Genomic DNA, 41,814 nt, shown 5'->3' with positions numbered 1-41,814 from the left:
CCAAGTTCTCCGGCTGCTTGCGTGCCGTTGCCGTCAATGTCGTTAAATTTGATGCCAGTGATGGTACTCAGCGGTACGACAACGGGAACAGGCTGTGCGGAAAATTCAGAAGTGTTGCCGGCGGCGTCGGTTGCTGTCGCAGTGATTAATTGACCTGCGGTGACGGCTGCTGGGAAAGTTTGATTGAAAGCAGCGTTACCGGCCGCGTCAGTAGTTACCGGGATAGAAGCGATGAAGGTTTGACCTTGGGTGCCGGGGGGAGTGTTGGCGAAAAATTGGAGGGTGAACGTGGTACTGGGAGTGCTGTTGTAAGTACCCGCGACGGTGACGCTACCAGCACTGGCGGTAGCGGTAGTGAGTACGGGAGTGTTTTGGAGGTTGTTTGCACCGGTGTCGGCGTCGCCGGGATCGTTGGCGGTGGGGCCGTCGTTGCCGAGGTCGATGCCTAAGCCAAGGTTGGCGAAGATGGAGTTGTTTTGGATGCTATTGCCGGTACCGGCGAGGAGGTTTATTCCTGAACCGAGGTTGCTGGCGATCGTATTTCCTTGACCTGCTGCTGTACCGCCGATCGCATTATTGTTTGCGAGGTTAATCAATACCCCAGTAGTATTGGGCAGCGGAGTCGTACCGTTGGCCCCGACGCCGATGAAGTTGCCGAACAAGGAGTTGTTGACAGTGTTGGGGTCAACAAGGGCGACACCGTTACCGTTGCCGGAAATAATGTTGCGGGCGGCTGGGGTTGTCCCGCCAACAATGTTGTTGGTTGCACCTCCCTGGATGGCTACGCCGAAAGCAGTGTTAGGGACAGGGGCGGTGCCGTCAAAATTAGTGCCGATGAAGTTGCCGGTCAGAATGTTGTTCGTGGCACCGGGATTGAGAATGACCGTACCGCTATTGGTGTTGCCGGAAATGACATTTCCGCTAACAGTGTTGTTCGGTACGCCGACGATGGTAACGCCGCTGGCGTTGGGCAAGGCGGCGGTTCCAGCAGCGTTGATGCCGACGTAGTTGCCCAGCACTTGGTTGCCTCCTGTACCACCGACGATGATGACGCCATCGGCAGTATTTCCAGAAATGACGTTGCGATCGCCCGGTGCAATCCCGCCGATAATATTATTGCTGCCACCATTCTGAACCGCCACGCCAAATAAGGCGTTGGGCGAGGCGGCAGTGCCGGCGCTGTTGATGCCGATGTAGTTTCCCGCTACGGTGTTGCCATTGCTTTCGAGGGAAATGCCGGTGTTGCCGAAGCGGTTAACGATCAATCCGCGCAAGGTGCTGCCACCACCCAAAACGCGAAAACCGCTGACAGCACCTGCACCCGCTCCATTGATTTCGATCAGCGGGGTGCCGGCGAATCCCGGTTGGCTGGTGCCGTCGATGATTGTGGGAACGTTAATGTTGGGCAAGAGCGAGAGGGGCGCGATCGTCTGTACGCCTGCACCCGGAATGGCAAAGTTAATATTGTGTGGTGGTGCGGCAGTGGAATTTGCTTGAGTAATCGCATCTCGCAGCGAACCCGGCCCAGCATCGTTGGTATTAAAAACAGTAAACGTCGCCAACGTATGTGCGTAATTTGCCATTACCTCTGGCTCGATCGCCAATCCTGTTTTAATCGCTCCCGTAGCGTATTCAAGTACCCAGTTTCCGCCTTTTTGGGCGCTCCCTGTAATATCTGAAGAAGCAGCAATATTAGCTTTTGTTAACTTGCTCAGCTTTTGTACAAAAGCCTCTCCTTTTTCACCTGCTGCTACGTTACATCCGTATAACAGAATTTCAACTTGATTTTGAATTGACTTGACAGATGACGAGAACCACCGTCTCAAACAGCCGCGATATGTTTCTAAATTGTCGGAATTCAGGATAGTTGGCCCTAGCTGCAAACTTCCCGATTCCCCGTGAGAAATAATGTGAACGCTTTCTATACCTTTGCGGCTTTGCAATGCTTCGGCAATTTGTTCGATGCCGTCCCGCGTGCGATCGACTAAAATTACCTCTGTACCCGTTTTAACTCCTGCGGCCAGACTTTGCCAATCTTCAACTGCTGAATCTACGAATACTATTTGTTGGTTTTTCATAATTACTGTTTCCCCATGCACCTAAGTAGGTTTTCCAAATGTTGTTTCCGTGCGATGATAGTCGCTACTTCAATCCACCACAAATACGGCTACCACAAAACCTGCCTTTAACTCAGTACAATTTGTACAGACAAAGCTTTACGATTATCTATTTTGGTGATTCTTGTAAATCTGTTGGATCTGGAAAGTTGCTCGATCGCACTTTTTCATTCTCAACTTAAAAAAAACAGACCCCAGGCACAGCTAGCTTGTTCCCGATTACGGAAATTTTTCAAAAAATGTAAGTATAATTTACACAACTTAATGTACGGTTTTTTACTAAGTACACTTTTGTGAAAAAGAATCCAACTCTACGCAAATTCCAAACCCAGAGAGTGGTAGCTATCCAGCCATTCTTCAATCTCAAATCTCCAGTCTCGAATCTCAAACCGGAGGGTTGGGATTTTGGCAAATTCCGCGTGTCCCTCATAACATAGAGGAATAGTCGCCTTCATGGCATCATAGAAACTTGTCCCTCACATAACTGAAATAGATGACCGCTCAAAACTCCCCCGTTTCCCCCGTCACCTGGATAGAAGACCGAGTTGTGCTAATTGACCAAAACCGGCTGCCGAAAGAATACGGTGTAGTGGAAATTAGCCGCTGCGAAGATATGGCTGAGGCGATTAAAACTATGATAGTCCGAGGTGCTCCGGCGATCGGGGTAGCAGCAGCTTACGGGATGTATTTGGGGGCGCGAGAAATCGAAACCGGCGATCGTACTGAGTTTCTCGCTAAATTAGAACAAGTTGGCGAGTTATTGCGATCGACTCGTCCCACTGCGGTTAATTTGTTTTGGGCAATATCGCGAATGCTCAAAACTGCCGAGAGAACTAGCGGTTCTGTCGAACAAGTGCAAAAAACTTTGTTAGAAATGGCTAAAACCATTCAAGCAGAAGATTTGCAAACTTGTAAAGATATCGGCGACAAAGGTTTAGAAGTTCTGCCAGCTACACCCGAAAAATTGAACTTACTAACTCACTGTAATGCCGGTGCATTAGCAACAGCAGGCTACGGTACTGCTTTAGGTGTATTTCGTTCTGCTTGGCGAGAAGGAAGACTCGGAAGAGTTTTTGCAGACGAAACTCGGCCCCGTCTCCAAGGTGCAAAACTAACCACTTGGGAATGCGTGCAAGAAGGAATTCCCGTCACATTAATAGCTGACAATATGGCAGCCCACTGCATGAAACTCGGCATGATTCACGCGGTAGTTGTCGGTGCAGATAGAATCGCTGCTAACGGCGACGCCGCCAATAAAATTGGTACTTACAGTTTAGCAATTGTTGCCAAAGCTCACAACGTCCCGTTTTTTGTCGCCGCGCCTCTATCTACCATAGATTTTGAACTTTCCGACGGCAGCAAAATCCCCATTGAAGAACGCGATCCCGTTGAAATGTATCAAGTTGGAACTACGCGAATTTGTCCTGTGGGAGTAGAATTTTACAATCCCGCTTTTGACGTAACTCCGGCGGAATTAATATCGGGAATAATCACAGAACACGGCACGGTTGCTCCTGGGGCGTTGAAACAGTTTCAGGCAAAACAATTAGTTTAATTGTATGTTGCTCAACCGCTCATTCCACCTGTTATCGGTGAAATTAAGCATGATTCCTAGCAGCCGCAACTGGCAGCTCAAAGTTGCGATCGCAGCTCTAATTCTGCCAGTTGTTTTCAGTCCAGTCTCGGAAGCTCAAGTGTCACAAACGCTTAAAGCTAAGGAATCAGAAGCCAAACAATTTGTGGGTTCGATGAATAAAGCTCAGCAAGTTTACTATGCTGAAAAAGCAGGCTTTACAAGTTCTGTTTCCAATCTATTGGTTTATCTCGGTCTCCAAGTTAAACCTGGCGAAGCCAATTACAGCTACTCGATCGCCATGGTCAACAAAGGTGCTGTATTTAACTACGGAGTATCGAAGCAAGCTAATCTCAAAAGTTTTGTGGGAGGAGTCTTTTTGGTGGCAAATAAGACCCAAACAATCTTGTGTCTAAATGCTGCTCCTGGCAAGATTAAACCACCTAATCCAACTAATACCAAAGGGGTTTTAGCCTGCGGTGCTAATACAGCAAAAGTCGCTCAATAAATTATGTCTAATTTACTGGGTAATTTAGCAAATAACTGGATAGTAAATGCAGATTTAGCTAAGCAATTGCTGGAACAAGGATCTACTTTACTAGATGCTCGCGCACCCATTTTAAAGTGGTTTTGCCGTCTCCCACCAGCTATTCCCGTAACTTGGCAGGAATTTTCGCGTTCCGACTTCCCCCACAAGGGAAAAATTATCGAAAATAATACAGTTTTAACTCGAAAACTGCAAGCAATTGGTATTTGTCAAGACAAACCTGTCATAGTCGTTGCCGATTCCGTGAAAGGTTGGGGCGAAGACGGGCGAATTGTTTGGATGTTGCGGACTTTGGGACACGAAAAAGCAGTTTTTGTCGATGGAGGATATAGGGCTTTAATCAAAGCTGGAATTAATCGAGTAAAAGCTGCAAATAATCCACCGAAAACCGGAGATTTTGTAATATCTCGCCGCTCGAATTGGGAAATTCAGCGGGATGAATTGAAAGCTATTTTCGGCAATGATAATTTAGTAGTTATCGACGCCAGAGAACCGCGAGAATATGCAGGTAAAACGCCTTACGGAGAAAAGCGGGGCGGCCACATTCCGGGTGCGGTTCACCTTTACTACAAACAGTTAATGGACAAACAGGGACAACTGCTGGATCGCGGGGAAATTGTCGCTATTTTACAGCAGAAAGGAGTTTTGCAGTCAAATCAAATTGTGATTTATTGCTCCGGGGGAATTCGCTCTGCATGGTTGAATTGTGTGTTGACAAATGTGGGATTTAATGCTAAGAATTATGCAGGTTCAATGTGGGAATGGTCGGCGTCGCCTGCAGATAGTTATCCTCTTTCAATAAGCCTTTCAGGGGCGGGCTAGAAGCCCACCCCACAAGAAAATTTAATGTTTGTGGAACAGGTCGGAAAGCCTGTTAAGCGAGAATGGTATCTGAACTCAGATTCAACCTATTAACTACAAACGATCGAGGTTGAGATTCTCAACCGACTTGTTCGATATACTGAGCGAGATCGTCGCGCAGGCGGCTGAGTTCGGCTTCGGTGGTGACGCGCACGCGATCGTCCCGAACCGTAATCAGCACTTTCGCAGCAAAAGGAGTTGGCCAGATATTCGGGTTGCAGAAAACTTCCAAAAATACATCTCCTGCATAGCGATATTCCATCGGTTTTTGGGGAGAAGCTTTAGCGCCAGCGGTTTTGGCTGCTACAGCTTTCAAGCTTTCCATCAAAGCTGCAATTTCGCTTTGCAAATCCCGCGCGGCTTGCGGGGAAAAGCTAAAGGAGACAGAACCTTCGACTAAATTCAGTGTCAGCGGAGAAAGAGACATGGGCAATGAAATTTAACATACTATTGTTAATGATAAAATATACAATAACCTAAAAGAAGTACCTGCCAACTAAATTGGGCTGCGAAACTGCTACTAATTAAAATTTCTCTCAAGAAGCTAGGCTAAATTAATGAATCTAAATCTAGTCGCAAGCTAGATTCAGCAAGAGTTTTAACCTTTTATGACTTGATAAGCTTTAAACTAGAAACCAGAAAACTTGACGGCTGAGCGAGGATATTTTATGGTGGCCGATAACCGTTCGGAAATCCGCAAGGTTTTAATAATTACCTTATTGCTAAATTTGCTAGTGATGGCAATTAAAGCAGCCGTGGGATGGCTGACTGGTTCCCTCAGTTTGCTGGCAGATGCTTTGCACAGTGTCACGGACAGCGCTAATAATATTTTAGGATTGGTAACTAATCATTATGCCAATCCGCAGCCCGATCGCGATCATCCCTACGGACACCAGAAATTTGACGCTCTCGGAGCTCTGGGAATAGCTGTTTTTCTGGGAATTGCCTGTTTTGAAATTCTCAGCGGCGCTGTCGAAAGGTTGCTCAAAGGTGGCACAGTTGTCAAAATATCGCCAAATGAACTGTGGATTTTGTTGATTGTACTGGGAATTAATATTTTTGTCACTTTTTACGAGCGCAGGGTTGGGAAACGTCTCGGTAGCGCGATTTTAGTGGCTGACGCGCAGCACACGATGAGCGATGTTTGGGTGACAATTATGGTCATCGGCGGGTTGATCGGTGTTTGGCAAGGGGAGGTTTTAAACATACCTCAATTGCAATTTCTGGACGTGTTTTTGTCTTTTCCTGTGGCTGTTTTGGTATTTAGCAGCGGTTGGAAAGTTTTAAGGGAAAATCTGCCTTGGTTGGTGGATGAAATGGCGATCGCACCGGAGATAATTCACACGATCGCAATGGATGTACCGGGGGTTGTTAACTGTCACTCGATCGCCTCCCGTGGCGTTGTAGGGCGTCAAGTATTTATTGATATGCACATGATTGTGGATGCTATCGATGTAGAAACAGCTCACCGGATTACAGAAGAAGTAGAAGCCCGTTTGGAAGAACGTTTCAGCCCTGTACGCATCTTAATTCACGTTGAGCCGCCGGCTTACGAGTCCGACCAAATTAGCTACGATTCTGAAGAAAAGGAAGAAGGAAAGAGGAAGCAGGAAGGAGGAAAAATGTAGGCTGTATCCCCAGCAAACAGCAGGTTGAGGGATGAAGGAGGAAGGTGGTTTTTGCGATCGCAATTCCTCCAATTTTTTAAATGCTATCAATGGAGTTAATGCGATCGCACTTAATTGAGTTGCAGTTTTCCACAGGAAAAGGGGGGTTTTCCCCAGAAATCGGTAAGTTTTCCACAACAGTTTTGATAATTATCGAGCAAAAGACTATTGGTACAAGTTCCCAGTTTTTTGGATTTCTACGGCCATTTTCTGTCGCAAGTCCCAAGGTAGCAGAATCTCGACTTCTGAACCTAAAGCGCGCAACCACCTCAGCGGGTAGTAGTCTGTCTCTCGGTAACTGACTTGGTAGTAAGCATCGTCGGTTGGGCGAGACTGGAGGATTTCTAAAAGAGCCGATCGATGTTCTGGGTTGGGAGTATATTGTTTGATTAATGTGGCGGCGCGATCGTACTCTATGGCGTTACAGGTATGGTGAATGCTGATTCCCTGCATATAACTTTGATGAAAAGTGAACGCTTGTATTTATTTTAATGATGTTATTTTATTAGCGATCGGCTTTAAGTTTCTAAGATAGTCCGTTGCAGCCAAGTCATAATAGATTGGATGAGGTGGAGGTTTTGGAGAGAGAAAGTAGGCATGGTGGAATGGGGTGAGTCGGCGATCGGGCAGATGGTAGTGTCGAAGCGCGTGAGGGCATCCAGAAAAGTTTGGCTAAAACTTTGAAGTATCGCATCTTTGTAGAAAATGAGAACGGGGTGTTTATCCCAGTCTAGGAGTTGACAGTAGATTTTGAGTTCCGTGAGGCTGCGGGGCGTGCCTTCTGTGGATGGGAAGTGGTGTTTTTTGATTAGTTGCAGGTAGATTTTGGCGGCGGGGCGATGCCTAAGGCTGGCTACGCCTACGGGGCGATCGAATTTGCTGCGATGCAGAAGATTTGCATATTTTGGCGGAGGTTGGTTTCGGTGAGTTGGGGAAAGCAGGAGTTGGGCGAGGTTAACGGTTGGATGTCGCTATGCTATAACTATAAAGCTAGCTTCAACTTAACTATCTATGGCTGACACTTACCACTTTATTACAGATTTAATCTCTGATGTGAAAAGGGGAAGGATTAGAATTCCGTCTTTTCAACGTGGTTTTGTTTGGGATCGCGATCGAGTTGCCTACTTTATAGACAGTATTTATAAAGGTTTCCCCTTTGGTTCTGTATTAATTTGGAGAACGAGAAATTGTTTGCGAACAGAAAGGAATCTGGGGCCTTATAAACTTCCTGATAATGAGGCAGAATATCCAATAGATTATGTGCTTGATGGGCAACAGAGAATAACTTCAATTTTTGGCATATTTCAAAATTCTCTTACTGCTGAAGATGGCGAACCTACTGAGTGGACTGATCTTTTTTTTGAAATAAATAGCAAAGAATCTATTCCCTTTAAATATTTGGAAGATATTACAAATTATGATCCCACCAAATTTTTCCCACTGAAGTATGTTTTCGACGCTCGTAACTATAGGAAAGTCACTAGAGATTTAGATGATAGTCTAGCAGAACAGATAGACGAGCTAATCGAAAGATTTACCAAAGCCCGAATTCCTGTAGAACGCTTTGAAAGTGAAGAACCGAAATATGTTGCAACCGTTTTTGAGAGAATTAATAGGCAAGGGGTCGAATTAGATACTTTTCAGCTTTTATCTGTCTGGAACTGGAGTGAAGATTTTGACTTACAAGAAAAGTTTAAAGAAGTTGCTGAAGAACTTGAACCATTCGGTTTTAAAGAGGTAGGATCAGATTTACTTCTCAAATGCTGCTCTGCAGTAGTAAGGAATCGTGTCGATCCAGAAGATTTTATGAAACTTCCTGGTAGTGCAGTACGAAACAAATTTCAGGAAATTCAGACAGGCATATTTAGGGCTATTGACTTTTTAAAGGATGAGCTAAATGTTTTCTCTCTTAAGCTGTTACCAATGGAAAATATATTAGCCGTTTTAGCCTCGTTCTTCGCTTCGTCACAAACACAACCACATCCTGTACCTCAAGAGCAATACGAAGTTATAAAGCAATGGTTTTGGCGTGCGTGTTTTTCTCAAAGATATGCAAGGGGAGGAGCTAAGAGTACCGATGTAGATTTGGAAGAAGTACAAAAGCTTAAGGCAGGCAAACCTCATAAACTTGGAGAATTTGACGTATCCTTAGATACTAGCTTCTTTCTCAAAAACTCCTTCCGAATGAGTTCAGTTGCAACAAATACATTTATTCTCCTTTTAGCACAAGGAAAACCATTAAACTTTATTCAAGGTACGAAGATATCGTTGCAAGATGTTTTATCCCAAGGTAATCGAAAGGAATTTCATCATATTTTTCCAAAAGCTTACTTGGGAACCCTGCAAAAGTATAAAGACGATAAAATAAATTGTTTGGTCAATTTTTCATTACTTGCTAGAACTGATAACAATAAAATAAAAAATCACAAACCTAGCACATACCGTACTGAAATGCCTGCTAACGATCAAACTTTCCAGGAAATAATAGCAACACATTTATGCCCTGCCAATGCGTTCACAGATGACAATTATGATGATTTTCTAGTTTCAAGAGCGGAATTGCTACTTCAAAAAGCAAAAGAACTATCCAAACTTGTTTAGTTTATAAAGTTCTTGTAGTCTAGCTGTCTGCTGATAAATTTTTTATTTTTTAGCATAGTGAGAACGTGAGTCGCGAGTCTATAATAATGGCAGGGATATTCAGTTTATCGGCAGAATGTGGCTCAGATGAAAGCAATGTCAATAAATTTTCTCAACATTTTGAGGGACTTGAATGGCTACTCTCAAATGGTCGCCAATGTCTATGTCGCACAGACACTTTTCAAGATATCGAGCAAAACGGCTGGTGTCGGGTTTATCCCAATAATATTAGTGAACTGGGAATAGATAGCCCTGAAAGTGCTTATGTAATGACAGAGTTAGGTATTTTTCTCTATCACACTCTACAGTTGGCTCCTTCATTTCGCTATGCTTTAGTTGGTGTTGAAGTTGATAAATTTAGAACCTATAGCGAATTGATTGAGGATTTGTCTAACTTATCTCTTCCCGGATTAGTTTTAGCAAAAGAACTTAATCAGGGGCGAGAAACATTGCCAGTTTTCCGACGAGTTGATGTTAGATGCTGAGGCAAATAGTCAGATTATGTCCAGTTAATCACGGATAATAAAATTATTTGTCGTCAGCCCGGGGCGGACTTTTGAGGACTGAAGTCCTCACTACAAACTTAAGGACGCTTGGGCTAAGAAACCAGGTTTATACGAGAAATCTTGTTTGCAGCAAAGTATCTAGCCAGAAAACGGGTTCTTCATCCAAGAGTGCGTAAGTCCCGCAGACGGACAAAAGTCAACCCAACTATCTTCCATGCCCGATCGACAAATAGTTAAGTTTAACCTAGTCCGCCTACTCGATCACCCTAAGTACCCATCACTCCCACTCGATCGTTCCCGGCGGCTTAGAAGTAATATCGTAAACCACCCGGTTCACCCCCTTAACCTCATTCACAATCCGATTCGATATCAGTTCCAACAAATCGTAAGAAACCCACGCCCAATCAGCTTTTGCTCTGAGCTACTGAATACCTTGTACCACATACAAATGGAATATGCTGGGTGATTAGAAATACCGATCGCAACTAGAACAACGGTACAACATGGGTGGGAGTTGTGCGGACAAGCTTTACCTTCTAAAATGTTAGAGAAGAAGGCAGGCACGACACGGATTGACACGGATACACGGATTAAGTATGGAGCGTGATTTACTTTAAGTAGCGTGCGTCAGTTAGCATGATTTTTCCTACAAACCAACAATTTCATAACTAACGCATTTTGCAACAAATAGTGCGTCAGAATCACACTTTCTATGCTGACTAAGAATCTCCAACCTGACGCACCCTACCCATCTTATCTATCTTTAGAGTGGTGACATAATTGTGAAGTTTCGCATAATTTGTTGGCAAGGGGATTTTGTAGGACAATGTTCGATATGAAACGTTTAAAATTAAAATCAATGTTGGCGGCGGCGATCGCGATCGCCCTTTGTTTAATTGCGATCGCCAGCTACGCCCAAGCCAACAAGACTTTAACACTCGCGACTTCCCCAGACTACCCGCCCTATGAATTTAAAGATACCGCTGTTAGCGGCAACGAAATCATCGGTTTTGACATCGATATTGCCAAATATATTACTAAAAAATTAGGCTACGAACTGAAAGTAGTTGGCATGGATTTTAACGGCTTAATTCCCGCTTTGCAGGCGGGAAGAGCCGATTTTGTGATGGCTGGAATGACGCCCACAGCAGAAAGGAAAAAAAATGTTGATTTTTCGGACCTTTACTACGAAGCTCAAAATACAATTGTCGCCAATCAAGGCAGCAATTTGACCAAACCTGAAGATTTAGCCGGGAAAAAAGTAGGCGTTCAACTCGGAAGCATTCAGCAGGAAGCTGTGAAAAAAATGCCCGGTGTGCAACTGGCGCCTCTGAATAGGATTCCTGACATCATTCAAGAAATTAAATCGAACCGTCTCGCGGCGGGAGTGATCGAGGATACTGTTGCTACGGGTTATGCTGCAGCGAACCCGGACTTGGAATTTAACACAATCCCGAATACTGAAGAAAGCGGTTCGGCGATCGCCTTTCCGAAAGGTTCGAGATTAGTTCCCGAATTCAACCGAGTCCTCCAACAAATGAAAGCCAGCGGTCAAATTAAGGAACTAGCTACTAAGTGGTTTTCTCGACCGATTCCGCAAGAACCTGCTCAAGCAAATCAGCCTGCGGTAGCGTCCAAGTTCGGGTTAGATTTTGGCAAAATCTTGCCGAGTTTGCCTTATATTTTGTCCGGGCTTTGGGTAACGCTAACTTTTACCTTGCTGTCGGCATTTCTCGGATTTATCTGGGGAATTGTGCTGTCTCTGTTTAAGATTTCTAGCATTAAACCGCTGGCTTGGTTCGGTACTGCTTATACTTCTATTTTTCGAGGAACGCCACTAATTTTGCAGTTGACTTTAGTTTATTTTGCAACGCCGCAGCTTACGGGTTATAATATATCGGCGCTGCAAGCTGGCGTCATTACTTTTTTCCTGAATTCTGGGGCTTATATTTCCGAAACAATCCGCGCGGGAATTCAAGCCGTAGATAAAGGTCAAAAAGAAGCCGCAGAATCCCTTGGGGTTCCCTACAAACTGATGATGGGCGATATTATCTTGCCGCAAGCGTTGAAAAATATTTTGCCTGCATTGGTGAATGAAAGTATTGCTTTGCTGAAGGATTCAGCTTTAGTTTCAGTAATTGGCGTAGAAGACTTGCTGCGCCGCGCTACAATTGTGGGAGCAGAAAAGTATATTTACTTTGAACCTTTGATATTTGTCGGCGCAATTTATTATTTGATGGTGCTTAGTTTAACTTGGGGGGCCAATGTACTCGAACGCAGACTCCAAAGTAGCAGTTAAGGTCGATCGCCTGTATAAATCTTTTGGCAATCTTAAGGTTTTGCGCGAGATAACTACTGAGATTCATAAAGGAGAAGTAATTGCCATTATCGGCCCTTCGGGGTGCGGCAAGTCTACTTTTTTGCGGTGTTTGAATTTACTGGAAATTCCGACTTCTGGACACATATACATTGACGGGGTGGATATTACTTTGCCGAAGGCAGATATTATGAAAATCCGCCAGAAAGTGGGGATGGTTTTTCAGCATTTCCACTTGTTCCCGCACATGACTGTGCTGCAAAATGTGATGTATGCGCCTGTAAAGGTGAAGCAGGTTGGATCGGATGAGGCGCGTCTGAAGGGGTTAGAATTGCTGGAAAAAGTGGGTTTGTCAGATAAGGCGGACGTTTATCCTTCTAAGCTTTCGGGGGGACAAAAACAGCGGGTGGCGATCGCCCGCTGTTTGGCTATGGAACCGGAGATTTTGTTGATGGACGAACCGACTTCTGCACTCGATCCAGAAATGGTTAAAGAAGTGTTAGATGTAATGAAAGCTTTGACGAAAACGGGAATTACAATGGCAATTGTAACTCACGAAATGGGTTTTGCGCGGGAAGTCGCCCACCGGATATTGTTTTTGGATGGCGGAAAGGTGGCGGAAGATGTGCCGCCGCAGGAGTTTTTTAGCAACCCGAAGTGCGATCGCGCCAAGCAATTTCTGGAAAAAATGCTTTAATCTGATATCGCATCCGCAATTAAACAGGTTTGTAGTTCGATCGCACATAATCTCACATTTTCAGCCCCGCACCCTACAATCACGATAATATGCGGTTTTAAATTCACCTTTTTTTACTGTTTTTAACGGTGCCGATCGCGCTGGCGATCGAGCTTTGCCAAAGCGGCACCCGAAACATCCGCCAGAATGCTAATTATCCGATACAAAGCCACCGCACCCAGAATTATACCCGTAGAAAAGCGATCGGACAGCAGGGCGATCGCCGTTGCTTCAAATACTCCCATTCCCCCCGGTGCACCAGGCACAACTAAACCGACAACAAACGCAAAACAAAACGCACCTAACAAGTTGGGAATATTGCTAAAGTTCACCGGAGTTAAAACCATTACAGTTAGCAAAAATCCGCAGCCCCGCAATCCGATAAAACACATTTGTCCGATTAACGGCACTAAAGGATAGCGTTTAATTGGCAAATTAATTTGGCGACGGGACTTGACATTGGATATTTTTTTAGCTAGATTGGAGCTAGACTCTACACGAAAATTCAGTCCCTCCCCTGCCGCCTCCCCAGTATTTGAATTTTCCCCATTATTCTTTGATAACTTCAACCGCTCCACAAAGAGAACGATCGGATTTAAAATTCGGGGATGAATCGCCGTTAAAATAGCAGCACAACCGAAAATCCGCAAAAACCAATTGAATTTGTCAAAACAAATCAACCCAATCAAAACGCCCGCAGAAGCCATCAGCAGCGGTTCCAGCAACACGCTGAGAGTAGCAGCTTTCGGAAAAATACCTGCCTTTTTCGCGTCCAATATTCTACCCCAAAAATGCCAAATATTCCCCGGCAAATACTTGGCAATATTAGTTTTGAGAAAAACTTGAATCGCCCACGCGGCAGTTACAGGTTGACGGAATTCCCGCAAAATCAACATCCACACCCAGCCGACGAAAATTAGAGAAAATAAAGTGACGCCAAGGGCGATCGCCAGCAACGGAAAACTTTCGGCTCGAATTTGGATATTCGCCACTTCTCGCCAGTGAGTTAAAAAAGCTTTGGCAATAAATAAAAACGTCCCGCCCAAAATCAAATAGCGCAAATAAGGCTTTAAATGCGATTTCGCGAGATTTAAAAAATTCTGAATTCGATGCAAGTGTTGTTTTCCCATTTTCTGATCCCGATTTTTGAATTTGGGATTAAGTTATACTGTTTTAGATTTTATATTTTAGATGAGCTAAGGCGGAATTGTGGTTGATTTACACGGCATGATATGACGGAATAAATCTGTTTAACCTGAGATGTTGCACCATTGTCAAGAACGGGCAAGATGCCCGTTCCACAATAACTCAACATTTTTGTGGAACAGGCCGAAAAGCCTGTTCCTAAACGGGCAAGATGCCCGTTCCACAATAACTCAACATTTTTGTGGAACAGGCCGAAAAGCCTGTTCCTAAACAAGTAATTGAGAATGGGGCAATATCTCAGTTTAACCTAACCCATGCAGGCCTCTACAGACAGTCCGTAATGCCCGCCTTACAGACTATTTAGGGCCTTCTTAACCACAAAATTAAATTTAAAATCTAAAATTTAGATCCATATACCTCGCTAGGAGTACATTTCTATGCCCGGCCCGAGCCCTGACGGTCTTTCCTATCTTTTAGATGATAGCCCCAATAGTTTCGCCTTGACTCCGGGCTTTTTGACTCCTTATCCTAACGGATTTTTTGCCCTCGGCGGCAACGATTTTATTGTCGGTTCGTCGGATGCCGATCGCATCAGCGGTGATAATGGTAACGATCGCATTCTCGGCGGTGGCAATTCCGATACGCTGTTAGGGGGCGCAGACAACGATTTGCTTAACGGTGGTGTCGGCGCCGACTTCCTGTTTGGCGATGCCGGCAGCGATACCTTGCAGGGAGGTAAGGGAGATGACGCCCTCAACGGCGGCGACGGCAGCGACGTTTTAGTGGGCGATGGGGGCAAAGATATGCTGACAGGGGGTTTGGGCCCAGATACCTTTGTCCTCCGCAGCAACTCCGCAGTCTCCGATCCCGCTGCTGCAGACGTGATTACTGACTTTAACAGTTTTGTGGATTCGATCGGACTGACTGACAATCTTACCGAAGCTGACTTGATTCTCGAAGAAATATCGATCGCCCCCGGTATTTCCAATACATTAATTAAAATTCGCCAATCCAATGCTATTTTAGGCTTGGTAGCCAACGCATCTCCACAAGACCTCGCCAATACATTCATCTCTGCAACTACCGTATTGGGCAACCAACTGGATCAAGCTCGCGATTTAGGCGTTTTGGGCGGCACTCAAACGATCGCAGACTCGGTTAGCAACGCCCGGCCAGACGGCCTTTACCGCTTTACTTTGCCTGCAACTAGCGACTTTAAATTAACTGTCAGCGGTTTGACGGCAGATGTTGATGTTGCTCTAATTAAAGATATTAACGGCGACAATTCTATTGACTTCACCGATATTATTGCTTCTTCTCAACAACCGAATTTATCGCCTGAGTCGATCGACATCAACGGTTTAGCCGCAGGAACTTACTTTGTCCGAGTTTATCAATACCAAGGCAGTACAAATTTCTCCCTCAATCTGTCTGCAACCCCTGCAACTGTTTCTCCTAACAATCCGAGCAACTTGCCGGGTTTTGACTCTCGTTTTGGGTTTGGTTTGGTGAATGCAGCGGCGGCAGTTGCTAAAGCTCAAGGTACTGCAACTTTTCCTGATGTTGCCGACTTGGGCGGAGACGAGTGGGGCAGAGATTTAATTAAAGCTCCAGAGGTTTGGGCCCAGGGGTTGACTGGAGACGGAATTGTGGTGGCAGTTATCGATAGCGGAGTTGACTACAATCACCCGGATTTGACGGGGAATATTTGGAGTAATGCGGGGGAAACTGGTGTTGATGCGATCGGTCGCAATAAAGCTAGCAACGGGGTTGATGATGACAACAATGGCTTTGTGGACGATTTCCGAGGGTGGGATTTTGTCAATAACGATAATGACCCGATGGATGATAACAATCACGGCACTCATATATCGGGTTTAGTTGCTGCGAAAAAAGATGGGGTTGGGATTACTGGAACGGCTCCGACTGCGAAAATTATGCCTTTGAAAATACTCGATCGGGCAGGGGTAGGTAAAATTAGGGATGAAATTAATGCGATTAATTATGCGGTGGCAAATGGAGCGAAGATTATTAATGTGAGTTTGGGCGGCCTACAGTTGAATGCTCAAGAATTGGATGCGATTCGAGCGGCTGAAGCTCAAGGCGCGATCGTGATTTCGGCGGCGGGAAATGATGCTCGCCCACAAGTAGATTATCCGGCTCGGTTTGCCAATGAGGTAGGAATTGCTGTCGGTGGTGTTACCCGAAATGGCTTGTTTGCAGATTATTCTAACCGGGCGGGTGGGGAGACTATTAATTATTTTGTTGCTCCGGGCGGCGACGGTGGCAGGGCGGATTCTGGTGATGTTTATTCAACTGTGCCGCTTTCTCAACCGGGGATTCCCTATCGATATTTTGCGGGTACTTCCATGGGAGTGCCACAAGTATCCGGCGTGGTAGCTTTGATGTTGCAAGCTAATCCGAGTCTGACTCCTGCTGATATTAAGAGGATTCTTGCGGAAACTGCGAATCGAGCGGTTTGAATTAATTGATAATTGGTAATTGGTAATTGGTAATTGGCTTGACATACTGTTACCAAATTTCCTCGGGGCGGGTTTCACCAACAATATAGAATTGCTACTAACAATCTACATAAACCCGCCCCCACACAACTAAGAATCTATAGCAATCCTAAATGATTATACTCGTTACCAGGCTCTGCCTGGTAACGCATATCCGGAGGCTCTGCCTCCATTGTCGCAGCCGAGGCAGAGCAAGAGTGACATCGGTTCCCAGGCAGAGCTTGGGAACCAGTTAAATCTACATAAACCCGCCCCCACACAACTAACAATCTACATCAACATTGATTTGTATTGAATGCGAAAAATGTACAAGGGGTTTACCGTGGGATAGGGGCGGGTTTTATAGATTGTTAATTAACCTAAATATTGTTGGTGAAACCCGCCACTACAAGCCCAATTAAAAATTGGCGGCGTAAGTTAAGTCAAATTGGCGGCACAGGGTGATGCAGCAGTAGCTTGGTCGATCGAATACTAACTCGTAATTCATCTGGCCGTCTATTTTGGTGATCGGCTGCTTTAAGGGGATGCCCTGAATATCGTATTGGCGGCGTTCTAAGGCACTCCAGTCGATAATTTTGAAGTCGATTTGGTTCTGCAACTCAGTTGCGATTAGATAGAGGTGCATCTTGTCTTCAACTTTCCCAGTCAGGGGAACTTTTATTAACACTGACTGGGTAACGAGGGGTTTTTGGTCGTTGGGATGCTTCTGGGTGTGGCAGCTTTTGAGTTCTATATCGTAAGGTTCTACCTTGAATTTCTCTCCACTGGCGATCGCAGATGAGTGCAAATCTTTCAGGCACTTTTCTAGGTGAGGGATCAGCCCTAAGTCTGGATCACACAGCAGTTTACGAATGTTGGAGGTTTCAGTGACTGTCATTTGAGATTTTTGATGTTATTTTTTTATTCTTAACTTTTAGCTTACCACGAAAAGCAAACCTATCGAACTCTACTTGCGACATACTTCCACAAATGCCGTTTATGGCCAGTATGTCGCAGTGAACAAGACATTTTTTGGCAGCAAACCCGTGTTTTTTGGCTTAATGTTTTAGATTATTTCTTGGTAAGTTTCCATAGATTAAGCTCGACATTGGTGTCAGCCGGATCTATTTGATAGTTTTGTTGCTGAATTGCCGATCGCAAAGTAGAGGAGGGTCGGTATAAAAACAACTCATCGAAACCGGCGGGAATTTGCGGGGGTTGGGGTTTTTTCTTGGCCAATTCTCGATTTTTGTAGCAAGAAGTGTAACAGCGGGGTTCTATTAGCAGTTTGACTTTTGGTTCTAGGTAATAACTTAAAGGCATGATATATGCAATATTTGCATCGCTGATAAATAGGGGATTGCTGGCTTGATTGACAGTCCCAGCTACTTCCAAGGCACCCAACCAACCGCTGCCTTTATTCCACCAAATATCTGCTTGAGAACTAACTCCACCGGATATAATACCTGCGGAAAAAACTGCCACTATAACTATTTTCCACAGTTTTTGCTGTTTGAACTTCTCCAAATTGTTACTAATTTTCGCAGACAGCAGGTAAGCCACTGCTAGCTGAATTCCCACATAACAAGGAACTAAATAGCGCGGATTTCCCGATCGCCTTCCACCCTTGATTATATCAGGCACTGCTAAAAACAAAGCAGTTGTTGCAATTAATAACAATACAATCAACCACACTCGCTTTGGTGTTTGTCGGCATAGATAATAAAGGGCATAGCCGACTAAAGCTAGAATCATAATCCCAACAGGAATTAGCAAGGCTAGTTGTGTGGCGTTGGCGGTTCCATCAATGCCAATATCAAAAAATGCTATGGTGATGGAACCAACCCACCTGCTGACTAATCTTAAGAAATTTGTTTGTTCTGCCCATGCTGTTGTGCTTCTAACTTGATTGAAGTTTTCTACAGTATTTACGAGGGAAGGCATGAAGCAGATCAAAGCGATTAAAGAGGCTACATAATAGGAAATGAATGTTTTCACATCGCGCCAGTTGGCAATAACTGCGACGTAGATTGCGTGGGCGGCAGCGACGCAGACAAATAACAAGTGGGTGTACAATCCCAGTGTTGCTGTGCCTGCATAAAGCGCCCAGGAAAGAACGAGGGCGAAAGCATTTTGATTTTCGTTAGGACGCATTGCTCGCAGCAAGGCTGCACTGGATAAAATAGTAGTTAATGTCCACAAACTGTACTGTCTTGCTTCTTGGGCAAATAGGATGTGGTAGGGAGAAATTGCGAAAAGTGCGATCGCCATCCACGCTACGGCTGAAGATTCAAATAACTCCCAAGCCAGCCAATAAATTGCGGGAAATACTAGCAGGCTAATCACGGCCGCTAAACTTCTCATTGCTGCAACGGAACTGCCGAACCATTGCGCCCAATATCGCGCTAGTACATAATACAGCGGCGGGTGGTGGGGGTCTTCTGTTGCTAAAGAATTCAGTGTATCCCTTAAAGTTTTTTCGGAATTTATCTGCTGATATTTTTGTAAATCCGCAGGCGAGGTTATTTTCTGGTACGTAATTTCTTTGATTATTTCGACTTCGGTGTAGCCAGAAACTCTCAAAGAAGTATAGGTTTCGTCGATCCAGTAAAATTTGCGATCGAGATTGGCGAAGCGAAATAAAATGCCGATGACTAATACGGCGATAATTAAAAATCGCAGCCACTTGTCAACTGAAGGGTTGTGAGAATTTAGTCGATCGCGATCAGTCGTAGATTCCATTTTATAACTAGCTAATCTGGCACAAATTTTTTCTGTTACCCCACCAGTAAGGTGCGCGCTTACGCACCCTACTAACTTAACAGCCAGAGAGAGGACTGAAGTCCTCACTACGAACAAAGGAATGATTAATCATCGACTCCTTCAATCGGCGCAAAACCCTGCCGCTGAATATTTTCGGTTATTGTGCGGGGTTCGAGGAATTGCAGCAAATAATCCGGGCCACCCGCTTTAGAACCAACTCCCGAAAGTTTGAATCCTCCGAAGGGTTGCCGCGATACCACAGCCCCGGTAATTCCGCGATTGATGTACAGGTTTCCGACTTCAAAATCGGATGCGGCTCGATCGATATGCGAAGGCGTGCGAGAATACAATCCGCCGGTTAAAGCAAAATTCGTGCCGTTAGCAATAACAATCGCTTCGCTGAAATTCTTTGCCCGAATCACCGACAAAACCGGGCCGAAAATTTCTTCTTGGGCGAGAGTTGCTGTCGGCGATACTTCGGTAACAATGACTGGGCCGACAAAATAACCGGTTTCCGGTGCCGGCATTTCTAAAGCTATCTTAGCTTCGGCGCGGCCTGTTTCGATGTATTCGCGGATGCGCGAATGGGCATTTGCATCGATCACAGGGCCGACTTGAGTGCCGGGATTTTCTGCTGCGCCGACATTGAGCGATCGCGTCGCTTCTACCAATCTTGCCACAAAATTATCGTACACCGATTCAACCACAATTACTCGCGAACAAGCGGAACATTTTTGGCCGCTGTATCCAAATGCCGAATAAACTACGCCTGCAACTGCTTGGTCTAAATCCGCACTTTCATCGACAATAATTGCATTCTTACCGCCCATTTCCGCAATTACTCGTTTCAAGTGTTTTTGTCCCGGCTGCAAAATCGCGGCATCGGCATAAATCTGACAGCCAACTTCCTGAGAACCGGTGAAAGTAATCATGTGAACGTCGGGGTGTTTCACCATGTAAGCGCCGACGGTTGAACCTTTGCAAGGCACGTATTGAAATACGCCTTTGGGGATTCCGGCTTCTAGCAATATTTCAGCTATTTTCGCTGCAATTACTGAGGAAACTTCCGCAGGCTTGAGCAAAGTACAATTTCCAGCAACTAGGGAGGCAACTGTCATGCCAACGGGAATTGCGAGGGGAAAATTCCAAGGCGAAATGATTAAAGAAATGCCGCGCGGCTGATAGCTGTAGCGGTTAGTTTCTCCGGGGATGTCGTAATTTTTTCCTTGTTCTAACCGTTCCATTTCGTCGGCGTAGTAGCGACAAAAATCAATAGCTTCGGAAACTTCGGCATCGCATTCTCTGACAGGTTTGCCGACTTCAAACACCATCCAAGCTGATAGTTCGTGCCGCCGCTGTTCCATCAATTCTGCGGCTTTGCGGAGGACGCCCGCGCGCTGTCGGACGGGGGTTTTTCGCCAACTGGTGGAGGCTTCTTTTGCTGCTTCAATGGCTTGTTTAGCCTGTTCTTCGGAAAGCAATCCGATGGTGCCGACTACTTCTGTGGGATTGGAAGGGTTAAGAGAGTTAACGGTTGCTTCAGTATTTTGGTATTCGCCATTAATTAGCGGTAAATAGGTTTTACCTAAGTTGGCGCGCACTGATTTGATGGCTGTTTCTGCTTGTTGCCGCAATTTGGTATTGGCGTAGTCGGTATCGGCAACGTTGGGAAATACTTTGCTGTAAACTAGCTGGTCATTTCCGTTAGCAACGGGCGCGGCTAACAATTGTTCGATCGGCATTTCTTCAGAACTTTGCCGGATGAAAGAACTGTTGGCGGTATTTTCCAGCAAACGGCGGATCAAATAAGCCATTCCCGGCAATAAGTCGCCGTAGGGGCAGTAGACTCGGACGCGATAACCCCGATCGACCAAAAGCTTAGCCAATTTGTCGCCCATGCCATACAGCACTTGCATTTCAAAGCGGCGGCGCGGTATATTGAGAGTTTCGGCAATGGCGATCGCCTTCGCTTGCGATCGTACATTATGACTGCCAATAGCTGCATACAAATATTCGTGATTTTCTAGCAGCAACTGCGTCATCTGCTCGAAATTAGCATCGGTAGCAACTTTGTCATTGTAGACCGGCTGCGGCCAATCTTTCTGCATCGCTTTGATAGTTTCCTGATCCCAGTAAGCGCCTTTTACCAGACGTACTGTTACCGGATTTCCGCGTTTTTTTGCCCAGGAAATCAGGTTTCGCAAATCTTGAGCACTGTCGCGCAAATATGCTTGCAATGTAATTCCAATATCCGTGCGACTGCGAAACTCTTCCTCTAACAATAAGTCTTTGAGAATGCTCAGAGTCAAACTCTTGTAAGCATACTGTTCCATATCGAAATGAACGGCCGCGCCCAATTCCTGCGCGCGACGCAGTAACAGGCGAATTCTCTCGCTTACTTTCTCCTCGCTACCTTTAGCATCCAAAGGGTCAAACTGAGAATAAAAAGCCGTTAACTTTACCGATACTTGCACTCGTGGCAGAGTTTCGCCGTCTGCTTTGTCAATTGCATCTACCTGCGGCCAATTCTTGGCTGCATTGGCGAGTTCAGCCATCAATTCCAAATAGCGGTTAAGATAAATTTGCGCCTCAGCTTCAGTGATTACAGCTTCCCCCAAAAGGTCAACTGTAAAACCCATTTTATCTTTGCGAAGTCGCTCTAAAGTTTTAACTACCTGCTTGATATTTTCCCCAGAAATATACTTGTGCGCCAAAGTTTCCACCGCAGGCGCAACCGTCGTCGCAGCCAATTGTCCAGGAATCGAATCAGCGTTAGTAAAATTGAGCAATTTTTTCAAAGCTTCGGGCAATTCTACCTCTTGGGCCGTCAGGTATTCTTGCAGGTGGCGGGCAATTTCCGGCTTGCTGCGGAGGGCCGGCAAACAGTCAATAAATCGAAACAATTGCACCCGCAGTCCGGGGCTAGCCATCGCCCAATCCATTAGTTTGTCGTCCCAGCGCATTTGGTCTTGCAGTTGACCGAAAAAAGATCGCTTTTTGTCTTGAGTTGCCTTCAGGATTTCTTTGGCAATTTCCTGAGTTTTTGCTTCGTAGATGTTTTCAGATACTTGTGCGATCATTGGTAATAAGTAATTGGTAATTTGTAATTAGCAACAGGGGGGCTTATATATTTTGTAACTACCCCCTGATACAATTATAGTTGCTATTTGACTTCAATCTTAACTTGGTAGTTTGCTTGGCGATCGCCTGAAATTTCAATAGTATAATCGCCGCTACTCGCTAGTTGACCTTGCCACTGACCTGCGCTGTCAGCAGTACCTAACTTTTCACCGTTAGGAGCAATAATTGCGGCGCTAACTTGACCTTCTTGAACATTAATTGTCATGCTTTGGCCGCTATTGCACTCCAGTAAGTAGCGCCTGGATATGTTGGCTCGCAAACTATTGCTCAGAGTAGTTCCCGTAGCACCAGCTTGAAAGTAAACTCGCTCGGTTACAGGGGTTTCAACCGCAGCGGGAGAAGGAGAAGGCAACGGCGACGGTGACGGCGAAGCAAGTTGCGGAACGCCAGACACAGAGGGTATTTGAGTGGGACGGGGCGACGGAGGGAATGTGGGGGGCCGTCCATTTCCAGGGGCTGGGGGAAGTCCGGGCCTGCGGTTGACGGGCGCTGTGGCGACGGTTGGAGGGCTTTCGGGGAGGGGTACGTCAGCGGGTAGTTTGATTTGAAGGTTCGTTCTTTCCTGATACATTCTCCACCCTAGCAAACTGCCGAGACTAAGGACGGAACCGACTAACATTCCGCTGAGAAAAACTGCTAAGATTTGCCACGAGCGGGCTGGTTTTGGTTCGGGGTTGGCAGTTGGAATTGTTGGAGGCGGATAACTTGCAAGTTGTGTTGTTTCCGACGTATTATCGGCGGTAACGGGAATTGTTTCGGCCTCGTCGATTGGCGCTGAAATATCTTCGGGCGTGGCAATTTCTGCGGGAGTTTCTGCTGGTGCGGAAGTTGAATCAACACTGGCAATTTCACTGCGCTCGAACTCATCACTGGCAGTGGAAATTGTTTCCGGTGGCTGAGTCAAAATTTGTTTTTTTTCCTGTTCGTCGCTCATGGGGCTAAATTTATTTTACAAAGACCGCTTTTAGACATTTTACGTTACTGGTGCGATCGCCTGCACTGAAATTATCTAGCATAAGGAAGAAGGCACGACACGGATTTTGACACGGATACACGGATTAATTATCGAGCTTTAGGCAAAAGTTAGAAGGAAGATTGTTAATCTGCATACAAACCTGCCATGATATTAGTTAGCGATTTACCGTTGGGTGGGGGCGGGTTTATGAGATTGTTCGTTACAGGCGCGTATTGTTGGTGAACCCGCCCCTACAAATTACCCATTCCCAATTCCCAATTACCCATTCCTCATTACGAATTACCCATTAGTAATTATTAGGCAAAGACTGCCAAAAAGGCCGCTCTTCAGGCTTCCTCACAGTATTCGTCGCCGACTGCACGTTTCCTTTCAATTCTTGATAATACCTGTCATCCAGAAAACTAACGCTGACGCCAGCAGGAAGCAGCAGTTGGCGCAATCTTTCCTGAGTGTAATCTACCCCCTCAATCATTGGCCCGCGCGGATTTGAAACTAACAACTTGCCGTTAACTGGCACCGAATTGACCATATTTGGCCACCAAGCATAACCGCTGTAGCCAAACATCACTGGAACTTGAATAATTTGGTCGTCTCCGAGTAAAAACTCTCTTTTCAACTTCTCTATAATCGGATTAAGTTTCTGCTTTTGCAAATAGAGATTGTGTTGAATTAAAGCACGGTTTTTCAAGGCGGCGCTGACAGTTGTTTGAGTGCTCAAACCACGATTGATCCCCACATCGCCGTAACCTCTTCCCTCCAATTCTTCCAACAGCTTAACTCCGGCTTCGGGACTGGCGATCGCCATTACATATTGTCCGGGAGTTTGAGTGGGAATAAAATTGATAATTTCATCGACTTGGCGAGTCAAAAGCCAAGAAGTATCAATATCCACTGGTGGCCCTTGAATTCTCTGAGCTTGAATAAAATCAAGTACCTCTGGATTAAAACTAGCATTTCCAGAATTCCCGTAATAAACTCGACCCATTGGGTGTCCGGGAATCGGCGGTGTCACCTGCAAATTGCCGTATCCGTCAGACCACTGACTTACGGGGTCTAAAGAACGAGGATTGCCAATTTTTACTACTTTCAAATCCCGGTCTTGACTTGATTTAACAGGCGGGTTGTTCTCTTGTTCGTTATTGCTTTTTAGGGCTACATTAAACTGGCGTATTTCGGAATTTTCGGGGAGTTGAACGTATCCGTTTTTCTGGGTATCTTGCATCCAAGTGCGATCGCCCTGGAGAATTTTTACTTTAGCGCCCGTGGGTTCTACTGCTTGTTTCAGTTGGGAGATAAATTCGCTGTTTACCGCGCCTCTGTCGCTGACCTGAACTTCGGTTACTGGTGCTGTATTGGGCGCTATCATCCAAGGACTAACGCCCATTTGGATTGTTGTGGAGGCGATTTCTTGACCGTTGTTTTGGGCAGTTGCTTTGAGATTAACAGTGCCGTTCCAATTGCGATCGGCAAATTGTTTTGCTTCGACACCTAAAACAATATTCGTGCTGAAAACTAGAGGTTTAGCACCGGATATATCTACAGGTTGCCAGCCGTCGCCCGTCTTCTGAAAAACGCTGATGTGAGGGCTAGCAATGCTGTCAGCCGTGATAAATAACTGAGAGGTTTTAAAGCTTTCAGACAGTGTTAAGTTAACTTGAGAAAGCATTGCTGCACGGCGGGGAGCGCTAACTTTGGTTTGTTTCCAAGTCGGTATCTTGCCGCGCTCGTTATTGCGATCGTTAAATACAATTAGCGCGCCCTTGGACAAAGACCATTGTTCTTTTCCCGCTTCGTCTTGCTGGTTAATTTGCCCATCTCTGTTAGTATCTCCCACAAACAAAAAGTTCGACGGGGACGCAGCAGGCGTAACTGGGGCGGGAGTTGGTGTTGCAGTTGATTCAGGAGTTGGTTGAGAAGTTGCTTGCTGATTTCTCTCTAACTCTTGTCTTTCAAGTTCTTGTCTGGCTAATTCTTGTCTGGCTAACTCTTGCCTTTCAAGTTCTTGTCTTTCAATTTCTTTACGGGCTAACTCTTGCCTTTCAAGTTCTTGTCTTTCAACTTCTTTACGGGCTAATTCTTGCCTTTCAAGTTCTTGTCTTTCAACTTCTTTACGAGCTAATTCTTGCCTTTCAAGTTCTTTACGGGCTAACTCTTGCCTTTCAAACTCTTGCCTTTCAAGTTCTTTACGGGCTAATTCTTGCTTTTCAAACTCTTGCCTTTCAAGTTCTTTACGGGCTAGTTCTTGCCTTTCAAGTTCTTTACGGGCTAATTCTTGCTTTTCAAACTCTTGCCTTTCAAGTTCTTTACGAGCCCGGTCTTTTTTCTCTTGCTCTTTTCTCTCTATTTCTCGACGAGCAAATTCTTTTTTCTCTTGCTCTTTGCGGGCTCGCTCTCTTATCTCTTCTTCCTCAGCTCTAATTTTCTCAACAGAACGTGCAACTTGCATTTCATAGGTAGCGACACTGAGATTTCCTTGGTATTCGATGGTTTTGTCGATCGCCCCATCAGCCAAAAAAGAATCGTGAGGAATGAGTCGCAGCGTATTGATAGCCAACTGCCACAGCCGCTGGGACTCTTCCCAAGTAGCAGAAGAAGGATTAGAAGTGCGTCCAATTAAGACTGCTTGGGCGGCTAATTTAGCAGCATCGTCCCAATTATATTTGGCTCTTTCTTCTATTTGAATCTGACTTTGAACGTTTTGGAGTTGCTGCGTCAGAGTTTGGGATTGCTGGCGGTTGATTGCTGATTTCCAAAGTTCTGCAGGAAACGGGGCGCTGTCGGAAGTTTTGGCAAGGTTATCTAATTGTACTTTCAGCCGATCGCGCAATTTGTAGAGTTCGGAAAGGGATTGCGGAGTTTCGCCGTCTGGCTGTCGCGCAGAGAGTGCGAGTTGGTAGTTTAGGGAAGGTTGAGCCACTGTTGTGGGGACTGCAACCCAAATAATACCGATGACGACACCGAAACCATTGACGATCGCGATCGCAATATATCGAACCCAGCGCATATAGTTTATCCTCAGACACGCCAATAATTCTACCTAATATTGGGAGCAATGGGGGATTTAATTATAAGGTTGTGAGGTGGGGAAGGGCGAGTGGCTTTTTTTCAGCTTTGGGGACGTATTACCCGAATCAATTTGCCAGTCAATGTTTCTTCAGCCAAAATAGATTCATCAATACGTGATGCCAACCTTTCCCAGTTGCGATCGTTAGTGCAGGTAATAATACCAGAATGATTAGGTTGGATGCGATGCAGTCGGATGAAATCTTGCCGATTGAGTGTTAACACCGATCGAGAATCACTCGTTGCAAATTCTAATACTCGATCGTCAGGAATTTTAAGTCCAGCATTTCCTGCTTCTTGAACAGTTAAAACATCGTGACCGAGAGTTCGCAGAATTCTGACAACAGCTATTGGGTATTGCTCATCTGAATATAAACGCGCCATGTTTTAGGCTTCCTCATTTTCTCGGATTGCCAGTTCAATTTCATCAGAATAGGCATCAGCATAAGCCCAGGTATTTGCCAGATCCGCCGCACTAATAGTGGGATAATTTTCTAGCAAATCGGCTTCACTATATCCTATACGACGAGCTTCAACCATTACCCAAACAGGGATACGAGTCCCCGCAATACAAGCCCTACCACCACACACGCCGGGAGTTTTTTCGATTCCTTGCCAAGTATTGCTTAAACTTTGGACTAATAGCTGTATTGCCTGAGTTTTTTCAGCGGGAGTTAAGGCAAGGAGTTGTTTTTCTAATTCTTTCAGTGTCATAGTTTGCTATCTCAATCATTTTCTCTAATTGCTTGTTCAATTTCTTCTGGGTAAGCATCAGCATAAGCCCAAGCATTTACTAAATCAGCCCCAGTCAAATGGGGATAGCACTTAAAAAGTTCCGCATCGCTGCATCCGAGACGGCGATAACCCACCAGTACCCAAACTTGTATGCGAGTATTGCCGACACAGGCATCCCCTCCGCACACACCAGGAGTTTTTTTAATGCCTAGAGAACCGTTGGTTAAAGTTTGAGTTAATATGCTGATTAGTTTAGCTTTATCAACCGCATTTAAGGTTAAGAGTTGAGTTTCTAATTCTTGTATGGTCATAAGTGCGATCGCCGGAATATATTATCTACATTATATAGGACTTACACGTGGGGGCCAGAAACCGGGTTTTTTACGAAAAGACGCGTTGCTACCGACAGATTAGGTAAAAACCCGGTTTCTTCGTCGGAGTAAGTAAGCCCTATATGGATTTATTCTCTTTTTCGCTGACCGAAAGGTAAAAATCATGAAATGTCGCTGTTATTTCTTAATTTTTATCCTTATGGGATTATCCTTAACAAGCTGCGGGCCACCGCCGTCATTTCGAGAAATCGATCGCACATTGAAAAATAGTAATGCGCTCGCAGAACTTAGTTTAAAGCTGCAAACAGACGATGTAACTAAGAATAACATCCAAGCAAGTCCGAAGAGTGGGAAGTTCGAGCGAACTACCAACTCACCGGAAGAAAGTGCGATCGTGTTAGGAATCTTCGGGTTTTGTTTGATGTGTTATTTATTAGTTTGGAAGTTTCGCGGGAGGGAAGAAGCTAACAAGATGCTGAGAAAAATCAGAAGAAGAGTGAAGTGAGGATAGATACTTGCTAAACCTCATTTTTTCTTAGTGCGGTTGCGTTTTCTCGATTCAGCCGCCGTATTTTTTGCTTTTTTTTGTTTTTCTTTACTTGCTTTAGATCCATTGACAGCACTATCACTTATCGGTTTACTGGAAAATCCCGATGTATCGGAGTTTTTAGCTGCAAGTAGAGGAGCAATGCTAGCATTATATATCTCCTGAAATTGTGTTAGACCTTCCCCCGTACTTATATCAAACCCTGCTTGATGACCGAGCGTTACAAAGGATTTGGCAAATCCAAATTTAGAGGAATCTTCCATAATCTCCTTAAATTCCGGCTCGATATCCCGCAGGTATTTGATAATTGAAGTGGCATTTCGCAGTTTAAATTCTCGCTTCAAAAATTGCCAGAACGCCAATAATTCCGGGATAGCATTTTCACCTTCTTCCGGCGAAAGCAAACTCACTTTCCTGGGAAACAACTCTTCGACTACAGTTGCCGCATCTTCCACTTTCATGCGAGGCAGCGTAAAACCTTCATAGCCGAAACCGTAATAAATGAACTGCGAGATCCAAAATCCCACGTCTGGATAAGTTTTACAGTATTCTTCTCCTTCGGGAGAATTGACAAATAGCTCGATTAGCGTTTCCTGATAATCTTCCAGGAGTGGTTCTGCTTCGTCATAATCTAGGTCATTGAGTTGGCGGATATTAAATGGTTGATCTGACATAGTTGAAAATTTTTTAATTTAATTGACGTTAGCTCTAAGGTTAGTACAATTTTTGCAGTTATATTGATTCTTTAGGATTTCCTTATATTTAAAAAAATCTCCGATCGCAGGTATATTTGACTAGCACCGATCGCCCGTGACTATTTAAACCAAGCTAGCATTGTATAGGGCGATCGCCCGTCTCCACCGAACAGCGAAAGATGTGATATAATCTCAAGTAAAATTAGAATTGTTTGAGCTTGGCAGTCCGCCACTTCAAATTATGAAGTCAACACAACAGTTTACAGCAATTATTGAACGAGAAGGCGACGGATATATATCCCTTTGCCCAGAGCTTGATATTGCCAGCCAAGGTGACAATATAGAAGCAGCGCGACAGAATCTCATCGAGGCGCTAGAACTATTTTTTGAGACAGCAGATTCTTCGGAAGTCAAGAATCGGCTGCATAGCGATCGCCCTTAAGTACAACCTACGAAATATTTTCATAATAGCGTTGAATCTTATCTGCAAAAATCGGAATCAACCTGCTAGCTGTATACTCTGGCTTCATGCAATTCCTCTTCTTGGCTAAACTGAGCTAATTCCTTGAGAATTTCGCGACGCTTAACACTACGCTGCTGTTTATATGCGATCGCACTTGCCAAACTAATCCGCCGCTGGTTTCCTACTTTTCCATAGGCAATTTCCCCATCGTCGAGTAATTTGACCACAAATTCTGGCGACACATTCAGCAACCTCGCAGCTTCTGCAACAGTCATATCTTGCTCAATTGGCACTAAAGACACTGCTTTACCAGCAGCCATTAAATGTGCAGCTTGACACAACAAGTTATAGAGTGATTCAGGAAGTGCGATCGCTTCCCCGCCAACTTCTACAAGTTTTACTTTGGATGTCTCAGAATCACCATTTTCTCTCTTGAGACTTAGCATTTTATCCAACAATTTGATAGCTTGTGTTTCTTCTTCTGTCGGTAAAATCGGATCTAGGAGTATTTTTTGTCTGTTCATGAAAATGTTTCCTGAATTCGTTTAATGCTATTATAGTATATTGACTTTATTAATGACCGTTAATGCCTGACTTAGAAAAAGGTCTAGCCGCTTTTAATACCCAAGATTATACCCAAGCATTTACCTTGTTAAAACCACTAGCAGAACAAGGAAATGCCGAATCCCAGTGCATCATTGCCAGTATGTACCATTTAGGATTAGGTCGAGAAAGGATAATATTAGAAGCAATTAAATGGTACATCAAATCCGCTGAGCAAGGCTATGGTGTTGCCTCAAACAACTTAGCAGGAATTTATCTTTGCGGTGCTGATGGTGTAGCAGCCGATCGCACTGAAGCAGAAAAATGGTTTCAAAAAGCCAGAGAACAAGGATTTTCACATACACCGATTTCCAGTGAATATGTGAACCAAGCTAGCATTGCATAAAACAACACCAAAACAAACCCAAAACAAAAACCCGGTTTATCCAAAAAACCGGGTTTAATCATCTGCGTTAATCCGCGTTCATCTGCGGTTAAAAAATCCTACAACTGCTTCACCTCAGAAACCAACTTCGCAACCACATCCTTAGCGCTACCAAACAACATCATCGTCTTATCCTTGTAAAACAACTCATTGTCAACACCGGAAAAACCAGCACTCATCCCGCGCTTGATTACGATCGTATGCTTAGCCTTATCAACCTCCAAAATCGGCATCCCGTAAATCGGGCTCGCCGTATCGTGACGCGCCGCCGGATTCACCACATCATTCGCACCAATCACCAAAGCCACATCAGTTTCGTCAAACTGCGGATTGATATCGTCCATATCGTACAACTGCGGATAAGGCACGTTGGCTTCCGCTAAGAGCACATTCATGTGCCCCGGCATCCGCCCAGCCACCGGGTGAATCGCGTATTTCACGTCAACACCCATTTTTTCCAAACCGTCGGCTAACTCGCGCACCGCGTGCTGCGCTTGCGCTACAGCCATTCCGTAGCCGGGAATAATTACAACCGATCGCGCATAACCCAACATCATCGCACTTTCTTCGAGATTGATGCTGCGAACAGTTTTGTCAGTAACACCAGCAGCCCCAGCAGCAGCCCCAGCACTACCGCCACCGCTACCAAAGGCGCTAAACAGCACACTACCCAAGGATCGATTCATCGCCTTGCACATGATTTGCGTCAAAATAATCCCCGACGCGCCCACCAATGCACCAGCGATAATCAGCATATTGTTCATCAAAATGAACCCAGCCACACTCGCCGCAATCCCCGAATAAGAGTTAAGCAGCGACACCACCACGGGCATATCGCCACCGCCAATCGGGAGCACAAACATGATTCCCAGAATATTGGAAATCGCCACCAAACCCAGGAATACCGGCACATTTTCGGGATTCGTCAGCATATAACCGCTGCCGGCTAAAAGTGCGATCGCCAGCGCAGCATTAAACGGCTGTTGCAGCGGAAACGTCATCGGCGCACCCGGCAGCAATTCTTGCAGCTTCGCAAACGCCACAAGGCTACCAGTGAAAGTAATTCCGCCAATCAACACACCCAAAAGGATCGTGATTGTCGCATCAGGCGTCGGCGATTCCGGGATGCTGAGATAGCGCCAGAATTCGCCCACAGCAACGAGTGCAGAAGCCGCGCCCCCAAAACCGTTAAGCAAACCCACCATCTGCGGCATATCCGTCATGGCGACGGTTTTCGCCATAATTGTTCCCAAAATGGAACCGATGATGATTCCGACAGCAATCAATTCGTAGCTGATGACTTGCTTTTCCAGCAACGTACCGACGATCGCAATTAACATCCCGATCGCAGCTAACACATTTCCTTGACGGGCAGTTGCGGGCGATCCCAACTGTTTCAAACCGATAATAAACAAAGATGCGGCAACTAAATAACCTAGTTGAATGCCACTGGGCAGAAAATCGCTCACGCTTTAACCTCTTTTTTCTTGAACATTTGCAGCATTCGATCGGTTACTAAGAAACCGCCGACTACGTTAATTGTGGCCAGGGCGATCGCGATCGTCCCCAAAATCGAAGTAACAGTCACATTGCCTTGGCCAGAAATCAGAATTGCGCCTAAAACCGCAATTCCCGAAATCGCATTCGATCCCGACATCAAAGGTGTGTGCAGCGTCGGCGGGACTTTATTAATTACTTCAAATCCCACAAACGACGCTAGAGTAAACACCACTAAACCTGCAATCAATCCTTCTGCCATAACAATTGGTAATTGGTAATTGGAAATTGGTAATTGGTTAATGGTTAGTCGTTATTTGTTAGTCGTTATTTGTTAGTCGTTATTTGACTCGTTCCCAGCCTCCGGGCTGGGAACGCATTCATTGGAGGCTCTGCCTCCTCTTTAGAGTGGAGGCAGAGCCTCCTGGAATGCGTTACAAGGCTCTGCCTTGTAACGAGATAATCAACCAATAACTAATAACCCTTCGACTCCGCTCAGGGCACCGCAAATAACCGATAACCAATAACTAACTGACGGCTGAAGCCTGAGCAGCTAAAGCATCGCGAACTCGCTGGTTGCTAATCTCACCATCGCGGGCAACGCAAGCACCAGCAATGATATCGTCTTCAAAATTCAAATTGAGCTCCTTATCTTTCACCATCAACTGAAGTAAAGAGGATATATTCTTCGAGTAAGTTTCGCTAGCGTGGACAGGCATCGACGAGGGCACATTAATCGGGCCGATGACATTAACGCCGTTCCATTCAACATCTTTCCCCGCTTCAGAACATTCGCAATTGCCACCTTGTTCGGCCGCGAGGTCAACAATTACCGATCCGGGCTTCATTTGAGAAACCATTTCTCTAGTAACTAAAATAGGTGCTTTTCTGCCGGGAACTTGAGCGGTTGTAATCACTGCATCGGAAGCGCTGACGTGTTGGGTGAGCACTTGGCGGGTGTATTCTTTGGCTGCTTCCGATAATTCTTTTGCATAGCCTCCGGCGGCGACGGTTTCTTCCTTGAGTTCGACATCAAGGAATTTAGCGCCCAAACTTTGCACTTGTTCTTTTGTTTCTGGGCGGATGTCGAAGGCTTCGACTACCGCACCCAAACGGCGCGCCGTGGCGATCGCCTGCAAGCCAGCAACGCCCACACCCATTACCAATACTTTCGCGGGGCGAATCGTACCCGCCGCCGTTGTCAGCATTGGGAAATATTTCGGCAAAGCGGCGGCTGCGATCAGTACCGCTTTGTAACCGGCGACGTTAGCCTGAGATGACAGCGCATCCATGCTTTGAGCGCGGCTGGTGCGCGGGATCATTTCCATGCTGAATGCCGTTACTTTGCGATCGGCTAAACGCTGCACTAAAGCCGGATTTCCCAGAGGATTCAAAAATCCGATGAAAACACCTCCTTCCCGGAGTTGATGAACTTCTGATTCTTGCAATTCCCCGATTTTCACGACGACATCGGCTTCGCCCCACAGCCTAGCGGTATCGGCGACAACCTGAGCTCCCGCTTCTTCGTAAGCAAGATCCGAGAAAAAGGATTTTGCGCCGGCACCGGCCTCAACCCAAACTTCTACGCCCTGTTTGACTAATCGGGCCACAGCGTCGGGTACTAAAGCCACCCGGCGTTCGCCTGCTTCTATTTCTTTTGCGATCGCTAATTTCATGAACTCTCCTTATTTAAGCTTTCCCAGGACGGTTGAAACCGCGCTTACACAGACAAAACCTGCCTCCGCAGGTTTCTTGAATTGCGATTTTTCACCGCCAGATGCCTTGCTTTACATTTGAGCCGCCGTTGCCCTAAACTTCTCTCGTTGATACTAAAGCCGATCGCCCAAATTCGAGCCGTATCTTTAACTTATCTTATACATTCACATTCGCTAGATTGTTAAGTTGGCCACCGATTATGATATAATTTTATGTCGCCTAATTCTGTAGTTAGAATGTCAGTTATCAGTATTACCCAAAAAAAATTGACCTCAGCCCGCAGTCGATCGCCCTCATCAAATTGCTGAGACATTCGATATATTGTAGGCACGATCGCAAATTTCGGGCGATCGATATTTAAGGTTCACCAAGAGTTTAATTAGAGGAGTTGTTATGCGACGATTATTTTCAGCACTAGCGGTTACAGGTTGCTTGCTGACTGGGCTGCCCGCCATCAGTTTAGCCCAGTCCATGCCAGGATTCACGATTTTCGGCGGCCCCGATCGCGCCAACCAATTAAGCTATCGCTTGGATTACGGTACAGCCGGGATGAGTGGCGATAGATATCGGCTGCGAATTCCTTCCAAAAAAGTAAGTTTGGCGATCGCCCAACTGAACATATCCTATCCAGACTACTACAAAGGCGAATTTGACCAAAAAGACATTAAAGTGCGCGTCAAAAACAAAACAATAGAATTGCAAGAAGTAATTTGGGACAAAGAAAATCGTTTCATAGAAATTTATCCCAAAGAACCAATTGCCGCCGGCAACAATGTTGAGGTTGTACTCTCCAACGTCAGAAACCCATCTCCCGGCGGAATGTACCATTTCAACGTCCGCATCCGCACCCCCGGAGACGTTCCTTTGCTGCGTTACCTCGGCACTTGGCTGTTGAGCATTAATTGAGGCAAGAGTTCGGGGACGGAATTTCTCGTTAGCCAAGCGATCGCGACAGAAAAATTTAAATGTGGCGATCGTTTTGCTACGGGCAAAAATTTAACAATCCTCAAATTCGGGTTTTCGGGAGTTGTAAAATAGAACCTTCGGCTCATATCGCAATTCTCAATGATTCGTAATAATGAGTCTAGGGGCAGTCCCCCGATGGTTGCCCTTCGCTAAGTAGGGGTACAGGGGCGCTACCCCTAAAAAATGTTTACAAATCAAATAGGATTGCTCTAGCCGTACTTGCAGCATGAATCTACTAGCAAAAATCAAAACAATAAAACTGCCTCCAGCGCTGCGATCGAGAAATTATCGCCTGTTTTTTGCAGGACAAGGCATCTCCCTAATTGGCAATTGGATGACGCAAGTCGCTACTGTTTGGCTTGTCTACAATTTGAGCGATTCACCTTGGATGCTCGGCGTGGTGGGATTTACAAGTCAAATCCCCACATTAATTTTACTGCCTTTTGCAGGAGTTTTAATCGATCGCTGGAACCGCCACCGAGTCATAATTGCCACTCAAATATTAGCAATGGTTCAATCCTTAGCCCTAGCATTTTTAGCGCTAACAGGAGTGGTGAACATTTGGCAGATCCTGGTACTGAGTTTCTTTCAAGGCGCAATTAACGCCTTTGACGCGCCGGCACGGCAAGCTTTTGTGCCCGAACTCGTGGAAAAGAAAGAAGATTTACCAAATGCGATCGCCCTCAACGCTTCCATGTTCAACGGCGCCCGATTAATCGGCCCAGCCATTGCAGGTTTGCTAATAGCTACAGTCGGTCCAAGTTATTGCTTTCTTATTGATGGACTCAGCTACATTGCTGTAATTGCAGGTTTGTTAGCGATGCAGATCAAAGCCCGTAAAATTGCAGCAACTAACACCAAACCCTTACAAAGATTAAAAGAAGGATTCGTTTATGCCTTCGGGTTTCCCCCAATTCGAGCAATTTTACTGCTATTAGCATTAGTAAGTTTTGCGGGAATGTCCCATACAGTTTTAGTCCCGATTTTTGCAACCAAAATTCTGCAAGGCGACGCACAAACCCTCGGCTTTTTGATGGCATCTTCGGGAGTTGGCGCCTTCGCGGGCGCGATTTATTTGATTTCGCGCAAAAGTATAGTTGGCCTCGGCAAATGGATTGCGATTTCACCTGCCATTATGGGATTCGGGCTGATAGGTTTTGGTTTGTCCCGCGTCTTGTGGCTGTCATTAATCATGATGTTGTTCGTTGGGTTTGGTTTCATTTTGCAATTTGCAGGAGGAAACACATTTTTGCAAACAATTGTGGAAGACGACAAACGCGGAAGAGTGATGAGCATATACACGATGGCATTTTTTGGAGTGACACCGTTTGGGAATTTAGTGGCGGGGGGATTGGCAAATTATATCGGCGCTCCCAATACAGTCATCATTGGAGGTATAATTTGTGTTTTCGGCTCAGTAGTTTTTACCAAACAGTTGCCCGCTTTAAAAAACTTAGTCCGACCACTTTATCAAAAAATGGGTTTAATTTCGCACTAGGGATTTAGCGTCAAATCACAAATGCCAAAATTAAACAAGATTCCCAAAGCTAATATCTGACTGTATCTCTAGCAATCCTCAACAATTTGTAAACTTCTCTCTTCTCTTTCTCTGCGCCCTCTGGGCCCTCTGCGGTTAAAAGATCCAAATTAATTACGCAACCAGAGGTTAAACCAATGGCAAATACCAGTGCAATTCCACAGCAGAGCGATCGCGTTCCCTTAAAAACCTGGATCGGCGTCATGGGAACAATTCTCGGCGCTTTCATGGCAGTTTTGGACATCCAAATCACCAACGCATCTCTCAGAGATATTCAAGCAGCTTTAGGCGCAACCTTAGAAGAAGGTTCTTGGATTTCCACCGCGTATCTAGTCGCAGAAATTGTCGTAATTCCGCTGACTGGTTGGCTGTCGCAGGTGTTTTCAGTCCGTCGCTACATCTTGGTAAATGCCGCTTTCTTTGTATTCTTTTCCATGTGCTGCGCTTGGGCGTGGAATTTGAATTCAATGATTGTATTTCGGGCTTTGCAGGGATTGACGGGGGGCATTTTAATTCCGATGGCTTTTACATTTTTGCTGACGAATTTGCCGCCCAAAAAGCAGCCAATCGGCATGGCGATGTTTGCACTGACAGCTACTTTTGCACCATCCATCGGGCCGACATTGGGAGGGTGGCTGACTGAGAATTACGGCTGGCAATATGTGTTTTATTTAAACTTAGTTCCGGGGCTGCTGTTGCTAGCTGCTGTCTGGTACGCCGTCGCCCCCGCACCGCTGAAACTCGAACTTCTAAAAGGGGGCGACTGGTGGGGAATTATCTCAATGGCGATCGGCTTGGGTTCCCTGCAAGTCGTGTTAGAAGAAGGCAGCCGCAAAGACTGGTTTAGTTCTGATTTTATTGTGCGTTTAAGCATAATTGCTGCAATATTTCTCAGCGCTTTTTTCTGGATTGAACTAACTCGCAAACAACCGTTTATTAACTTGCGATTGCTGACTCGCCGCAATTTCGGCTTAGCAACTATTGTGAATATTTCCTTGGGGGTGGGATTGTACGGTTCGGTGTACATTTTGCCCCTGTATTTAGGTCAGATTCAGCAGTACAATGCCATGCAAATTGGGGAGGTAATTATGTGGGCTGGGGTGCCGCAGTTATTCATCGTGCCGATGGTGCCGAAATTGATGCAGCGAATCGATATGCGACTGATGATTGGCATAGGTGTGAGTTTGTTTGCGGTGAGTTGTTTTATGAATGCCAGCATGACTCACGAGACGGGTATCGATCAGTTACGTTGGTCGCAATTAGTTAGGGCCTTGGGACAGCCTTTAATTATGGTGCCACTGTCAACTATTGCGACTGCTGGTATGGAGAGACACGAGGCTGGTTCTGCTTCGGGTTTGTTTAATATGATGCGAAATATGGGAGGTTCGATGGGGATTGCGGCCCTAGCAACTTTGGTGACGCAACGCGAGCAATTTCACTCGAATCGATTGGGGGAATCTGTTTCTTTGTACAATCCGGCAACGCAGGAGCGAATTAATCAAATGACTCAGTATTTTGTGAGTCGCGGTGCAGATTTAAGCGTGGCGAAAGACCAGGCAATTAAGGTAATTGATAATATTGTCCGCCGTGAAGCTTATGTAATGGCTTTTAATGATTGTTTTTATTTTGTGGGAATTGCTTTGCTGTTAAGTGGGATTGCTATTTTGGGTTTTAAAAAGGTGAAAGCGGGTGCGGGTGCTGGGGGTGCTCATTGATTCTGTAGGCGCAGAGTGCGCTGCATCTTTGGGGCGGGTTCTCCTGCCCACCCCACAATAATTTTAAGTGTTTTCAAAATGCCAACTAAATGTTTTTTAGCTTATTTACCATTCTTGTTGGGCTTCTGCTTCTGCTTGGATTAAATTTTGCCGCAGTTGCACCCAATTTATTTGATGGGAGGGCAAATCTTCGATGAGCTTTCCGCGCTGCAAATGCAGAATTCGCGTGCTAAATTGCTCGGCTAATTCTAATTGGTGGTTTACCATTACAATTGTGGTTTGGCCGTTTGTTAGCTGTGTCAATACTTCCAAAAGGTGGGCGGCTTTTCCTGCGTCTAGGGCGGATGTTGGCTCGTCTAAAAGCAAGATTTTTGGTTGTAGGATGATGCCGCGGGCGATCGCCACGAGCTGTTTTTGGCCTGTGGAAAGCTGGAATTCGCTGCGATCGAGCCATTCTTGGGGTATGTGCAGTTGTTCGATCGCGCCGCTAATTCTCTCAGCAATGTTTGATGCAGCCACGCCCCGCAGCTTTAAAGGATAAGCCAATGCTTCTCGCACCGACATTCCCAAAAGCTTGGATTCTTGCAGGATGAGGGTGATTTGTTTGCGGATTTCGATCGCAGGTATTTGGCGATATTCTGTATTTTCCAGATAAATCGAGCCGCTGGTGGGACTGCTGAGCCGATTTAGCAACCGCAACAGCGTTGTTTTCCCCGCACCTGAAGGGCCAACAATTGCCACGCGAGCTCCCTTGTGTACCTGAAACGATATATTTTCCAACAAATAACTTGAGGCGATCGGTGTTTTTAAACTAACATTATCAATTCGCAGTTGAGGATTTGTTTCTGTATTATTTTCCGAATAATTAGGCATTTAATTAATTAAAAATATGGCCTTCGTGGAACGGGCATCTTGCCCGTTCTTGAAGCAGGCAAGATGCCCACTCCCCAATCCAACTCACTCTTTGTGGAACGGGCATCTTGCCCGTTATTAAGGCAGGCAAGATGCCCGCCCCACAATCCAACTCAAACTCAAATTTTTACAGCTTTTTCTAAAGGAAAACCCAGCTTTTCGCGCTGTTCCAAATAAAGCTGAGCAACTCGCCGCGCCAAATTGCGAATTTTGGTAATATACCGAGTTCTTTCCGTTACCGAAATCACACCTCTAGCATCGAGTAAATTGAAAGTGTGAGAACATTTTAACACATAATCAAGACTAGGCAAAACCAATCCTTTTTTTGTCAATTGTTCGGCTTCTTGCTCGTACAAACCAAATAGAGTAAACAGCAATTCTGGATTAGAAGCTTCAAAGTTATAAGTACACTGTTCTATTTCTCCTTGCAGGTGAACGTCGCCGTAAGTTATGCCATCTTTCCACTGAATTTTCGTCATCGCATCGACTTCTTGGAGATACATTGCGAGGCGTTCTAGTCCGTAGGTAATTTCAATAGAGACGGGGCGACAGTCAATGCTACCGCACTGTTGAAAGTAGGTAAATTGGGTGATTTCCATGCCGTCGAGCCAGACTTCCCAGCCGACGCCCCAAGCTCCGAGGGTGGGCGATTCCCAGTTGTCTTCTACGAAGCGAATGTCGTGGTCTTCTGGGCGAATTCCTAATGCTCTGAGGGAGTCTAAATAGATGTCTTGGATGTTGGGAGGAGAGGGTTTAATTAAAACTTGATATTGATAGTAATGTTGGAAGCGGTTGGGATTTTCGCCGTAGCGTCCGTCGGTGGGGCGGCGACAGGGTTCGATGTAGGCGACTGACCAAGGTTCGGGGCCGATTGCTCTGAGAAAGGTGTGGGGATTCATGGTTCCTGCACCTTTTTCTGTGTCGTAGGATTGGGCGATCAGGCAGCCTCGATCGCTCCAGAATTTGTTTAAGGTGGCAATGACTGATTGAAAATTCACTGGTTTCAATATGGTTAGCGAGTGTCTAAGCTTATTTAAGCATACTCAAGGCACGGTTTATTGAAATAAACCCTGCCGAAATTAGACAAGAGATGCCGAAAGTATCGGTAGATATTTAAGTTTTTTTTTCAGGTATCTTGTATCGATCGAGTTATTGCGATCGATAATAGCAATGTTTTCTAGATCGATACTCGCATTGCGATCGGGCGCGTTGAGTCACTAACTGACGCAAAGTGGCTGGTACATAACTCATGCTGCTGTCTGTAAGTGTTTGTAAGCATGAGCTTTGGCTAAGCGCACCCAAGGTTCTAGCAGCAAGTATTGATCGAGTTCGACTGCTTCCGATTGGGAGAGAGTGCTGGATTTATGGCGATCGAATAGTTCGACCATTGGGCGATGGTCTCTGGGGGGGTGAGTTCCTGGAGTGCGCGATCGAGGGCTTCTGGGAGGCGATCGCCCAATGGTTGCAGTTTTTCACCCCGGGCGATGGGGAATTCCAGGATAATTTGCATTAACGTTTATACTCGCACTCCTTATAATTCTCTGCCAGCAAATTACCTACTCAGCTTTTTCACGTTTGCGTTTTTATTCAATTTAAGGGATTGCCTTTGTCGCATCAGCTATAGCTTAAAGTTCCCAGTAGGGAATCAAAAGAGTTTCCATAATAAATAGTTCGCTCTGCTTACTAATTTTTTCAGAGTTGCCTTGAAGACAATCAATTAAAATTCGATTTGCATAAATGTAGCCAAAAAGTACACCGAAGTCGTCCTCTGTCAGCTCCCATTTATAGTCTATATTGCGGTATTTTATGGAAAAGTTCCTTAGTTTCTCTGCCCAAGCTTCACTCTCATACCTACGCCATTGCTGATATTGTTCCCAACAATTGTAAACACCTTGAGGAAGTTGGTCGTAGAGCTGAGATAGCTCCAAGCTTAAGTTTTCCCAGCCATTGTTATCGCAAAACTCTATCGCTCTATCTAGAGATTCTGCAAGTTCGTAGAAGTTTGTATCATCAAGACTATTAAAAAACTCAAACTCATCCTCATTTTTGTTCAACATCCACTCATTCTTTTCTGCTGCATACCTAACGTCATCTAAACGTAAAGCACGCCCTAAGAGCGAAGCATGAGCACGAGCATGGCAGAGGTCTCGGTCTAAGGCTGGTTCCCCTTCTAGAGAACCAAAGAAATTACCCAGCGACAATCCCTGTCCAGAGTTGTGATAAACATAGAGATCAATCCTGTCATCCAATTTTGATAAGAGAGCGCTAAAATCATTGATTAACCAGAGTGGATCGCCAAATAATTTTAATTCATCAATGGTGTTGATAAGTGTTAGTAGGCTGAGATAAAAGCTACGAAGAGTTGTTCTTGAATAGCAGCTAGAAGTATTTGAAGCCTTTCGATATACCCACCTCAGAATAAGCTGTAATCTTTCATGACTGGAGATCGATTTATCAATCCTACACTTGAGTAATAGAGTAAAATAATCGATATTCAATATCTTTTCAGAAAACAGTAGGATAACTTGCTCCCATTTTTTTTCATAAACATACCCGATCAATCCTTCTCCTCGCTTGTCTGTGCAGCTAAAGTTTAGAGCGACTAAATATTCTTGAAAAGTTAGATGCGAAAAAGACCATATTTTTTGCGATCGCTCAATCAACAATCCATGCTGCGCTTCCATCGCCCTCAACACCGCCCGACTATCCCGCTGCCCAATCCCCAAAAACTCCGCAATATACTCCTCAATTTCTGCCTGCTCAAATAGCACATATTGCTCTTGCTCAAACTTCTTCACCGCCAAATGGCTCAATAACTCCAGCTTCTGCTCTACCGACAAATCGCGATAAATCTCATCCCGCTCAATCTCCCGCGACTTGTCCCACTGCTCCAGCAGCAACTCCAACCCCTCTTCATAAAGCTTGGAACGCTTCGAGTAAAACTTTCCCTTGTGGTGAAACACCGCACAAGTCAAACTCAGCAAAATCGGCGTAATTGCTAACTCCCGAATCGACTTATTCTCCTCCAAAAAGAGCAGCCGCAGAAACTCCTCGGCTTTTGCCAGTCCCCCCGACTCATCCCTGACAGGTGTAGGTTTTTTACAACTAGGAGGAGTTACAAGTATAGAAGGCATCTACAGGAGTGTGAGGGAAGGAG

At 45.4% G+C, this 41,814-nt stretch carries 40 protein-coding genes and 1 pseudogene; 16 read left to right on the top strand and 25 right to left on the bottom strand.

Annotated features, from left to right (window positions below):
• Together QUA43_RS20170 and QUA43_RS20165 are read right to left on the bottom strand one after the other, a co-directional pair.
• The coding region (locus QUA43_RS20170; protein ID WP_333376074.1) for a DUF4347 domain-containing protein at positions 1 to 2,078 on the bottom strand (2,078 nt) is incomplete at its 3' end.
• A gap of 350 nt (positions 2,079 to 2,428) precedes the next feature.
• A complete protein-coding gene (locus QUA43_RS20165) occupies positions 2,429 to 2,572 on the bottom strand; it encodes a hypothetical protein (RefSeq protein ID WP_333376073.1) in 144 nt (47 codons plus the stop codon).
• A gap of 38 nt (positions 2,573 to 2,610) precedes the next feature.
• On the opposite strand from QUA43_RS20165, the gene mtnA reads away from it, so the two are divergent.
• Genes mtnA through QUA43_RS20150 form a run of 3 tightly spaced genes read left to right on the top strand, consistent with a single transcriptional unit; the run spans position 2,611 to position 5,059 of the window.
• The gene (gene mtnA / locus QUA43_RS20160; RefSeq protein WP_333376072.1) at positions 2,611 to 3,672 is read left to right on the top strand and encodes an S-methyl-5-thioribose-1-phosphate isomerase; all 1,062 of its coding nucleotides are present in this window, start codon (positions 2,611 to 2,613) and stop codon (positions 3,670 to 3,672) included.
• A 49-nt stretch (positions 3,673 to 3,721) separates the two neighbouring features.
• The gene (locus QUA43_RS20155; RefSeq protein ID WP_333376071.1) at positions 3,722 to 4,198 is read left to right on the top strand and encodes a type IV pilin-like G/H family protein; all 477 of its coding nucleotides are present in this window, start codon (positions 3,722 to 3,724) and stop codon (positions 4,196 to 4,198) included.
• Between the two features lie 3 nt (positions 4,199 to 4,201).
• A complete protein-coding gene (locus QUA43_RS20150; RefSeq protein WP_333376070.1) occupies positions 4,202 to 5,059 on the top strand; it encodes a rhodanese-like domain-containing protein in 858 nt (285 codons plus the stop codon).
• Positions 5,060 to 5,177: 118 nt separating this feature from the next.
• Here the strand turns inward: QUA43_RS20150 and QUA43_RS20145 are convergent, their stop codons facing one another.
• On the bottom strand, positions 5,178 to 5,525 hold the full coding sequence (locus QUA43_RS20145) for a hypothetical protein (RefSeq protein WP_015174783.1): 348 nt from the start codon (positions 5,523 to 5,525) through the stop codon (positions 5,178 to 5,180).
• Positions 5,526 to 5,766: 241 nt separating this feature from the next.
• Between QUA43_RS20145 and QUA43_RS20140 the strand changes: the two genes are divergently transcribed.
• Positions 5,767 to 6,726 carry a cation diffusion facilitator family transporter gene (locus tag QUA43_RS20140; protein ID WP_333376069.1) on the top strand — a complete coding sequence of 320 codons (960 nt, stop codon included), beginning with the start codon at positions 5,767 to 5,769 and terminating at the stop codon, positions 6,724 to 6,726.
• A 204-nt stretch (positions 6,727 to 6,930) separates the two neighbouring features.
• On the opposite strand, the gene QUA43_RS20135 is transcribed toward QUA43_RS20140, so the two are convergent.
• Positions 6,931 to 7,248: a TIGR03985 family CRISPR-associated protein gene (locus tag QUA43_RS20135; protein ID WP_333376120.1), complete on the bottom strand. Its 318-nt coding sequence runs from the start codon at positions 7,246 to 7,248 to the stop codon at positions 6,931 to 6,933.
• Positions 7,249 to 7,283: 35 nt separating this feature from the next.
• On the bottom strand, positions 7,284 to 7,574 hold the full coding sequence (locus QUA43_RS30910; RefSeq protein ID WP_445301987.1) for an NACHT C-terminal alpha/beta 1 domain-containing protein: 291 nt from the start codon (positions 7,572 to 7,574) through the stop codon (positions 7,284 to 7,286).
• Positions 7,575 to 7,577: 3 nt separating this feature from the next.
• Between QUA43_RS30910 and QUA43_RS20130 the strand changes: the two genes are divergently transcribed.
• The 3 genes from QUA43_RS20130 (at position 7,578) to QUA43_RS20120 (ending at position 9,890) form a co-directional block, all read left to right on the top strand.
• Positions 7,578 to 7,784 (top strand): hypothetical protein, encoded by a 207-nt coding sequence (locus tag QUA43_RS20130; protein ID WP_333376068.1) that lies wholly within the window; start codon positions 7,578 to 7,580, stop codon positions 7,782 to 7,784.
• Positions 7,777 to 9,366, top strand: a complete 1,590-nt coding sequence (locus tag QUA43_RS20125) for a GmrSD restriction endonuclease domain-containing protein (protein ID WP_333376067.1) — start codon at positions 7,777 to 7,779, stop codon at positions 9,364 to 9,366. Before QUA43_RS20130 ends, QUA43_RS20125 begins: the two co-directional genes overlap by 8 nt.
• Positions 9,367 to 9,452: 86 nt before the next feature.
• Entirely contained in the window at positions 9,453 to 9,890 is a 438-nt protein-coding gene (locus QUA43_RS20120) for a hypothetical protein (protein ID WP_333376066.1), read from the top strand.
• Between the two features lie 298 nt (positions 9,891 to 10,188).
• On the opposite strand, the pseudogene QUA43_RS20115 reads toward QUA43_RS20120, so the two are convergent.
• Positions 10,189 to 10,320: pseudogene (locus QUA43_RS20115) on the bottom strand (GMP synthase (glutamine-hydrolyzing)); the annotation flags it as partial.
• Between the two features lie 426 nt (positions 10,321 to 10,746).
• Between QUA43_RS20115 and QUA43_RS20110 the strand changes: the two are divergent.
• Positions 10,747 to 12,210 carry an ABC transporter substrate-binding protein/permease gene (locus tag QUA43_RS20110; RefSeq protein ID WP_333376065.1) on the top strand — a complete coding sequence of 488 codons (1,464 nt, stop codon included), beginning with the start codon at positions 10,747 to 10,749 and terminating at the stop codon, positions 12,208 to 12,210.
• Complete coding sequence (locus QUA43_RS20105) at positions 12,176 to 12,925, top strand: amino acid ABC transporter ATP-binding protein (RefSeq protein WP_333376064.1); 750 nt, start codon at positions 12,176 to 12,178, stop codon at positions 12,923 to 12,925. The genes QUA43_RS20110 and QUA43_RS20105 overlap by 35 nt, the downstream gene beginning before the upstream one ends.
• A 122-nt stretch (positions 12,926 to 13,047) precedes the next feature.
• On the opposite strand, the gene QUA43_RS20100 is transcribed toward QUA43_RS20105, so the two are convergent.
• Complete coding sequence (locus tag QUA43_RS20100; protein ID WP_333376063.1) at positions 13,048 to 14,094, bottom strand: UPF0104 family protein; 1,047 nt, start codon at positions 14,092 to 14,094, stop codon at positions 13,048 to 13,050.
• Positions 14,095 to 14,547: 453 nt separating this feature from the next.
• Here QUA43_RS20100 and QUA43_RS20095 point away from each other — a divergent pair, with 453 nt between their 5' ends.
• Positions 14,548 to 16,593 (top strand): S8 family serine peptidase, encoded by a 2,046-nt coding sequence (locus QUA43_RS20095; RefSeq protein WP_333376062.1) that lies wholly within the window; start codon positions 14,548 to 14,550, stop codon positions 16,591 to 16,593.
• A gap of 436 nt (positions 16,594 to 17,029) precedes the next feature.
• On the opposite strand, the gene QUA43_RS20090 is transcribed toward QUA43_RS20095, so the two are convergent.
• The 8 genes from QUA43_RS20090 to QUA43_RS20055 all read right to left on the bottom strand — a co-directional run bounded on the left by QUA43_RS20090 (position 17,030) and on the right by QUA43_RS20055 (position 27,600).
• Positions 17,030 to 17,509, bottom strand: a complete 480-nt coding sequence (locus tag QUA43_RS20090) for a hypothetical protein (protein WP_333035252.1) — start codon at positions 17,507 to 17,509, stop codon at positions 17,030 to 17,032.
• Between the two features lie 173 nt (positions 17,510 to 17,682).
• Complete coding sequence (locus QUA43_RS20085; RefSeq protein ID WP_333376061.1) at positions 17,683 to 19,353, bottom strand: glycosyltransferase family 39 protein; 1,671 nt, start codon at positions 19,351 to 19,353, stop codon at positions 17,683 to 17,685.
• 125 nt (positions 19,354 to 19,478) lie between these two features.
• A complete protein-coding gene (gene pruA, locus QUA43_RS20080) occupies positions 19,479 to 22,454 on the bottom strand; it encodes an L-glutamate gamma-semialdehyde dehydrogenase (protein ID WP_333376060.1) in 2,976 nt (991 codons plus the stop codon).
• An 83-nt stretch (positions 22,455 to 22,537) separates the two neighbouring features.
• Positions 22,538 to 23,449, bottom strand: a complete 912-nt coding sequence (locus QUA43_RS20075; protein WP_333376059.1) for a hypothetical protein — start codon at positions 23,447 to 23,449, stop codon at positions 22,538 to 22,540.
• A gap of 328 nt (positions 23,450 to 23,777) precedes the next feature.
• Positions 23,778 to 26,495 carry a protein-arginine deiminase family protein gene (locus QUA43_RS20070; RefSeq protein WP_333376058.1) on the bottom strand — a complete coding sequence of 906 codons (2,718 nt, stop codon included), beginning with the start codon at positions 26,493 to 26,495 and terminating at the stop codon, positions 23,778 to 23,780.
• Between the two features lie 101 nt (positions 26,496 to 26,596).
• A complete protein-coding gene (locus QUA43_RS20065) occupies positions 26,597 to 26,938 on the bottom strand; it encodes a DUF5615 family PIN-like protein (RefSeq protein ID WP_333376057.1) in 342 nt (113 codons plus the stop codon).
• Positions 26,939 to 26,941: 3 nt separating this feature from the next.
• Positions 26,942 to 27,268 carry a DUF433 domain-containing protein gene (locus QUA43_RS20060; protein WP_333376056.1) on the bottom strand — a complete coding sequence of 109 codons (327 nt, stop codon included), beginning with the start codon at positions 27,266 to 27,268 and terminating at the stop codon, positions 26,942 to 26,944.
• An 11-nt stretch (positions 27,269 to 27,279) separates the two neighbouring features.
• On the bottom strand, positions 27,280 to 27,600 hold the full coding sequence (locus tag QUA43_RS20055) for a DUF433 domain-containing protein (RefSeq protein ID WP_333376055.1): 321 nt from the start codon (positions 27,598 to 27,600) through the stop codon (positions 27,280 to 27,282).
• Between the two features lie 220 nt (positions 27,601 to 27,820).
• Here QUA43_RS20055 and QUA43_RS20050 point away from each other — a divergent pair, with 220 nt between their 5' ends.
• Positions 27,821 to 28,126: a hypothetical protein gene (locus QUA43_RS20050; protein ID WP_333376054.1), complete on the top strand. Its 306-nt coding sequence runs from the start codon at positions 27,821 to 27,823 to the stop codon at positions 28,124 to 28,126.
• 20 nt (positions 28,127 to 28,146) lie between these two features.
• Here the strand turns inward: QUA43_RS20050 and QUA43_RS20045 are convergent, their stop codons facing one another.
• On the bottom strand, positions 28,147 to 28,842 hold the full coding sequence (locus tag QUA43_RS20045; protein WP_333376053.1) for a hypothetical protein: 696 nt from the start codon (positions 28,840 to 28,842) through the stop codon (positions 28,147 to 28,149).
• Between the two features lie 262 nt (positions 28,843 to 29,104).
• Between QUA43_RS20045 and QUA43_RS20040 the strand changes: the two genes are divergently transcribed.
• Positions 29,105 to 29,305 (top strand): type II toxin-antitoxin system HicB family antitoxin, encoded by a 201-nt coding sequence (locus tag QUA43_RS20040; RefSeq protein WP_333376052.1) that lies wholly within the window; start codon positions 29,105 to 29,107, stop codon positions 29,303 to 29,305.
• Between the two features lie 65 nt (positions 29,306 to 29,370).
• On the opposite strand, the gene QUA43_RS20035 is transcribed toward QUA43_RS20040, so the two are convergent.
• Positions 29,371 to 29,850 (bottom strand): helix-turn-helix domain-containing protein, encoded by a 480-nt coding sequence (locus QUA43_RS20035; RefSeq protein WP_333376051.1) that lies wholly within the window; start codon positions 29,848 to 29,850, stop codon positions 29,371 to 29,373.
• A gap of 62 nt (positions 29,851 to 29,912) precedes the next feature.
• Here QUA43_RS20035 and QUA43_RS20030 point away from each other — a divergent pair, with 62 nt between their 5' ends.
• On the top strand, positions 29,913 to 30,275 hold the full coding sequence (locus tag QUA43_RS20030; RefSeq protein ID WP_333376050.1) for a tetratricopeptide repeat protein: 363 nt from the start codon (positions 29,913 to 29,915) through the stop codon (positions 30,273 to 30,275).
• Between the two features lie 98 nt (positions 30,276 to 30,373).
• On the opposite strand, the gene QUA43_RS20025 is transcribed toward QUA43_RS20030, so the two are convergent.
• The 3 genes from QUA43_RS20025 to QUA43_RS20015 form a co-directional block, all read right to left on the bottom strand.
• Positions 30,374 to 31,783, bottom strand: coding sequence for an NAD(P)(+) transhydrogenase (Re/Si-specific) subunit beta (locus tag QUA43_RS20025; protein WP_333376049.1), 1,410 nt, complete (start codon positions 31,781 to 31,783; stop codon positions 30,374 to 30,376).
• Positions 31,780 to 32,073, bottom strand: a complete 294-nt coding sequence (locus tag QUA43_RS20020; protein ID WP_006633295.1) for an NAD(P) transhydrogenase subunit alpha — start codon at positions 32,071 to 32,073, stop codon at positions 31,780 to 31,782. Before QUA43_RS20020 ends, QUA43_RS20025 begins: the two co-directional genes overlap by 4 nt.
• Positions 32,074 to 32,338: 265 nt before the next feature.
• The gene (locus tag QUA43_RS20015) at positions 32,339 to 33,487 is read right to left on the bottom strand and encodes a Re/Si-specific NAD(P)(+) transhydrogenase subunit alpha (RefSeq protein ID WP_333376048.1); all 1,149 of its coding nucleotides are present in this window, start codon (positions 33,485 to 33,487) and stop codon (positions 32,339 to 32,341) included.
• Between the two features lie 433 nt (positions 33,488 to 33,920).
• On the opposite strand from QUA43_RS20015, the gene QUA43_RS20010 reads away from it, so the two are divergent.
• On the top strand, positions 33,921 to 34,433 hold the full coding sequence (locus QUA43_RS20010; protein WP_333376047.1) for a DUF2808 domain-containing protein: 513 nt from the start codon (positions 33,921 to 33,923) through the stop codon (positions 34,431 to 34,433).
• Here the strand turns inward: QUA43_RS20010 and QUA43_RS20005 are convergent.
• A complete protein-coding gene (locus tag QUA43_RS20005; RefSeq protein WP_333376046.1) occupies positions 34,400 to 34,579 on the bottom strand; it encodes a hypothetical protein in 180 nt (59 codons plus the stop codon). The genes QUA43_RS20010 and QUA43_RS20005 overlap by 34 nt on opposite strands.
• A gap of 140 nt (positions 34,580 to 34,719) precedes the next feature.
• Here QUA43_RS20005 and QUA43_RS20000 point away from each other — a divergent pair, with 140 nt between their 5' ends.
• Both QUA43_RS20000 and QUA43_RS19995 read left to right on the top strand, forming a co-directional pair.
• Complete coding sequence (locus QUA43_RS20000; RefSeq protein ID WP_333376045.1) at positions 34,720 to 35,991, top strand: MFS transporter; 1,272 nt, start codon at positions 34,720 to 34,722, stop codon at positions 35,989 to 35,991.
• Between the two features lie 176 nt (positions 35,992 to 36,167).
• Positions 36,168 to 37,745 (top strand): MDR family MFS transporter, encoded by a 1,578-nt coding sequence (locus QUA43_RS19995; protein ID WP_333376044.1) that lies wholly within the window; start codon positions 36,168 to 36,170, stop codon positions 37,743 to 37,745.
• 105 nt (positions 37,746 to 37,850) lie between these two features.
• Here the strand turns inward: QUA43_RS19995 and QUA43_RS19990 are convergent, their stop codons facing one another.
• The 4 genes from QUA43_RS19990 to QUA43_RS19975 all read right to left on the bottom strand — a co-directional run bounded on the left by QUA43_RS19990 (position 37,851) and on the right by QUA43_RS19975 (position 41,791).
• The gene (locus QUA43_RS19990) at positions 37,851 to 38,618 is read right to left on the bottom strand and encodes an ATP-binding cassette domain-containing protein (RefSeq protein ID WP_333376043.1); all 768 of its coding nucleotides are present in this window, start codon (positions 38,616 to 38,618) and stop codon (positions 37,851 to 37,853) included.
• A gap of 158 nt (positions 38,619 to 38,776) precedes the next feature.
• Positions 38,777 to 39,655 (bottom strand): glycine--tRNA ligase subunit alpha, encoded by an 879-nt coding sequence (gene glyQ / locus QUA43_RS19985; protein ID WP_333376042.1) that lies wholly within the window; start codon positions 39,653 to 39,655, stop codon positions 38,777 to 38,779.
• Positions 39,656 to 39,963: 308 nt separating this feature from the next.
• The gene (locus QUA43_RS19980) at positions 39,964 to 40,167 is read right to left on the bottom strand and encodes a hypothetical protein (protein ID WP_333376041.1); all 204 of its coding nucleotides are present in this window, start codon (positions 40,165 to 40,167) and stop codon (positions 39,964 to 39,966) included.
• A gap of 115 nt (positions 40,168 to 40,282) precedes the next feature.
• Positions 40,283 to 41,791 (bottom strand): NACHT C-terminal helical domain 2-containing protein, encoded by a 1,509-nt coding sequence (locus QUA43_RS19975; RefSeq protein WP_333376040.1) that lies wholly within the window; start codon positions 41,789 to 41,791, stop codon positions 40,283 to 40,285.
• Between the last annotated feature and the right edge of the window lie 23 nt (positions 41,792 to 41,814).

The organism is Microcoleus sp. N9_B4, from assembly GCF_036701635.1.
Lineage (GTDB): Bacteria > Cyanobacteriota > Cyanobacteriia > Cyanobacteriales > Microcoleaceae > Microcoleus.
Note: the sequence above shows the minus strand (reverse complement) of the source record. Positions and strands in the feature narration are given on the sequence as shown.

Excerpts from the sequence above, each read along its gene's own strand:
- QUA43_RS19980 (WP_333376041.1), bottom strand. The coding sequence starts at position 40,167 with ATGCAAATTATCCTGGAATTCCCCATCGCCCGGGGTGAAAAACTGCAA.
- QUA43_RS20040 (WP_333376052.1), top strand. The coding sequence starts at position 29,105 with ATGAAGTCAACACAACAGTTTACAGCAATTATTGAACGAGAAGGCGAC.
- QUA43_RS20095 (WP_333376062.1), top strand. The coding sequence starts at position 14,548 with ATGCCCGGCCCGAGCCCTGACGGTCTTTCCTATCTTTTAGATGATAGC.
- QUA43_RS20125 (WP_333376067.1), top strand. The coding sequence starts at position 7,777 with ATGGCTGACACTTACCACTTTATTACAGATTTAATCTCTGATGTGAAA.
- QUA43_RS20065 (WP_333376057.1), bottom strand. The coding sequence starts at position 26,938 with ATGGCGCGTTTATATTCAGATGAGCAATACCCAATAGCTGTTGTCAGA.
- QUA43_RS20110 (WP_333376065.1), top strand. The coding sequence starts at position 10,747 with ATGAAACGTTTAAAATTAAAATCAATGTTGGCGGCGGCGATCGCGATC.
- QUA43_RS20070 (WP_333376058.1), bottom strand. The coding sequence starts at position 26,495 with ATGCGCTGGGTTCGATATATTGCGATCGCGATCGTCAATGGTTTCGGT.
- QUA43_RS20085 (WP_333376061.1), bottom strand. The coding sequence starts at position 19,353 with ATGGAATCTACGACTGATCGCGATCGACTAAATTCTCACAACCCTTCA.
- QUA43_RS20015 (WP_333376048.1), bottom strand. The coding sequence starts at position 33,487 with ATGAAATTAGCGATCGCAAAAGAAATAGAAGCAGGCGAACGCCGGGTG.
- QUA43_RS20035 (WP_333376051.1), bottom strand. The coding sequence starts at position 29,850 with ATGAACAGACAAAAAATACTCCTAGATCCGATTTTACCGACAGAAGAA.
- QUA43_RS20020 (WP_006633295.1), bottom strand. The coding sequence starts at position 32,073 with ATGGCAGAAGGATTGATTGCAGGTTTAGTGGTGTTTACTCTAGCGTCG.
- mtnA (WP_333376072.1), top strand. The coding sequence starts at position 2,611 with ATGACCGCTCAAAACTCCCCCGTTTCCCCCGTCACCTGGATAGAAGAC.
- QUA43_RS20120 (WP_333376066.1), top strand. The coding sequence starts at position 9,453 with ATGGCAGGGATATTCAGTTTATCGGCAGAATGTGGCTCAGATGAAAGC.
- QUA43_RS20010 (WP_333376047.1), top strand. The coding sequence starts at position 33,921 with ATGCGACGATTATTTTCAGCACTAGCGGTTACAGGTTGCTTGCTGACT.
- QUA43_RS20150 (WP_333376070.1), top strand. The coding sequence starts at position 4,202 with ATGTCTAATTTACTGGGTAATTTAGCAAATAACTGGATAGTAAATGCA.
- QUA43_RS20005 (WP_333376046.1), bottom strand. The coding sequence starts at position 34,579 with ATGAGCCGAAGGTTCTATTTTACAACTCCCGAAAACCCGAATTTGAGG.
- QUA43_RS19990 (WP_333376043.1), bottom strand. The coding sequence starts at position 38,618 with ATGCCTAATTATTCGGAAAATAATACAGAAACAAATCCTCAACTGCGA.
- QUA43_RS20100 (WP_333376063.1), bottom strand. The coding sequence starts at position 14,094 with ATGGGAAAACAACACTTGCATCGAATTCAGAATTTTTTAAATCTCGCG.
- QUA43_RS20030 (WP_333376050.1), top strand. The coding sequence starts at position 29,913 with ATGCCTGACTTAGAAAAAGGTCTAGCCGCTTTTAATACCCAAGATTAT.
- QUA43_RS19995 (WP_333376044.1), top strand. The coding sequence starts at position 36,168 with ATGGCAAATACCAGTGCAATTCCACAGCAGAGCGATCGCGTTCCCTTA.
- QUA43_RS20090 (WP_333035252.1), bottom strand. The coding sequence starts at position 17,509 with ATGACAGTCACTGAAACCTCCAACATTCGTAAACTGCTGTGTGATCCA.
- QUA43_RS20075 (WP_333376059.1), bottom strand. The coding sequence starts at position 23,449 with ATGAGCGACGAACAGGAAAAAAAACAAATTTTGACTCAGCCACCGGAA.
- QUA43_RS20105 (WP_333376064.1), top strand. The coding sequence starts at position 12,176 with ATGTACTCGAACGCAGACTCCAAAGTAGCAGTTAAGGTCGATCGCCTG.
- QUA43_RS20055 (WP_333376055.1), bottom strand. The coding sequence starts at position 27,600 with ATGACCATACAAGAATTAGAAACTCAACTCTTAACCTTAAATGCGGTT.
- QUA43_RS20155 (WP_333376071.1), top strand. The coding sequence starts at position 3,722 with ATGATTCCTAGCAGCCGCAACTGGCAGCTCAAAGTTGCGATCGCAGCT.
- QUA43_RS20140 (WP_333376069.1), top strand. The coding sequence starts at position 5,767 with ATGGTGGCCGATAACCGTTCGGAAATCCGCAAGGTTTTAATAATTACC.
- QUA43_RS20060 (WP_333376056.1), bottom strand. The coding sequence starts at position 27,268 with ATGACACTGAAAGAATTAGAAAAACAACTCCTTGCCTTAACTCCCGCT.
- pruA (WP_333376060.1), bottom strand. The coding sequence starts at position 22,454 with ATGATCGCACAAGTATCTGAAAACATCTACGAAGCAAAAACTCAGGAA.
- QUA43_RS20000 (WP_333376045.1), top strand. The coding sequence starts at position 34,720 with ATGAATCTACTAGCAAAAATCAAAACAATAAAACTGCCTCCAGCGCTG.
- QUA43_RS19975 (WP_333376040.1), bottom strand. The coding sequence starts at position 41,791 with ATGCCTTCTATACTTGTAACTCCTCCTAGTTGTAAAAAACCTACACCT.
- QUA43_RS20165 (WP_333376073.1), bottom strand. The coding sequence starts at position 2,572 with ATGAAGGCGACTATTCCTCTATGTTATGAGGGACACGCGGAATTTGCC.
- QUA43_RS20145 (WP_015174783.1), bottom strand. The coding sequence starts at position 5,525 with ATGTCTCTTTCTCCGCTGACACTGAATTTAGTCGAAGGTTCTGTCTCC.
- QUA43_RS20050 (WP_333376054.1), top strand. The coding sequence starts at position 27,821 with ATGGGATTATCCTTAACAAGCTGCGGGCCACCGCCGTCATTTCGAGAA.
- QUA43_RS20045 (WP_333376053.1), bottom strand. The coding sequence starts at position 28,842 with ATGTCAGATCAACCATTTAATATCCGCCAACTCAATGACCTAGATTAT.